The 56584-nt window shown below is 74.3% G+C and carries 53 protein-coding genes and 1 pseudogene (1 of these 54 cut by a window edge); 22 read left to right on the forward strand and 32 right to left on the reverse strand.

Features of this window, described 5'->3' with window-relative positions:
* Positions 1–63 precede the first annotated feature (63 nt).
* The gene (locus tag WA762_RS04315) at positions 64–279 is read right to left on the reverse strand and encodes an excalibur calcium-binding domain-containing protein (RefSeq protein ID WP_335933035.1); all 216 of its coding nucleotides are present in this window, start codon (positions 277–279) and stop codon (positions 64–66) included.
* On the opposite strand from WA762_RS04315, the gene WA762_RS04320 reads away from it, so the two are divergent.
* Both WA762_RS04320 and WA762_RS04325 read left to right on the forward strand, forming a co-directional pair.
* The gene (locus WA762_RS04320) at positions 269–595 is read left to right on the forward strand and encodes a hypothetical protein (protein ID WP_335933036.1); all 327 of its coding nucleotides are present in this window, start codon (positions 269–271) and stop codon (positions 593–595) included. The genes WA762_RS04315 and WA762_RS04320 overlap by 11 nt on opposite strands.
* A gap of 402 nt (positions 596–997) precedes the next feature.
* Positions 998–2035: an NUDIX domain-containing protein gene (locus tag WA762_RS04325; RefSeq protein WP_335933037.1), complete on the forward strand. Its 1038-nt coding sequence runs from the start codon at positions 998–1000 to the stop codon at positions 2033–2035.
* A gap of 107 nt (positions 2036–2142) precedes the next feature.
* Here the strand turns inward: WA762_RS04325 and WA762_RS04330 are convergent, their stop codons facing one another.
* Positions 2143–3507: a dipeptidase gene (locus tag WA762_RS04330; RefSeq protein WP_335933038.1), complete on the reverse strand. Its 1365-nt coding sequence runs from the start codon at positions 3505–3507 to the stop codon at positions 2143–2145.
* Between the two features lie 182 nt (positions 3508–3689).
* Here WA762_RS04330 and WA762_RS04335 point away from each other — a divergent pair, with 182 nt between their 5' ends.
* A complete protein-coding gene (locus tag WA762_RS04335) occupies positions 3690–4904 on the forward strand; it encodes a geranylgeranyl reductase family protein (RefSeq protein WP_335933039.1) in 1215 nt (404 codons plus the stop codon).
* Positions 4905–5073: 169 nt separating this feature from the next.
* Here WA762_RS04335 and WA762_RS04340 read toward each other — a convergent pair whose 3' ends face one another.
* On the reverse strand, positions 5074–5481 hold the full coding sequence (locus WA762_RS04340; protein ID WP_335933305.1) for a nitroreductase family deazaflavin-dependent oxidoreductase: 408 nt from the start codon (positions 5479–5481) through the stop codon (positions 5074–5076).
* A gap of 174 nt (positions 5482–5655) precedes the next feature.
* Here WA762_RS04340 and WA762_RS04345 point away from each other — a divergent pair, with 174 nt between their 5' ends.
* The gene (locus WA762_RS04345; protein WP_335933041.1) at positions 5656–6384 is read left to right on the forward strand and encodes a TetR/AcrR family transcriptional regulator; all 729 of its coding nucleotides are present in this window, start codon (positions 5656–5658) and stop codon (positions 6382–6384) included.
* 396 nt (positions 6385–6780) lie between these two features.
* Here the strand turns inward: WA762_RS04345 and WA762_RS04350 are convergent, their stop codons facing one another.
* Positions 6781–7311 carry a hypothetical protein gene (locus WA762_RS04350; protein ID WP_335933307.1) on the reverse strand — a complete coding sequence of 177 codons (531 nt, stop codon included), beginning with the start codon at positions 7309–7311 and terminating at the stop codon, positions 6781–6783.
* Between the two features lie 192 nt (positions 7312–7503).
* Between WA762_RS04350 and WA762_RS04355 the strand changes: the two genes are divergently transcribed.
* Positions 7504–8718, forward strand: coding sequence for an ROK family protein (locus WA762_RS04355; RefSeq protein ID WP_335933043.1), 1215 nt, complete (start codon positions 7504–7506; stop codon positions 8716–8718).
* Positions 8719–8781: 63 nt separating this feature from the next.
* Here the strand turns inward: WA762_RS04355 and WA762_RS04360 are convergent, their stop codons facing one another.
* The 4 genes from WA762_RS04360 to WA762_RS04375 all read right to left on the reverse strand — a co-directional run bounded on the left by WA762_RS04360 (position 8782) and on the right by WA762_RS04375 (position 11497).
* Positions 8782–9693, reverse strand: coding sequence for a phosphotriesterase family protein (locus WA762_RS04360; RefSeq protein WP_335933044.1), 912 nt, complete (start codon positions 9691–9693; stop codon positions 8782–8784).
* On the reverse strand, positions 9687–10283 hold the full coding sequence (locus WA762_RS04365; RefSeq protein ID WP_335933045.1) for a TetR/AcrR family transcriptional regulator: 597 nt from the start codon (positions 10281–10283) through the stop codon (positions 9687–9689). The genes WA762_RS04360 and WA762_RS04365 overlap by 7 nt, the downstream gene beginning before the upstream one ends.
* 155 nt (positions 10284–10438) lie before the next feature.
* Positions 10439–10960 carry an ATP-binding protein gene (locus WA762_RS04370; protein ID WP_335933047.1) on the reverse strand — a complete coding sequence of 174 codons (522 nt, stop codon included), beginning with the start codon at positions 10958–10960 and terminating at the stop codon, positions 10439–10441.
* 219 nt (positions 10961–11179) lie between these two features.
* Positions 11180–11497, reverse strand: a complete 318-nt coding sequence (locus WA762_RS04375) for a hypothetical protein (protein WP_335933048.1) — start codon at positions 11495–11497, stop codon at positions 11180–11182.
* Between the two features lie 206 nt (positions 11498–11703).
* On the opposite strand from WA762_RS04375, the gene cds1 reads away from it, so the two are divergent.
* Positions 11704–12837 carry an L-cysteine desulfhydrase Cds1 gene (cds1, locus tag WA762_RS04380; RefSeq protein ID WP_335933049.1) on the forward strand — a complete coding sequence of 378 codons (1134 nt, stop codon included), beginning with the start codon at positions 11704–11706 and terminating at the stop codon, positions 12835–12837.
* 34 nt (positions 12838–12871) lie between these two features.
* Here cds1 and WA762_RS04385 read toward each other — a convergent pair whose 3' ends face one another.
* The 4 genes from WA762_RS04385 to WA762_RS04400 all read right to left on the reverse strand — a co-directional run bounded on the left by WA762_RS04385 (position 12872) and on the right by WA762_RS04400 (position 16568).
* Positions 12872–13351: an SRPBCC family protein gene (locus WA762_RS04385; protein WP_335933051.1), complete on the reverse strand. Its 480-nt coding sequence runs from the start codon at positions 13349–13351 to the stop codon at positions 12872–12874.
* Positions 13352–13455: 104 nt separating this feature from the next.
* Entirely contained in the window at positions 13456–14970 is a 1515-nt protein-coding gene (locus WA762_RS04390; protein ID WP_335933052.1) for an SDR family oxidoreductase, read from the reverse strand.
* 130 nt (positions 14971–15100) lie between these two features.
* Positions 15101–15538, reverse strand: a complete 438-nt coding sequence (locus tag WA762_RS04395) for an SRPBCC family protein (RefSeq protein WP_335933054.1) — start codon at positions 15536–15538, stop codon at positions 15101–15103.
* Between the two features lie 193 nt (positions 15539–15731).
* Positions 15732–16568, reverse strand: a complete 837-nt coding sequence (locus WA762_RS04400; protein ID WP_335933055.1) for a DeoR/GlpR family DNA-binding transcription regulator — start codon at positions 16566–16568, stop codon at positions 15732–15734.
* A gap of 191 nt (positions 16569–16759) precedes the next feature.
* Between WA762_RS04400 and WA762_RS04405 the strand changes: the two genes are divergently transcribed.
* Positions 16760–19150 (forward strand): hypothetical protein, encoded by a 2391-nt coding sequence (locus WA762_RS04405; RefSeq protein ID WP_443080509.1) that lies wholly within the window; start codon positions 16760–16762, stop codon positions 19148–19150.
* Here the strand turns inward: WA762_RS04405 and WA762_RS04410 are convergent.
* The 3 genes from WA762_RS04410 to WA762_RS04420 all read right to left on the reverse strand — a co-directional run bounded on the left by WA762_RS04410 (position 19120) and on the right by WA762_RS04420 (position 23058).
* Positions 19120–21549, reverse strand: coding sequence for a right-handed parallel beta-helix repeat-containing protein (locus WA762_RS04410; protein ID WP_335933056.1), 2430 nt, complete (start codon positions 21547–21549; stop codon positions 19120–19122). The two genes, WA762_RS04405 and WA762_RS04410, sit on opposite strands and share 31 nt — an antisense overlap.
* A 152-nt stretch (positions 21550–21701) precedes the next feature.
* Positions 21702–22310: an Rv1733c family protein gene (locus tag WA762_RS04415; protein ID WP_335933057.1), complete on the reverse strand. Its 609-nt coding sequence runs from the start codon at positions 22308–22310 to the stop codon at positions 21702–21704.
* Between the two features lie 265 nt (positions 22311–22575).
* Positions 22576–23058 carry a DUF6643 family protein gene (locus WA762_RS04420; RefSeq protein WP_335933058.1) on the reverse strand — a complete coding sequence of 161 codons (483 nt, stop codon included), beginning with the start codon at positions 23056–23058 and terminating at the stop codon, positions 22576–22578.
* 263 nt (positions 23059–23321) lie between these two features.
* Between WA762_RS04420 and WA762_RS04425 the strand changes: the two genes are divergently transcribed.
* A complete protein-coding gene (locus tag WA762_RS04425) occupies positions 23322–24659 on the forward strand; it encodes a TerD family protein (RefSeq protein WP_335933059.1) in 1338 nt (445 codons plus the stop codon).
* A gap of 72 nt (positions 24660–24731) precedes the next feature.
* Here WA762_RS04425 and WA762_RS04430 read toward each other — a convergent pair whose 3' ends face one another.
* Positions 24732–25904 carry a glycosyltransferase gene (locus WA762_RS04430; RefSeq protein ID WP_335933060.1) on the reverse strand — a complete coding sequence of 391 codons (1173 nt, stop codon included), beginning with the start codon at positions 25902–25904 and terminating at the stop codon, positions 24732–24734.
* A gap of 58 nt (positions 25905–25962) precedes the next feature.
* Between WA762_RS04430 and WA762_RS04435 the strand changes: the two genes are divergently transcribed.
* The 6 genes from WA762_RS04435 to WA762_RS04460 all read left to right on the forward strand — a co-directional run bounded on the left by WA762_RS04435 (position 25963) and on the right by WA762_RS04460 (position 32596).
* On the forward strand, positions 25963–26748 hold the full coding sequence (locus tag WA762_RS04435; protein WP_335933061.1) for a glutamate racemase: 786 nt from the start codon (positions 25963–25965) through the stop codon (positions 26746–26748).
* Between the two features lie 60 nt (positions 26749–26808).
* Positions 26809–27372: a hypothetical protein gene (locus tag WA762_RS04440; RefSeq protein ID WP_335933062.1), complete on the forward strand. Its 564-nt coding sequence runs from the start codon at positions 26809–26811 to the stop codon at positions 27370–27372.
* 164 nt (positions 27373–27536) lie between these two features.
* A complete protein-coding gene (lnt, locus tag WA762_RS04445; RefSeq protein ID WP_335933063.1) occupies positions 27537–29144 on the forward strand; it encodes an apolipoprotein N-acyltransferase in 1608 nt (535 codons plus the stop codon).
* Between the two features lie 96 nt (positions 29145–29240).
* The gene (locus WA762_RS04450) at positions 29241–29720 is read left to right on the forward strand and encodes an NUDIX hydrolase (protein WP_335933065.1); all 480 of its coding nucleotides are present in this window, start codon (positions 29241–29243) and stop codon (positions 29718–29720) included.
* 111 nt (positions 29721–29831) lie between these two features.
* On the forward strand, positions 29832–31316 hold the full coding sequence (locus WA762_RS04455) for a ricin-type beta-trefoil lectin domain protein (protein ID WP_335933068.1): 1485 nt from the start codon (positions 29832–29834) through the stop codon (positions 31314–31316).
* Between the two features lie 260 nt (positions 31317–31576).
* A complete protein-coding gene (locus WA762_RS04460; protein WP_335933070.1) occupies positions 31577–32596 on the forward strand; it encodes a carbon-nitrogen hydrolase family protein in 1020 nt (339 codons plus the stop codon).
* 31 nt (positions 32597–32627) lie between these two features.
* Here the strand turns inward: WA762_RS04460 and WA762_RS04465 are convergent, their stop codons facing one another.
* From WA762_RS04465 to WA762_RS04495, 7 genes are all read right to left on the reverse strand, one after another.
* Entirely contained in the window at positions 32628–33392 is a 765-nt protein-coding gene (locus tag WA762_RS04465; RefSeq protein ID WP_335933071.1) for an ABC transporter ATP-binding protein, read from the reverse strand.
* Positions 33389–34189 carry an ABC transporter ATP-binding protein gene (locus WA762_RS04470; protein ID WP_335933073.1) on the reverse strand — a complete coding sequence of 267 codons (801 nt, stop codon included), beginning with the start codon at positions 34187–34189 and terminating at the stop codon, positions 33389–33391. The genes WA762_RS04465 and WA762_RS04470 overlap by 4 nt, the downstream gene beginning before the upstream one ends.
* Positions 34186–35100 carry an ABC transporter permease gene (locus WA762_RS04475; RefSeq protein WP_335933075.1) on the reverse strand — a complete coding sequence of 305 codons (915 nt, stop codon included), beginning with the start codon at positions 35098–35100 and terminating at the stop codon, positions 34186–34188. The genes WA762_RS04470 and WA762_RS04475 overlap by 4 nt, the downstream gene beginning before the upstream one ends.
* A complete protein-coding gene (locus WA762_RS04480) occupies positions 35097–36062 on the reverse strand; it encodes an ABC transporter permease (protein ID WP_335933076.1) in 966 nt (321 codons plus the stop codon). Before WA762_RS04480 ends, WA762_RS04475 begins: the two co-directional genes overlap by 4 nt.
* On the reverse strand, positions 36062–37570 hold the full coding sequence (locus tag WA762_RS04485) for an ABC transporter substrate-binding protein (protein WP_335933077.1): 1509 nt from the start codon (positions 37568–37570) through the stop codon (positions 36062–36064). The genes WA762_RS04480 and WA762_RS04485 overlap by 1 nt, the downstream gene beginning before the upstream one ends.
* A gap of 57 nt (positions 37571–37627) precedes the next feature.
* On the reverse strand, positions 37628–38368 hold the full coding sequence (locus tag WA762_RS04490; RefSeq protein WP_335933079.1) for a DUF1684 domain-containing protein: 741 nt from the start codon (positions 38366–38368) through the stop codon (positions 37628–37630).
* A 463-nt stretch (positions 38369–38831) separates the two neighbouring features.
* The gene (locus WA762_RS04495) at positions 38832–39530 is read right to left on the reverse strand and encodes an HAD family hydrolase (protein WP_335933081.1); all 699 of its coding nucleotides are present in this window, start codon (positions 39528–39530) and stop codon (positions 38832–38834) included.
* A 574-nt stretch (positions 39531–40104) separates the two neighbouring features.
* Here WA762_RS04495 and WA762_RS04500 point away from each other — a divergent pair.
* Positions 40105–40779 carry a ScbR family autoregulator-binding transcription factor gene (locus WA762_RS04500; protein ID WP_335933083.1) on the forward strand — a complete coding sequence of 225 codons (675 nt, stop codon included), beginning with the start codon at positions 40105–40107 and terminating at the stop codon, positions 40777–40779.
* A gap of 264 nt (positions 40780–41043) precedes the next feature.
* Here WA762_RS04500 and WA762_RS04505 read toward each other — a convergent pair whose 3' ends face one another.
* The 4 genes from WA762_RS04505 to WA762_RS04520 all read right to left on the reverse strand — a co-directional run bounded on the left by WA762_RS04505 (position 41044) and on the right by WA762_RS04520 (position 43396).
* A complete protein-coding gene (locus WA762_RS04505) occupies positions 41044–41550 on the reverse strand; it encodes a nucleoside deaminase (RefSeq protein ID WP_335933085.1) in 507 nt (168 codons plus the stop codon).
* 51 nt (positions 41551–41601) lie between these two features.
* Positions 41602–42102, reverse strand: a complete 501-nt coding sequence (locus tag WA762_RS04510) for a nucleoside deaminase (RefSeq protein ID WP_335933086.1) — start codon at positions 42100–42102, stop codon at positions 41602–41604.
* 154 nt (positions 42103–42256) lie between these two features.
* Positions 42257–42727: a cyanase gene (gene cynS, locus WA762_RS04515; RefSeq protein WP_335933087.1), complete on the reverse strand. Its 471-nt coding sequence runs from the start codon at positions 42725–42727 to the stop codon at positions 42257–42259.
* Positions 42728–42805: 78 nt separating this feature from the next.
* A complete protein-coding gene (locus WA762_RS04520) occupies positions 42806–43396 on the reverse strand; it encodes a carbonic anhydrase (protein ID WP_335933088.1) in 591 nt (196 codons plus the stop codon).
* 203 nt (positions 43397–43599) lie between these two features.
* On the opposite strand from WA762_RS04520, the gene cynR reads away from it, so the two are divergent.
* A complete protein-coding gene (gene cynR, locus WA762_RS04525) occupies positions 43600–44532 on the forward strand; it encodes a transcriptional regulator CynR (RefSeq protein ID WP_335933090.1) in 933 nt (310 codons plus the stop codon).
* A gap of 15 nt (positions 44533–44547) precedes the next feature.
* Entirely contained in the window at positions 44548–45192 is a 645-nt protein-coding gene (locus tag WA762_RS04530) for a GntR family transcriptional regulator (protein WP_335933092.1), read from the forward strand.
* Between the two features lie 9 nt (positions 45193–45201).
* Here WA762_RS04530 and WA762_RS04535 read toward each other — a convergent pair.
* Positions 45202–46835: pseudogene (locus tag WA762_RS04535) on the reverse strand (SpoIIE family protein phosphatase).
* Between the two features lie 488 nt (positions 46836–47323).
* On the opposite strand from WA762_RS04535, the gene WA762_RS04540 reads away from it, so the two are divergent.
* Complete coding sequence (locus tag WA762_RS04540; RefSeq protein ID WP_335933094.1) at positions 47324–47842, forward strand: transglycosylase SLT domain-containing protein; 519 nt, start codon at positions 47324–47326, stop codon at positions 47840–47842.
* Between the two features lie 180 nt (positions 47843–48022).
* On the opposite strand, the gene WA762_RS04545 is transcribed toward WA762_RS04540, so the two are convergent.
* Both WA762_RS04545 and WA762_RS04550 read right to left on the reverse strand, forming a co-directional pair.
* Complete coding sequence (locus WA762_RS04545; RefSeq protein WP_335933096.1) at positions 48023–48523, reverse strand: hypothetical protein; 501 nt, start codon at positions 48521–48523, stop codon at positions 48023–48025.
* 53 nt (positions 48524–48576) lie between these two features.
* Positions 48577–48732 (reverse strand): hypothetical protein, encoded by a 156-nt coding sequence (locus tag WA762_RS04550; RefSeq protein WP_335933098.1) that lies wholly within the window; start codon positions 48730–48732, stop codon positions 48577–48579.
* Between the two features lie 220 nt (positions 48733–48952).
* On the opposite strand from WA762_RS04550, the gene WA762_RS04555 reads away from it, so the two are divergent.
* The 4 genes from WA762_RS04555 (at position 48953) to WA762_RS04570 (ending at position 54168) form a co-directional block, all read left to right on the forward strand.
* Entirely contained in the window at positions 48953–50170 is a 1218-nt protein-coding gene (locus WA762_RS04555; RefSeq protein ID WP_335933099.1) for a PP2C family protein-serine/threonine phosphatase, read from the forward strand.
* A gap of 95 nt (positions 50171–50265) precedes the next feature.
* Positions 50266–51756 (forward strand): glutamate synthase subunit beta, encoded by a 1491-nt coding sequence (locus WA762_RS04560; protein ID WP_335933100.1) that lies wholly within the window; start codon positions 50266–50268, stop codon positions 51754–51756.
* A gap of 160 nt (positions 51757–51916) precedes the next feature.
* Positions 51917–53251 carry a diaminopimelate decarboxylase gene (lysA, locus tag WA762_RS04565; RefSeq protein WP_335933101.1) on the forward strand — a complete coding sequence of 445 codons (1335 nt, stop codon included), beginning with the start codon at positions 51917–51919 and terminating at the stop codon, positions 53249–53251.
* Positions 53245–54168 carry a LysR family transcriptional regulator gene (locus WA762_RS04570; protein WP_335933102.1) on the forward strand — a complete coding sequence of 308 codons (924 nt, stop codon included), beginning with the start codon at positions 53245–53247 and terminating at the stop codon, positions 54166–54168. The genes lysA and WA762_RS04570 overlap by 7 nt, the downstream gene beginning before the upstream one ends.
* Before the next feature lie 85 nt (positions 54169–54253).
* On the opposite strand, the gene WA762_RS04575 is transcribed toward WA762_RS04570, so the two are convergent.
* Positions 54254–55096, reverse strand: a complete 843-nt coding sequence (locus WA762_RS04575; RefSeq protein WP_335933103.1) for a serine hydrolase — start codon at positions 55094–55096, stop codon at positions 54254–54256.
* Positions 55093–56584: the 3' portion of an N-acyl-D-amino-acid deacylase family protein gene (locus tag WA762_RS04580; RefSeq protein ID WP_335933104.1), read on the reverse strand. Its footprint extends 125 nt past the window's final position; the window shows 1492 of its 1617 coding nt (coding positions 126–1617); its start codon lies beyond the right edge, outside the window; its stop codon occupies positions 55093–55095. Before WA762_RS04580 ends, WA762_RS04575 begins: the two co-directional genes overlap by 4 nt.

Consider the following 56584-nt stretch of genomic DNA (forward strand, 5'->3'; position numbering starts at 1 on the left):
CCCCGCGGGGCCCGGGGGCGGGCCCCGGGCGCGGGCGGGGACGTCCACCGGCGGCCGACGCCGCTACTCGCAGCCGACGCCGTCGCCGTCCCGGTCGAGGTGGCGGCCGTAGCCGGGGTCCCCGGCGCGCACGGGCGCGGCGCCGGCCGCGCGGGCGGCGGCGCAGTTGGCGTAGTACACCGAGCCGCCCCCGCCACCGCCCCCGCCCGAGCCGGATCCCGAACCCGAGCCGGACCGATCGGACGCGCCCCCGTCCCCGGTCCGGGGCGTGACGGTCACCTCGACGGTCCTGGTCACCGTGACCGTCGGCGCCGGCTCCGGCGTCGGCGCCGACGGGGTCGCGGTCACCGTGGCCGTGGCGGTGACGGTCGCCGACGGCGCGGCGTGCGAGGCGGACGCGGGGGACGGCTTCTCCGCCCGGGCGGGCCCCGTCGTCCCGCCGATCCCCACGCCGGTGAGGAACAGCACGGCGGCGGACGGCAGCAGGACCCGCTTCCGCGTCCACTTCGGACGGGCGGCGGGGACAGCGGCGGGCCCGGACCGGAAGCCGCCGGACGGCGAGGGCGGCTGCCCCCAGGGCGGCTGGTGGTTCTGAGACATCTGTCCCCCCAGGTGTGGTTCGTGGAGACATGAACGTATCGGCGCGGGAACGTGCGCAGGAGCCACACCTTCCCTTGGTGATGGATTTGTGACAATGAAGTGAATGAAATGCGCCGTACGCTCGGCGGGCGATGGAAGCCGGGGTCCGGCGCCGACCCCCCGAGCCCGGCGGGGAAGCGGCTCCCGGTGGCCGGTTTCCCTGCTCCGGAGGTGTTTTGACATACCGTCACGCAAGAGCGGCCCGACCGGCCGCGACGGTACGCGGACCGGCCCGCGCACCGGGAGCCGGTCCGGCGCGCATCCGGCGGTTCCTTTCGGGTAACAGCATCGCCACAGCCGGGTTTTCGCGGCAGGGTGTTGCGGGCAAGCCACAGGGGGCTACGGAGGAGGGGGAACCGTGATCGTCTGGATCAACGGTGCGTTCGGTGCGGGGAAGACGAGCGCCGCGCGCGAGCTGGTCGAGCTGATTCCGAACAGCACCTTCTACGATCCCGAGCTGATCGGCGCGGGGCTGCGGTACCTGCTGCCCCAGAAGAAGCTCGACGAGGTCACGGACTTCCAGGACCTGCCGATCTGGCGGCGGTTGGTGGTGGACACCGCCGCGGCCCTGCTGGCCGAGGTGTCCGGCGTGCTGGTGGTGCCGATGACGCTGCTGCGGCAGGAGTACCGCGACGAGATCTTCGGCGGACTCGCCTCCCGGCGCATTCCGGTGCGCCATGTGCTGCTCGCACCCGAGGAAACGATCCTGCGCGAACGCATCTCCGGCCGGGCGGAGGTCCCCGACGACCCCGAACACAGCGAGCGGATCCGCCAATGGGCCTACGAGCACATCGGCCCCTACCGGGCGGCGCTCGACTGGCTCACCCAGGACGCCCACACCATCGACACCAGTGCGCTCACCCCCTACGAGACGGCCGAGCGGATAGCCGAGGCGGTGCGCACCGGAGCGGCCACCGCCTGCGAGATCGTGCAGACGCCCGCCCCGACCGCCGAGACCGTCGCCGCCGGCGTGCTGCTCTTCGACGAGCACGACCGGGTGCTGCTCGTCGACCCGACGTACAAGCCGGGCTGGGAGTTCCCCGGCGGGGTGGTCGAGGCCGGCGAGGCCCCGGCCCGGGCCGGGATCCGCGAGGTGGCCGAGGAGATAGGGATCCGCCTCGACCGGGTGCCCAGGCTCCTGGTGGTCGACTGGGAGGCGCCCGAACCGCCCGGCTACGGGGGGCTCAGGATGCTCTTCGACGGCGGACTGCTGCCCGGCGCGGAGGCGCGACGGCTGTCGCTGCCGGACGCGGAGCTGCGCGGCTGGCGGTTCGTCACCGAGGAGGAGGCCGCCACCATGCTGCCGCCGAACCGGTACGCGAGACTGCGGTGGGCGCTGCGCGCCCGCGAGCGGTCCACCGTGTTCAACCTGGAGGCCGGGGTCCCGGTCGGCTGAGGCGCGCACGGCGCGGCCCCGAGGGAGCGGCCCCGCGGCACGCGGCCGCGGGAAAGCGGCCCCGGGGCCCGAAAGCCGGCGGGGCCGCAGCCTCCCCTGATGTGGGGTCAGTTCTGCTTGGACTCCGCGTAGTTGCGCAGGAACAGGGCCTCGGTCAGCGACAGGCGCTCCAGCTCCTCGGGCGACACGCTCTCGTTCACCGCGTGGATCTGCGCCTCCGGTTCGCTCAGCCCGATGAGCAGGATCTCGGCGTCCGGGTAGAGGGCGGCGAGGGTGTTGCAGAGCGGGATCGAGCCGCCCATCCCGGACGTCTGCATCGACTCGCCCGGGTACGCGGCCTCCATGGCCCGGGCCATCGACGTGTACGCGGGGCTGGAGGTGTCCGCCCGGAACGGCTGGCCCTGGCCGACCTGCTCCACCGACACCCTGGCTCCCCACGGAGTGTGCGCCTGGAGGTGCGCGGTCAGCAGCTCGGTCGCCTCGGCGGCGTCCTGCCCCGGCGGCACCCGCAGGCTGATCTGGGCGCGGGCGCTCGCCTGGAGCGAGGGGGTGGCGCCGACCACCGGCGGGCAGTCGATGCCGATGACGGTGACGGCGGGCCGGGCCCAGATCCGGTCGGCGACCGTGCCCGTGCCGATCAGCCCGACGCCGTCGAGGACCTTCGCGTCCTTGCGGAACTCTGCCTCCGGGTACTGGAGTCCGTCCCACTCCGTGTCCGCGGTGAGCCCGTCGACGGTGGTGCTGCCGTCCTCGGCGCGCAGCGACGCCAGCAGCTGGATCATCGCCGCCAGCGCGTCCGGGGCGGCGCCGCCGAACTGCCCGGAGTGCAGGTTCCCTTCGAGGGTGTCGAGGGTGACCCGCAGCATCGTCATGCCGCGCAGGGTGGCGGTGACCGTCGGCAGTCCGACGCGGAAGTTGCCGGTGTCGCCGATGACGATCGTGTCGGCGGCGAGCAGTCCGGGGTGCGCCTCGGCGTACCGTTCCAGGCCGCCGGTGCCCTGCTCCTCGGAGCCCTCCGCGATCACCTTGACCGAGACGGGCACGCCGCCGTGGGCCTTGAGGGCGCGCAGCGCGAGGAGGTGCATGACGAGGCCGCCCTTGCAGTCGGCCGCGCCGCGGCCGAACCAGCGGCCGTCCCGCTCGGTCAGCTCGAACGGCGGGGAGAGCCAGGCGGACTCGTCGAGCGGCGGCTGCACGTCGTAGTGCGCGTAGAGGAGTACGGTCGGGGCGCCGGCCGGCCCCGGCAGGAAGCCGTACACCGACTGCGTTCCGTCGGGGGTGTCGAGCAGGGCGACGTCCTGGAAGTCCTCGGCGCGCAGTGCGTCGGCGACCCAGTTCGCGGCGGCCTCGCACTCGCTCCTCGGGAACTGCGCGGGGTCCGCCACCGACTGGAAGGCCACCAGCTCGGTCAGCTCCGCCTTGGCACGGGGCATCAGCGAGGCGATGGTCTCGGCGATCGGACGGGCGGTCATGGGCACGCTCCTCGTGGGTGCGACGTTATGGGTACGAATCCGGGCGCACGCGCACCGGGGACGCGGTGTGCGCGCGGAGCGAACGCACGGTCGATCCTCCCACAGAGGGGGCCGGGACGGGCGAGCCGTAGGATGCCGTGAGCAGCATGGGCCATTGGTGGGATCGGGAGCAGAAGCACATCGTGAGCAGCGAGAACGCAGACGCCGGGCATGAGCGCGAAGAGTCGACCGTCTGGGACGTCGTCGTAGTCGGTGGTGGACCGGCCGGAGCTTCCGCGGCGTACGCGGCGGCGGTCGCGGGCCGACGGGTCCTGCTCCTGGAGAGGGCCGAACTGCCGCGCTACAAGACGTGCGGCGGCGGGATCATCGGATTCTCGCGGGACTCGCTGCCGCCCGGATTCGAACTGCCGCTGCGCGACCGGGTCCACGCGGTCACGTTCTCGCTCAACGGCAGGCTGGCGCGGACCCGCCGCTCCAAGCGGATGCTGTTCGGGCTCGTCAACCGCCCCGAGTTCGACTCCAGGCTGGTGGAGGAGGCGCAGAAGGCGGGCGCCGAACTCCGTACCGGTGTCGCCGTGACGCGGGTCGAGCAGCACGGCCCCGCGGTGCCGGACCGGCGCACCGTCGCCGTGGTGCTCTCCGGCGGTGAGACCGTCCTGGCCCGTGCGGTCGTGGGCGCCGACGGCAGCGCGGGACGCATAGGAGCCCATGTAGGGGTGAAGCTGGACCAGGTGGACCTCGGCCTGGAGGCGGAGATCCCGGTCCCGGAGACGGTCGCGGAGGACTGGGCGGGGCGGGTGCTCATCGACTGGGGCCCCCTGCCCGGGAGTTACGGCTGGGTGTTCCCCAAGGGCGACACCCTCACCGTCGGTGTGATCTCGGCGCGCGGAGACGGCGCGGGGACCAAGCGGTATCTGGAGGACTTCGTCGCCCGGCTCGGGCTCGCCGGCTTCGAGCCGAAGATCTCCTCCGGGCACCTGACGCGCTGTCGCAGCGACGACTCGCCGCTGTCGCGCGGCCGGGTGCTGGTGTGCGGCGACGCGGCGGGGCTGCTGGAGCCGTGGACCCGCGAGGGCATCTCCTTCGCGCTGCGCTCGGGGCGGCTCGCGGGCGAGTGGGCGGTGCGGATCGCGGAGTCGCACGACGCGGTGGACGCGCGGCGCCAGGCGCTCAACTACGCCTTCGCCATCAAGGCGGGACTGGGCGTCGAGATGGGCGTCGGCCGCCGCATGCTGAAGATGTTCGAGCGCCGACCGGGCCTGCTGCACGCGGTGCTGACGGGTTTCCGCCCGGCCTGGAACGCGTTCGCCGGGATCACCAGGGGAACGACCTCGCTGGCCGAGCTCGTCCGGACGCACCCGCTGGCGCAGCGCGCGCTGTCGATGATGGACCGATAGGCGACGGACCGGTAGGCCGGTCGGACGGGCCCGTCCCCCGCGTTCCACGCCCCGCGTTCCACGCCCCGGGGTCGCGTCCCGACCGCGGACGGGGGCGCCGCCCCGGCGTGCGGAGGCCGGGGGCGGATCCCGGTGCCCGGGACCGACGGGGAGCGGGGAGGCCGCACGGTCAGCTCTCGACGGTGATCCGGAAGACGGGGTGGTCGGGGCAGGCGGCCAGGAGTTCGGCGTCCGTGGACTTTGCCGTGACGCCCCGGAAGAACTGGTCGACCTGCCAGCCCCACCGCTGCAGATAGGCGCGGACGACCGCCGCCTTCTGCGCGTCGTCCGCGATCTCCACGGCGGAGAAGGCGCGGACCCTGCGGCCCACCCGCAGCTCGCCGCTGCCGGCGGCCCGCATGTTGCGCACCCACTGCGAGTGACCCCGCGCGGAGACCAGGTACTGCGCCCCCTCATAGGTGTGGGGGTTCACGGGGATGCGCTGCATCTGCCCGCTTTTGCGCCCCCGCACCGACAGCTCCGCGGAGCCGCCGAGGCTGATGCCGCGCCGGGCCAGCCAGCCGACGACGCCGTTCATCCGGTTGTTGAGACGGCTGCCCCGAAGGTAGTACGGCTGCGACACGGTGACTCCCCATTACCTTTGTGAGAGCGGTGCTCTCGCTTGAGATCAGTGTGCACGGATCGCTGCTCAGAAGCAAGAGCAGTGCTCTCAATGTTGGTCGGTGCTCTCCTTCCGTGGCAGACTGAGGCCATGAGCACTGTCCGAGGAGCCAGGGAACGGGCCCGCGTCGAGGTCACCGCCGCCATCAAGGAGGAGGCGAAGAGGCAACTCGCCGCCGAGGGCGCGGCCAAGCTCTCGCTGCGCGCCGTCGCCAGGAAGCTGGGCATGGCGTCCTCCGCGCTCTACCGCTACTTCCCGAGCCGCGACGATCTGCTCACGGCGCTGATCATCGACGCGTACGACGCCCTCGGGGAGTGCGCCGAGGCCGCCCACCGGGCCGCCCGTGCCGAAGCCGCCCCCCATCTCGCGCGCTGGACCGCCGTCGCCTGTGCCGTACGCGACTGGGCCCTGGCCCACCCGCACGAGTACGCGCTGATCTACGGCTCGCCCGTGCCCGGCTACACCGCGCCGCAGCTGACGATCGGTCCGGCGGCCCGCGTCGGCCTCGTCCTGATCTCCCTCGTCGGCGACGCCTGTCGCGAGGACGGCCTCGCCGTCCCGCCGCTCACCGACGAACTGCGTGCCGAGGCCGAGCGGCTCACCGCCCAGCTCGCCCCCGAGCTGCCGCCGGGCGCCGTCGCGCCGCTGATCGCCGCGTGGTCGCAGTTGTTCGGGCTGATCTCCTTCGAGGTCTTCGGCCAGTTCAACCGCGTGGTCGAGGCGAGGGACGACTTCTTCCGGGCGGCCGTCGCCGAACTGGCGCGCACGGTGGGCCTGCTCGGGCCGCGCGGCGACCGCCCGCCCTCGACCCGCCGTTGATCGCGGTTCCGGTACGAGCGGGGCGCGCCGACGCACCGGGTGGGCATCGCGAGCTGTTCCGGGCCCGGCGCGCCGCGCTCGCCCCCTTGTGCCGGGGCCGTGCGGCATGACGGCCCGCCCGTGCCGGCCGATCGGCCCGGCCCGTCGCCGGTCCGCGGACCGGCCGCCGCATCGCGGGCGAACGCACGGATCGGCACCCTCCGCGGGCGGCCGACGTGGGCGACCGCCTGTCGGTTGGGCTTGTTCGTGCCCGGCCCCGTGGGGGATCTTTGACCCCGGCCGCGACCGGACCGGTGACCGATCTCGGGAGCGTGGGAGGGCGTGGGGGCGTGGGGCGCGGCGAGTCGACGGGCGCAGGGCCTGCCGCCCCGACGGTCTCCGCGGCCCGGTACGCCGTCAGGACCAGGCGATCCCGGAGTTCTCGCGCCAGATCCGGGCCGGCTCCGGGTCCCCCGTCACGGCGAGCGCCGTGAACGGCAGCCGGTTCCACGGCGTCAGATGGAGCTGCTCCGCCGTCCCGCTCGACTCGCGGTCGGCATCCGGCACTTCGGACGAGGGCTCGGCGCGCGGGAGCTGCGGCGGCCCGGCCGACAGCCGTACCGTCCAGCGGGCGCCGGTGTCCGTCGCGCGCAGCCGTAGACGACGTGGCACCGCCGAGCGCACCTTGCTCCGCTCGGAGAAGCGGAAGCGGTCCAGCGGTTCGTCGACGCCGTCCGCCGCGCGGTCCGCCGCCGGCAGTTCTCCGCCGCGAGCCGATTCCGCGTCCACCCGGTGAATCGTGGTCACCACGCCGGTGTGCCGGAGCAGGCCACGCGCCTGCGGGCCCGGGCAGGTCGGCACCGCCGCCGTGGTTCCCGCCGCGCGGGCGGCGCTCGACAGCAGGAGCCCTTCGACGGCGAGGGCCTCGATGCGGCCGGTGGTCTCGATGGCTTCGATTCTGCCGGTGCCGGTGCCGGTGCCGGTGCCGACGGGAGCGTCAGCGGCCGTGGCGGGCCCGTGGTTCCACCGCGGTGGGGGGAGCCGGTGTGAAGGGGAGCGGGCCGGGCGCGGCCGCAGGGTATGCGCGGTGCCTCACCGGCGGCGTCGGCGGCACGCCCGGACCATGGGAGACTCGCCCCCATGAACGGCAAGGTGACCACACCCCGGACGAAGCTGGAGAGGGGCCGCGGTGCGCTCGGCCCCGCGCTGGAACTGGTCCACACCGGCCGCGCGCCCACCCGCGCCGTCCTCACCTCCGAACTCGGCGTCACCCGCGCGACGGCCGGCGCGGTCGCCTCGGAACTGGAGGCCCTCGGCCTGATCCAGGTCGACTCCCGGCCGGGATCCGCCGCCGGATCCCAGGGCCGCCCCTCGCACCGGCTGGCCATCCGGGAGTCCGGACCGGTCGCCGTCGCCGCACAGGTGCACGCCGACGGGTACCGGGCCGCGCTCGTCGGGCTCGGCGGGCGGATCGTCGCCACCGCCCCCGGATGCGTCACCGTCACGGCGGACCCGGCGCAGGTCATCGGCGAGGTGGTCGACGACTGCGCCCGCCTGCTGCGGGACAGCGGACGACGCTGCGTCGGAGCGGGGCTCGCCGTTCCGTCGGCCGTCGCCGAACCCGAGGGCACCGCCCTCAATCCGCTGCACATCGCCTGGCCCGCGGGTGCCCCGGTGCGCGAGATCTTCACCGCCCAGGTGCGGGCGGCGGGCATCTCGGGGCCCGTGTTCAGCGGGAACGACGTCAACCTCGCCGCGCTCGCCGAACACCGGCACGGGGCCGGACGCGGCGCCCGGCACCTGCTCTGCGTGGCCACCGGGCACCGCGGCGTGGGCGGCGCGCTCGTCCTCGACGGCCGTCTGCACACGGGGAGTTCGGGTCTCGCGCTGGAGGTCGGGCATGTCACGGTGAACCCCGCCGGCCGCCCGTGCCACTGCGGCGGCCGCGGCTGTCTGGACGTCGAGACCGATCCGCTGGCCTTTCTGCTCTCGGCCCGCCGCGAACCGGGCCCGGAGGAGTCACTCCTCAAGCAGGCCGGGGATCTGCTGCGCACGGAGTACGACGACCCGGCGGTGCGGGGGGCGGCAGAGGAGCTGATCGACCGGCTCGGTCTCGGGCTCGCCGGCCTCGTCAACATCCTCAACCCGGACCGCATCATCCTCGGCGGACTGCACCGCGCCCTGCTCGACGCCGACCCGGAACGGCTGCGCGCGGTGGTGGCCGACCGCAGCCTGTGGGGGCGCAGCGGCAGCGTCCCGATCCTGCCCTGCACCCTGGATTACAACAGCCTGGTGGGCGCGGCGGAACTCGCCTGGCAGCCCGTGCTCGACGACCCGCTGGCCGCGCTGGCCTGAGGCCGGTCGGCCGCCCGCCGTGCCCGGTCCCAGACCACGCCAGGCCCGGGACCACGCCCGGCCTCAGGCCGTCGACGGCCCGGCGGGCGCGTGCCAGGCGAGCGCCCGGGCCGGGTTGCCCACCAGGATCTCCTCCACCGTCTCGTCGCCCAGAGCCAGTTCCAGCCGGGGGCGCAGGCGGCGCAGCAGATACGGCATGCCCGGGGTCCCGGGCACCGTCGTGTCGCCGCCCAGGAGCAGCTGCCCGCCGAAACCGGCTTCGGCGAGCGCGGCCAGTTGCCCGGGCAGCCGCCAGTCCGTCGCATGATGGGCCCGTGACGGGCCGTCGAACGCCAGGAACGCTCCCGCCCGGGCCGCCTCGCGCTGCACCACCTCGTCCGGCGCCCGGCCCAGGTGACCGAGGATCACCTTGTGCGGGGCGACCCCCGCCTCCCCGCACAGCAGATCCAGCACGTCGAGTGCCGCCGTGCCCAGCTCCAGGTGCACGGCGATCGGCGCGCCCGTGCGATGCTGGGCCTCGGCCGCGGCCGTCATCGTGGACCGGGCGTGGGCGTCGAGGCCGTGGAACGCCCCGGCGACCTTGATCAGACCCGCGCGCACGCCCGTGCCGCCGATGCCCTCGGTCAGCTCCGCGACGAAGAGTTCCGCGAGGCGGCCGCGGAGCCGGCCGAGCGCCTCCCCGGAGTAGTGGGCCGCCTGATGCAGGCCGGTCGCCGCCACCACATGCGTGCCCGTCGAACGGGCCAGCGCCGCCAGATCCCCGGCCCGGCGGCCCATCCCGTACGGAGTCCACTGCACCACCGTCCGGCCGCCCAGCGCGCCGAAGGCGCGCAGCCGCTCCGCAGCCGGCCCGGCGTCGTCCAGTTCCCGCCCCGGAAGGAGCGGACTGCGCAGGAAGAGGTGGTCATGGGCGTCGCAGATCCCCAATTCCGCGGCCGGGACGTCTCCGAGCACCGTGCGCACGGCCGCTACCACTGCGGTCCCCTTCCGGACCGCTCCCGCTCCGGGTCGCGGGGCGCGAGCAGGGAGAGCAGCCCGCGGACGCCCGCGTCGAAGGCATCCGTCGAACCGGAGGCGCGGGCCAGCACATAGCCGCCCTGCACGGTCGCGACGACCGCCGCCGCCACGTCCTCGGGATCCAGGGCGGGCGCGAACTCGCCCCGGTCCACCCCCTCCCGGACGATCCCGGCGAGCCGGGCGCGCAGCCAGCCCAGCGTCTCGTCGACCGGCGCGCGCAACGCCTCACTGGCGACGACCTCTGGATCCATCGTCAGCCGGCCGACCGGGCAGCCGCGCAGCACGTCGCGCTCCCGCAGCAGGTATGCCGAGATCCGCTCGTAGGCCGTGCCCGGACCGTCCAGCAGGCTTCCGGCCGTCTCCCGCATCCGCTCCGCCGTGCGGCGGATCGCCGCCAGCGCCAGATCGGGCTTGCCCGCGAAGTGGTGGTACATGCTGCCCTGGCCCGCGCCCGCGCGCCGCTGGACGGCGCTCGGGCTGGTGCCCACGTAGCCGCGCTCCCACAGGAGTTCCCGCGTGGCCTCGATCAGCCGGTCCGAAGTGCTCATGCGGAGAATGTACATACTGGTAGGTACAGAATCCAGCGAGCTGTGTGCGACCTGCGTGGTGAGCCGTGTGCGCCGCGGCGGGGCGGGCCCCGCCCGTCGTCGCGGCGGCGCGCGGGACGCGGCACGCGGTCAAGTCGTACGCCGTGTCCGGGTCGCTACCCGATCAGCGCCGACCGCACGAAGGAGGGGCCCGGGCCCGCCGGGTACATGAGGGCGTCCGGCTCGAACGGCCCGTCCGTGGTCGCCCCGTACACCGGGCCGTGCGTGCGCACGGCGAACCGCGGGGGCGCCGGAAGCGTGAACCAGACGACCTTCCCGGCCCCGCCGCTGGGGCGGACGCCCCAGCTCTCGCTGACGGCGGCGATCAGCGCGAGTCCGCGCCCCGACGTGCTGGACGCGCCGGCCGCGCGCACCGTCGGCAGCCGGGGGTCGTGGTCGTGGACCGACACCATCAGCCGTTCGAGCAGCAGCTCGACCTCGACGGTGCACGACTTGTCCGGCTGGGCATGCCGGTGGACGTTGGTCAGGAGTTCGGTGACGCCCAGCGCCGCATGGTCGATCAAGGGATCGAGATGCCAGTAGCGGAGCTGCGCCGAAATGATTCTGCGGACCTGACCGATCCGCGACGGCAGGGCCTGGAGCTCCACCGTGCAGTGCCTGCTTGGCTCGCTGATCACGGCTGCGACTCCCCGAAATAGGTCCGGAAGAAGACGGAGGAACGGATGCAGCAGACGGCCGGCTGCTGATCCCTGACCGGCGGAGAAGACCGCAGTGTCACCGCCGGTGAACCATGAGTGACGTGTGACCAATGTCGCCCAGGGGACACGGGCCCGCAACTCGCGGAGTGCCGACGGCGCCGCTCGCCTCGGACCGGCCCGCCCTCGGACCGGCCCGCGTCAGATCATCCGGCCGCCCGCGCTGTGCAGCGTCTCCAGGAACCTGCGGGCCGGGCCCGAACGGTCCGGGCCGTGGTTGCGCTGTCCCATCGTCAGCCGGTAGCGCGTCCCGTTGAGCCGGGCCACGGCCGCGCCGGTCCCGGCGAACCACGGCCTGCCCGCGCTCACCGCTCCCACCGGGGCGCTGTCGATCTCCCGGCCGTAGCTGGTCAGCAGCGCCAGCCTGCCGTCCTTGACGACCACCTGCCCGGCCCTGGTGAGCGACCGGGCCCACCGCTCGATGCGCACCCCCGTCGCGCTGAACTCCGCCTCCTGCATGGCTGCTTCGCCCCCTTCGTGACATTCCTGAAGGGCAGTCTGCACAAGCCGGGAGCATCGCGCCAGGTCGCGTTCCGGCGCACGGGTGCGCCCCCGCCGCGCGTCCACGCCAAGCCAGGGCTATGGCTGATCAAAGGAAACGTTTATGCAGGTGGGGGGAATATCGTGGGCGGTGAGGCGTCCGGTGACACGAGAAGGAGCGCGCCATGGACACGGTTCAGCGAGGACACGACGGCCCGGCCGCGACGACCGCCGACATCGACCGTTCGGACCCCGGATACCGGGCCTGGCTCAAGGAGGCCGTGCGCAAGGTCCAGGCGGACGCCAACCGCTCCGCCGACACCCACCTGCTGCGCTTCCCGCTCCCGGAGAGCTGGGGCATCGACCTCTACCTCAAGGACGAGTCGACGCACCCCACCGGCAGCCTCAAGCACCGGCTGGCCCGCTCGCTCTTCCTCTACGGGCTCTGCAACGGCTGGATCCGGCCCGGCAAGCCCGTGATCGAGGCGTCCAGCGGTTCCACGGCCGTCTCGGAGGCGTACTTCGCCAAGCTGATCGGGGTGCCGTTCATCGCAGTGATGCCCCGCACCACCAGCCCGGAGAAGTGCCGGCTGATCGAATTCCACGGCGGCCGCTGCCACTTCGTGGACGACTCCCGCAAGATGTACGAGGAGTCCGCCACGCTCGCCGCCGAAACCGGCGGCCATTACATGGACCAGTTCACCTACGCCGAACGGGCCACCGACTGGCGCGGCAACAACAACATCGCCGAGTCGATCTACCAGCAGCTGAGGCTGGAACGCTATCCGGAGCCGACGTGGATCGTCGCCACCGCCGGCACGGGCGGCACCTCGGCGACCATCGCCCGCTACGTGCACTACATGCAGTACGACACCCGGATCTGCGTGCCCGACCCGGAGAACTCCTGTTTCTTCGACGGCTGGACCCGGCACGACCCCCAGGCCACCAGCGACTGCGGCTCCCGGATCGAGGGGATCGGCAGGCCCCGGATGGAGCCGAGCTTCGTGCCCGGGGCGATCGACCGGATGATGAAGGTGCCGGACGCGGCAAGCGTCGCCGCCGTGCGAGCCCTGGAGAAGGCCATCGGCCGCAAGGCGGGCGGCTCCACCGGCACCGGACTGTGGAGCGCGTTCAAGCTGGTCGCCGAGATGGTCGCGGAGGGCGCCACCGGCAGCGTCGTCACCCTGATCTGCGACCCCGGCGACCGCTATCTCGACAAGTACTACTCCGACGAATGGCTCGCCGGGCAGGGGCTGGACATCGCCCCGTACGCGGAGACCGTCGACTCCTTCCTGAGCGGCGGCGAATGGGCCGGGTAGCCCGTAAGGAGCGGGGCGCCGGGCCCGGCCGGTCTCAGGCCGCGGGCCCGGCCAGCCGCCCGTCGAGACCGCGCACCGCGTCCCGGAACGCCCGGCCCATCCCGGAGCGGCCCAGCCGCAGGGCGAACCGGAAGGGCCCGGAACCGTCCGCGGCGAACGTCCAGCGCACCCGCGTCCCGGTCCCGGCCGGAGTCAGCCGCCACTCCTCCACCAGGGACCGCACGCCCGGGGCGCCGGCCTCGTCGACCCGGTAGGCGTACCGCTCGCCGGGCTCCGCCGCGATGACCGTCTCGCGCAGGACCGCGCCGCCCCGGAGCCGGACCTCGCGCCCCGCGCCCCCCGCCGTCGGCCGGGCCGCCGTGACCGCGCGGAACCACTGCGGCCAGCCCGCCACGTCGTCGGCGAGAGCACGGTAGACGTCCCCGGGCGGCGCGGACATCTCGGCGGCGAACACCAGGCGCAGGGGAGCGGACTCGACGAAGTCGATTCCCACGGAACGGAGTCGGCGTGACACGGGCGCACCTCCGTGCGGTCGGCGGCGGACGGGAACGGCGCACACCATATCTGGCGCTCCGTCAGATGTCTTCGCCCGCAGCGGATTCAGGGACCGGAGTGGATTCAGGGTTTGGAGCGGCACGGGAGCGGGCGCGCGGCGGCGGTGGCGATGTTGCGGGCCATGCCGCCGAACACCACCGCGTGGAACGGCCACACGCTCCACCAGTAGAGGTGTCCGAGCAGCCCGCGCGGATGGAACAGCGCGCGCTGCCGGTAGACCGTCCGCCCCCGCCCGTCACGGGCCACCGACAGTTCGAGCCAGGCCGGACCGGGCAGCCGCATCTCCGCCCGCAGCCGCAGCAGCTCGCCCGGCACGATCTCCTCCACACGCCAGAAGTCCAGCGAGTCGCCCACCCGCAGCCGCTGCCGGTCCCGCCGTCCGCGCCGCAGCCCGACACCGCCGACGATCCGGTCGAGCCGGCCCCGGACGGCCCAGGCCAGCGGGAACGAGTACCAGCCGTTCTCGCCGCCGATGCCCTCGATCACCCGCCAGAGCGCGTCCGGCGCCACCGGCACCGTCATCTCCCGCTCGTCGCGGTAGAGCGTGCCGCCCGACCAGTCAGGGTCCGTGGGCAGCGGATCACTCGGCGCACCGGGCGACGACGCCGAGGACCAGCGGGTGTCGACCCGGGCCTCCTTGACCCGCTGGAGCGCCAGCCGCAGCGCCTGGTCGAAGCCGATGACGCCGCCGGGCGGGTCGGGCACGTAGCGGGCGATGTCGTGCTCGTGGCAGACCACCTCATGGCGCAGCGACTCCGCCAGCGGCCGGGCGATCGACGGAGGCACCGGGGTCACCAGCCCGATCCACAGGCCCGAGAGCCCCGGCGTGAGCACCGGGACGGGCAGCACCAGCCGGTGCGGGAGCCCGGCGACCTCGGCGTACCGCCGCATCATGTCCCGGTACGTCAGGACGTCCGGCCCCCCGATGTCGAACGTGCGGTTCACCTCGGGCGGCAGCCCGGCGCAGCCGACGAGGTACCGGATCACGTCCCGCACCGCGATCGGCTGGATCGAGGTGCGCACCCAGCTCGGGGTGACCATCACCGGCAGCCGCTCCGTGAGATGGCGCAGGATCTCGAACGAGGCCGAGCCCGACCCGATGACGACGGCGGCCCGCAGCACGGCCGTCGGCACGCCCGAACCGAGCAGCACACGCCCCACCTCGGCCCGCGACCGCAGATGCGGCGACAGCGCCCGCTCCGGCACCCCGGCCGGGGTGAGCCCGCCCAGATACACGATCCGGCCGACCCCCGCCGCCCGCGCCCGCTCCCCGAAGATCCGGGCCGCCTCGCGGTCCCGCTCCTCGAAGCCCGGCCCGGAGCCGAGCGCGTGCACCAGGTAGTAGGCCACGTCCACGTCCCGCATCGCGTCCCGCACCGAGGCGGCGTCGCGGACGTCGCCCGCCACCACCTCCACCCGGTCCGCCCACGGGTGGTCGCGCAGTTTGCGGGGCGTCCGCGCCAACGCCCGCACCCGGTGGCCGGCGTCGAGCAACGCGGGCACCAGCCGGCCGCCGATGTACCCGGAGGCACCGGTCACCAGACAGAGCGGCCGTACGCCGTCCGAGGAATCGCTCACCCGCCCGAGTCTTCCACCGGATCCGCGCCCACGGCCCGGCGGACGACTCCGAACGGCGGCACCGGCCCCCTCCGCACCACCCCCGCTCGGCTCGCGCACGCCGCCGGCGGCCGCGGCATCGGACCGGGCGTCACGGATCCTCCAGCAGGCCGTCCAGCACCCGGCCGAAGACCCGGCGGCCCACCGCGGCGATCAGCGGATCGGCCCGGCGCGGGGCCCCGCGCACGCGGAGCTCCTCCACCCACACCACCCGGGAACCCGCCTCCAGCGGAAACACCTCGATCGACGCCCGGCCCCGCACCGGCGAACCGCGCTTCTCCAGCAGGCACAGCCCCGCGCGCCCGGCGACCGGCGGCACCCACCGCACCACTTCCATCGGATCGTCGAACCCCAGCGGGCCCACCCCGGTGCGCGCCACGAACACCGTCCCCGCCCCGTCCGGCGACCGCGTCGGCACGGTGATCCCGGTCAGCGGGACCCGTGCGGCATGCCGCTCCCAGTCCGTCACCCGGCGCCAGGACTCGGCTGCCGGCAGAGGGGTGGAGCGCTCGATCCGGAAGACGGCCATCCACCGATCGTGCCCCATCCGCCGATCCCGCCCCGTCCGCCGCGCGCCGGACGGAAGCGACGCGCCGGGCCGGGAGGGACGCGCCGGACCGGATTGACGTGTCGGACCGGCACTGCGGGCCGGGCGGGAGCCGCGACCGGGGCGGAAGCCGCCGCCCTCGGGCCGGGGCCGGCCGGACGCCGTCCGGGGCCGGTCAGTCGTCGACCGCGCCCCGGCCCGCCACCAGCAGGCCCGGCAGATGCTCCTCGATCTCCTCGCGGGCGGCCGGCGACAGGCCCGCGTCCGTGACGAAGGTGTCCACCTGCTCCAGCCCGGCGAACGAACTCAGGCCCACCGTGCCCCACTTGGTGTGGTCCGCGACCACCACCACCCGCCGCGCGGAGCGCACCATACGGCGGTTGGTCTCGGCCTCGGCCAGATTCGGCGTCGAGAGACCGGCCTCCACCGAGATCCCGTGCACCCCGAGGAACAGCACGTCGAAGTGGAGCGAGGCGATCGCCCGGTCGGCGACCGGGCCGACCAGCGAGTCGGACGGCGTGCGCACCCCGCCGGTGAGCACCACCGTGGCCGCCCCGGAAGACGCCCCGCCCATCGGGTGCGCGCGCTGCGCGGCGGAGTGGAACACGTCCGCGACCCGCACCGAGTTGGTCACCACCGTCAGATCGGGAACGTCCACCAGACGCTGGGCCAGCGCGTACGTCGTGGTGCCGCCGGAGAGCGCGACGGCGCTGCCGGGCGCCACCAGCGACGCGGCCACCCGCGCGATGTCCTCCTTGGCCGTCGGCTCCAGCGCCGACTTGACCTCGAACCCCGGCTCGTGCGCACTCGCCTCCACCACCGGAACGGCGCCGCCGTGCACCTTCTCGATCACGCCCCGGCGGGCCAGGGCGTCCAGATCCCGGCGCACCGTCATGTCGGAGACGTTCAGCCTGCGGGTCAGCTCGTTCACCCGGACCCCGCCCCGCCGGCGCACCTCGTCGAGGATCAGGGCACGCCGCTGCTCCGCGAGCAGATTCTGATTCTCGCTCAACGCCGGTCCGGTCCTTCCCGCTGGCCGCCATTCCCCGTTCGCCCTGGAACGGGGATCATCCTGCCACGCGGTGTCGCCGCCCGCCCGGGTGGGGAGATTCCGTGAGAGTGGCGCCCGCGGAACCGCTCCGCCGCCATCCTGCTGACCACCCATCAGCACTCCCCCCACGAAGCAGAGAGCGAGTCACCCCAGTGCCACCTGCCATCCCGGCCCCCACATCACCGGGGCCCGCGCTGGAGCTGCTGGTCCACGGCGTGGGCGGCGCGACGCCCCAGGAGATGCTCGACGACCCGCGCGTCGTCCGGATCACCGGCGACACGACCGCGGCCGTCTACCGGCGCCCCGGGGACACCGACGCCGAACAGCACCCGGAACGGTACCGCGACCGGCCCATCGAAGAGGCCTATTGCTGGTCCAACCTCACCTCCGGCAACGGCTCCCGCGCCCTGTGGCTGCTGCTGCTCCCGTTCATGGTCGTCAACCTCGCCCACTGGATGCGCCCCACCGCCCGGGCCCGCACCCGGGCGGTGCGCCTGTACGGCGTCCTCGTCCGGCTCGTCGCGCTCAGCCTCACGGTCCTGCTGACCGCGGCGGCCTGCGAGGTCGCGCTCGACCTGACGGCCTGGCAGTGCGCGGGCGTGCCCGACTGCTCGGACGGGCACTCCTGGCTCGGCTTCCTGTCGACCGCGCAGGGCGGCTGGTGGTCCCAGCCGGGACGACGGCTGGCCGTCGCCTCGCTGGTGCCCACCGCCCTGGTCGCCCTGCTCTGGTTCCTGTCCAACCGCACCTGGAGCGCCTACGAGTCCCAGCGCCCGCTGACCGGCCCCGGAACGGACGACGCCGATCCGGAGACCGGGACCGGTCCGGGCGGTCCCGCCACCGCCGGAAGCCGCCCCGCCCTCGGCCGGCCCGGCTTCTGGTACGGCCGCCGGCTGGTCGCCCGGCTCCGCGCCGCCCACACGGCCGCCGGGTTCCTCACCGTCGCGGCGGCGGTCGCGGGCGCCGCGGCCCGCCACGACAACGCCGCCAACGGGGACGTGCCCGGCGTCTACGGCCGGCTGATCGAGGCGGCCCTGGCCGCGGGCGCGCTGGTGGTCCTCTGGGTCGTCTGCCGGCGCGGCCGCAGCGAACGGCGCCTCGACAACCGGCTCGACCGCGCCCTCGTCACGTATCTGCCGGGCGCCGCCCTGACCCTGCTCGTCCTCGCCGTCTGCTACGCCGCCTGGTCGCGCCCCGGCTGGGTGTCGGCCGGGGCCCTGCCCGGTCACCTGGCCTTCGGCCTCCTCACCCTCGCCCAGGTGCTGCTCGTCCTCCTCCTCGCCGCGGTCTCCCTCGGCCTCTACCGCCGGACGCCCGAACCCCGCACGGTCCTGTACGGGCTGGGCGGACCGGTGGTGGCCATGCTCGCGTGCGCCCTCGGCGGCGTCATGACCGGCGGGGTCGCCCAGCGCGTCGCGGACTGGCTCGACGGCCCCGGCACCCCGGGCACGGCCGGCGCCGACATTCCCGGGCCGCCCGTGCTGCTCAGCTGGCAGGCCGCGGTCATCCCGGTGCTGCTCGCGCTGCTGCTGCTCCCCGGCCTGCTGCTCCTCGTCCGCACCTGGCACACCGCCCGGGCCCTGGAACCCGAGATCGACCGGGAGTACCGCCAGGAGCGGCCCGACCCCGCCCGGACGCGGCAGATCGCCCGGATCCGGGCCGCGGCGGCCCTCACCGACTCCGCCCCCTGGATCGTCGGCCCGGTCGCCGGGGCCACGCTGCTGCTGGGCGCGGCCGCGGTCGGCGGAGCCTGGATCAGCGGCGAGGTGCCCGGCGTGGCGCTGAAGGGCAGCGGCCCGTTCGCCGAGGCCGTGGCCGAGGCGGCCCAGTCCACCGGCTCGTGGCTGATCGGGCTCGGCTTCGTGCTGTTCGTCACCTGGGGGCGGCGCGCCTACCGCGACCCCTCCGCCCGGCGCACGATCGGCATCCTCTGGGACGTCGGCACGTTCTGGCCCCGCGCCGCGCACCCCTTCGCGCCGCCCTGCTACGCCGAGCGCGCCGTCCCCGACCTGACGTCGCGCGTGTGCGGCTGGACCGCGCTCACCCGCGGCCGGCTCGTCATCTCCGGCCACTCCCAGGGCAGCGTCCTCGCCGCATCGGCGGTGTGGCAGCTGCCCGAGCGGACCCGGAGCAGGGTCGCCCTGCTCACCTACGGCTCACCGATCGAGCGCCTGTACGGGCGATGGTTCCCGGCCTACTTCGGCCCCAGCCCCCTGCACGACCTCCACCGTTCCGTGCACTGCTGGCGCAACCTCTGGCGGGCCACCGACCCGATCGGCGGACGGGTCCGGCTCGACGCGGGACCGGGGCCCGAGGTGGACCGGGGACCGCTGAAGGACCCCCTGGTCTACGGCCGGACCCCCGAACACCCGCTGCCCGAACCCGTTCTCGGGCACGGGGACTATCAGGCCGACCCGGTCTTCGCCGAGGAACGGACCGCGCTGCTGGACCGGCTCGCCCCGGTCGTGCCCCGCCAGACCGGGGCGGAGCGGACGCCGAAGTCCCCTCGGTCTCAGGGGAGTTCCGGCAGGTCCTCCGGGTAGAGCAGGCTGAGGTCGTCCGTGCTCGGCGCGGAGAGCTGGGCGACCCGGCCCGCGTGCCGCTCCACCATCGACTCGAACGTCTGGCGCGCGGTGCGGCCGTTGCCGAAGGCCGGGCCCTTGGGCAGCTCGGCGAAGTACTTCAGCAGCGCCTCATCGGTCCCGGGGGCCAGGCTGTACTCGTGCTCGTCGGCCTGCTGCCCGACGATCCGGAGCAGCTCGGCGGGCTCGTAGTCGCTGAAGGTGATGGTCCGTGAGAAACGGGATGCGACACCGGGGTTGATGGTCAGGAACCGCTCCATCTCGTGGGTGTACCCGGCGACGATCACGACCACCGCGTCCCGGTGATCCTCCATCAGCTTCACCAGTGTGTCGATCGCCTCCCGGCCGAAGTCGCGCCCGGAGTCCTCGGGGGACAGGGCGTACGCCTCGTCGACGAACAGCACCCCGCCGCGCGCCCGGTCGAACGCCTCCTGGGTGCGGATGGCGGTCGACCCGATGTGCTCGCCGACCAGGTCGACGCGGGACACCTCCACCAGATGCCCGCGCTCCAGCACCCCGAGCGAGGCGAGGATCTCGCCGTACAGCCGGGCCACGGTGGTCTTGCCGGTGCCGGGGGAGCCGGTGAAGACGAGGTGGCGCCGGACCGAGGCGGCCTTGAGACCCGCCTCCTGACGCCGACGGCCCACCTCGATCATGTCGGTGAGGGCGCGCACCTCCCGCTTGACGCTGTCCAGGCCCACCAGCGCGTCCAGCTCGCCGAGGACCTCGTCCGAACCCCGCGCCGGGCGGGCCGCGGGCGTCCCGGCCGGCGCCGGCTCCGTGGTCCTCGGCCCGGGAACCGCCCCGAGCAGCCCGGTGGACGAGGGCTGGACGGCGGTCAGCACTGCGGGCGCCGCGGAGACGGGGGAGCGCAGCGCGCTCTCGTCACTGGTGCAGTCCTCCACGACGGGCCCCGCCCCCTGGCCGTCGCCGCCCTCGGCGAACTCGTAGGCGCCGCGCGCGCACCGCTCGGCGCGGCACCGGGTCAGCGTCGTGCGGCACCCGTCCATCACATGGAAGCCGTAGCCCTCGCTGCCGGTGACCCGGCAGCCGTGGAAGGTGCCGCGCCCCTCGGCGGAGACGTAGAAACCGGCCTCGGTGGGCGAGGTGACCGTGCAGCGCTCGATCGTCGGGTCGGCGCCCTTGGTGACGATCACCCCGGTCTGCGCGGCGTCTATGGTGCAGTTGTTCAGCGTGCCGCCGCTGCCGTGGTCGCGGAACCAGGCGCCGGTGGACGTCTCGCGGATGCGGCAGTCGTCGAGCTGGGCGGTCGCCCCGTCGCTCACCGACACCGCGGTGTTGCGGATCTGGGAGAGATCGCTGTCGACCACGTCGGCGCGCGATCCCCGGTCGAGCACGAAGAGGGCGTCGGGCACGTCGTGCACCCGGCTGGAGTCCAGTATCACCGTCGCCCCGTCGCTCACCCAGACCGCGGGGTAGTCCCCCGTGCTGTCGTGGATCTCGCACTGGTTGGCGTCGACGCGGGTGCCCGGGTCCCAGACCGAGAGCCCGTTGCGGCCGAAGCGGCGCACCGTGGAACGGGTCAGCGTGAGGACCGAGCGCGACCGCAGGTCGACCGCGTTCTCCGGGACGTCGTGGATGTCGCAGTCGGCCAGGGTCAGCACGGCGTCGGTGTCGAGCGTGACCCCGTCCGCCGAAGTGCGGTGCACCGCGCAGTCGGTGAGATGGGCCGCCGCGCGCGCGGACACCTGGATCCCGCTGCCCTTGATCTCGTAGATCTCGCAGCCGACGGCCTCCAGGGCGCTGCCCTCGCCGGTGACGCTCAGCCCCGCGCCCGAGGCGTGGTGGATCCGGCAGCGCTCCAGCCGCGGATGCGCGCCGTCGCGCACCGAGACGCCGGACTGCCCGGCCGAGACGACCTCGCACTGCTCGAACACCCCGCCCGCGCCGTCGAGTACGGCGATGCCGGCCCCGGCCGGGTTGTCGACCGTGCAGCGGCGCACCGTCGGCCGGGCCGCGCCGCGCACCTCGATCCCGGCCGCCGAACGCGTCACGATCCGCAGATCCGCGAGCTCCGGGGTCCCGTCCTCGACGAGCAGCGCGGGGGCCGTCGAGTCCTGGCCCTCCACATGCACGTCGGTGACGACGGCGGAGGCGCGGACGGTCAGCGGGACGCCGTCCACCGGCGCGATCCGCACCGAGCCGACCGAGCCCTCGGGCCCGCGCAGCGTCACCGCGCGGTGCAGGACGAGATTCTCCCGGTAGGTGCCCGGCGCGACCGTGAGGACGTCGCCGTCCGCCGCGGCCTCCAGCGCCGCGGTGAGGGAGGCGTACTCGCCTGTGCGGCGCCGCCACCGCGACGTGCCGGTGTGCGTCACCTGGACCGTGCCCTGTGCCATGGCGCTGTTCTGTCCCCACCTCGTGCGTGTGTGATGCCCGTGCCACCGGCCCCCGGGCAGCGGCGGACCCCGGGTCCACGCGCCGGGAACGAGGGCGGGCCGGTCCACCGTAGCGCGCGCGGCGGGCGGGAGTTGACCCGATCGCCCGCCGGTCAGGCGCCGCTGCCGGTCCTGCCCCAGTCCGGACCGGCCGCGGCCCAGGCGCGGTCGATCCGGGCGTACCGTCCGCGCACCATGCGCCGCACGATCAGGCGGCGCCCGCACTCGGCCAGCCCGGCGGCCGACGCCGTCGCCCCCAGGCCGGCCAGCGCCGCGTGCGCGCGGGCCGTGGCCGTGTCCATCGGGCGCGGCACGGGGCGGCCCGCGCGGTCGGTCCAGATCCGCACCGCGGCGCCCGGGGCGGCGGAACGGGACGGCGCGGCCAGCACGCCCCGGCGCTCCGCGCCGTCCGGGGCCCTCCAGCGGGCCAGCACCGTCGTCCGCGCGGAGTGTTCCGAGGGTCCCTCGGCATCGGTGACGAACCCCGGCTCCGCCGGTGCGGCGCGCAGCACGACCGCCGTCGTGGGACGCCGTTGTGCGCGCTCGGCGCGCGCCGTCCCCTGCAGGGCGTCGTCCGCGAGCGTCCCGCACACCCAGCCCACGGCCGGCGCCGCCGCCACCATGAGGAGCAGCGTGGTCAGGGCCAGCCACGCCTCGCGCCGGTCGGTGGCACGGCGCAGCGGATTGCGCCGCCAGCGCCACACTCCCACGACCGCTCGCACGTCCCGCACCCCTTCCGCGTCCGCTCCGTACCCGCCCCGGCCCGGTACGGCACGCCCTGCCCGCCGGCCCGGTGGAAGAGGGCGGACGTCACCGCGGCGCGCCCCGGCGGCCTCTCCCGGGCCCGGATGACGGCCTGTCAGGATCGGGCGCGCGGGACGGGCGCGGTCCGCCCGGTGCGGGAACGGCGAGGCCGCCGACGAGTCCCCATGGCTCGACGACGGCCCCGGCGCGACCGTGCGCGACTCCCGCTCGGTGTTCCCGGCCTCAGTACCCCCGGCCCTGGTACGGGCGGTTGTACGGGTCCTCGTAGGGGGCGGGCGCCGGGGCGGGGCGCGGCGACGCCGGACGCATCGCCTCGTACCCGGTGGCGGGCGCGGGCCGCGGCTGCTGCTGTTGCGGCGGGTAGGGCGCCTGGTACCCGCCGCGGGGCGCGGCCGGCTGCTGCGGGATGTACGGCGCCGGGGCGTTCTGCAGCTGTGCGGGCTGCATCGGCGTGTACCCCTGCTGCTGGGGCGGCTGCGGGTAGCCGTACGCCGGGCCGGGCGGGGTGGGGGCCGCCGGGAGGGCGGGCAGCGCCGCCGGGAGGGCCGGCAGATGGGTGCTGCCCGTGTCATAGGCGGCCGGCACTCGGATCGGTGCGATCTGAGGGGTGCCCCGCTCCGCGACCAGGGAGTCGTAGATCGGAGTGTCGGGGAACGACGACGCAGCGTAGTAGCCGCTGCCGTAGGTGGAGCGGGGGGACGTCATGCCACCTAAGTTAAGCCCACGATGAGGTGGTTGGGGAGTCCGACAAGAGGGTTGTTTTGCGTGTTGTGGGGGAAGCGTGTTCCTCAATCCGAGCGAACTTGGCAAAAAGGGGCAGCCAAGCGTGTAGGGATCGTGTAAAAGGGGCGAGTTTCCGGGGGGTCGGCGAGATGATCGCCGGACCTCTCCCGGGGCTCCGCGGGAACCCTTGGCGGACGGGGCATTAGGTTTGACGGGGGATAAGGCCTTCGGGCACCGGACTCGCGATGGGGGCGAGCATGACCATGCTAAGAGGAGCCAATGTTCCGGTGGCGGCCCGGTCCGTGCGGGTCGAATTGGGCTGGCGCAGCTCTCCGGGCACACCGGACGTGGACGGATCGGCACTCCTGCTCGTATCGGGAAAGGTGCGCGACGACGCCGACTTCGTCTTTTACAACCAGCCCGCCCACGCCTCCGGCGCGGTGCGCCACGAGGGCAAGCGGGCCACCGGCGACCGGGTGACGGACGGTCTCGCCGTCGACCTGACGCGCGTGGAGCCGGCCATCGAGCGCGTGGTCCTGGCGGCGTCCGCGGACGGCGGCACCTTCGGGCAGGTCACGGGCCTGTACGTGCGGATCACGGACGCGGCGGACGGGGCGGAGATCGCCCGCTTCGACAGCACGGACGCCACCGTCGAGACCGCCTTCATCCTCGGCGAGCTCTATCGGCGCCAGGGCCTCTGGAAATTCCGCGCCGTCGGGCAGGGATACAACACCGGTCTCGAAGGGCTGGCGACGGACTTCGGAATTTCCGTCGACGAACCGCAGCACTCCCCGGCGTTTCCGCCGCACCAAACGCCTCAGCACCCCCCGGCGACAACGCCGGGCGGTCAACTGCCCCCGCCCGTTCCCCCGTTCCCGCCGGCAACGCCGCCCGTTTCTCCCGCCGCCCGGACCGCCCCCGCGCCGGCCGCTCCGAGCACACCCGTCCGTCTGTCGAAGGTGACGCTCACCAAGCAGGCTCCGACGGTCTCCCTGGCCAAACAAGGCGGTACTTCCGGAGTCCTCCGGGTGAATCTCAACTGGGAAGTACGCAAACAGTTCACGGGCTGGGGGCGCAAACTCGGCAGGGCCGTCGCCCAGCACGCGGATCTCGACCTCGACCTGTGCGCCCTCTATGAACTCACCGACGGCCGCAAGGGCGTCGTGCAGGCGCTCGGGAACGCGTTCGGCGCCCTGCGGCAGGCCCCGTACATCCACCTCGACGGCGACGACCGCACCGGCGCCGTCGACACCGGCGAGAACCTCACCGTCAACCTCGACCACAAGGACCGGTTCCGCCGCGTCCTGATCTTCGTCACCATCTACGAGGGCGCCCGCAGCTTCGCCGACCTCCACGCGACCGTCACCCTCCAGCCCCAGCACGGGGCCCCGATCGAGTTCTCGCTCGACGAGTGCACCGTCCCGTCCACCGTCTGCGCGCTCGCCCTCCTCACCAACGACGGGGGAGACCTCACCGTGCAGCGCGAGGCCCGCTACCTCGTGCCCCAGCGCGGAGTCAGCCCGCAGCGCACCGTCGACCGCGCCTACGGGTGGGGAATGAACTGGACCCCCGGCCGCAAATGATCCCGGCGACCGGCCGCACACGGCCCCGACGGGCCGCGTCGGGCGCCGGCGGCCGGTCCGCGGCCGCCGCGTTCACGGCTCCGGCGCGGCCTCGGGACGGGCGTAGGTGCGCCCCTTCCAGGCCGCGCCCCGGCCCCGGTGGTGCTGTACCGCCGAATCCACCGTCATCAGCAGGTACAGCAGGGCGGTGAACGGCAGCAGCGGCGCCGACCACGGGGACTGCCGGTAGTGGGCGAGCATCGGCAGGTACGTCCCGGACATCACCGCCCACGCCGCCCCGCCCGCCCACGCCGCCACCGGATCGCCGCCCAGCAGCCCGGCGACCAGCACGACCGGCGGCGCCAGGTACACCAGCGCGAGCCCGAGCACCGTCCCCAGGAGCAGCACCGGACTGTGCCGCAACTGGGTGTACGCGCTCCGCGAGACCATCCGCCACAGATCCCCCAGACGCGGATAAGGCCGCACGCTGTCCACCCGCTCCGCCAGCCCCAGCCAGATCCGCCCCCCGCCGCGCCGCACCGCCCGCGCCAGCGCCACGTCGTCGATCACCGCCTGCCGGATCGACTCCGGCACCCGGGCCCGGTCGGCGGCCCCGGTCCGCAGCAGCACGCACCCGCCGGCCGCCGCGGCCGTGCGCGCCCCCGCCCGGTTCACCCACCGGAACGGGTAGAGCTGCGCGAAGAAGTACACGAAGGCGGGCACGACCAGGCGCTCCCACGCGCTCGACACCCGCAGCCGGGCCATCTGCGACACCAGGTCGTAGCCACCGGACACCGCCGCCGAGACCAGCTCCCGCAGACTGTCCGGCTCGTGCGCGATGTCGGCGTCCGTCAGCAGCAGGTACTCCGGACCCCGGGCCCGGGCCAGCGCCATCCCGTGCCGCACCGCCCAGAGCTTGCCGGTCCAGCCCGGCTCCGGCTCGCCCGGCGACGTCACCGTCACCGGCAGACCGCCGTACCGCACGGACAGCGCGCGGGCCACGTCCCCGGTCCCGTCCTCGCTGGAGTCGTCGACGAGGAAGACCTCCGCGACCCCCGGATAGTCCTGCGCCAGCAGCGACGGCAGACTGACCGGCAGCATGTCTGCTTCGTCACGTGCCGGCACGACGACCGCGACCGACGGCCAGCGCTCCGGCGCCTCGCGGCACGGCAGCCTCTGGTCCGTCCGCCAGAAAAACCCTTGTCCGAGCAGTAACCACACCCACGCGGCCAGCGAACCCGCGGCGATCCAGGCAACGGCACTCATTCGCCGCAGTCTGCCCCACTGCGGAGGAATCGCAAGAGCGGTCGACTATGGTGACCGGGTGAAGATCGCGCTCATGGACTCCGGAATCGGCCTGCTCGCGGCCGCGGCCGCGGTGCGCCGGCTGAGGCCCGACGCCGATCTGGTGCTCTCCTCCGACCCCGGCAGCATGCCCTGGGGGCCGCGCACGTCCGAGGACGTCACCGCCCGCGCGCTGGACGTGGCCCGCGCCGCCGTCGCGCAGCGGCCGGACGCACTGATCGTCGCCTGCAACACGGCCTCCGTGCACGCCCTGCCCGCCCTCCGGGCCGAACTGGAACCCGCGGTGCCGGTCATCGGCACCGTCCCCGCCGTCAAGCCCTCCGCCGCCGGCGGCGGCCCGGTGGCGATCTGGGCCACCCCCGCCACCACCGGCAGCCCGTACCAGCGCGGACTGATCCGGGAGTTCGCGGGCTCCGTCCACGTCACCGAGATCCCGTGCCCGGGACTCGCCGACGCCGTGGAGCACGCGGACGAAGCGGCCATCGACCGCGCCGTCGCCGCCGCCGCCGGACGCACCCCGCTCGACGCCCGGGCCGTGGTCCTCGGCTGCACCCACTACGAACTGGTCGCCGACCGCATCCGCGCCGCCCTGCGCGAACGCGGCCTGCCCCCCGTCGCGCTGCACGGCTCCGCCGTCGCCGTCGCCGCCCAGGCACTGCGCCGGATCGGGGCGGACCCCGCTCCGTCGGCCCAATCGGCCGGAAGTCTCACGGTGCTCCTCGGCGGACAGGCCGCCGACCTGCCGCAGGCCGCCCTGGCCTACGCCGAGGGGCGACTGCTGGGGGTCGCCGCCCCCGCCCGCTGACCCCGGGCACGGCCCCTCGAACGCGCCCCCGGCGTGCGGTCCCTGAGTACGCTGCTTGACATGAGGGACCACCCCCGAGAACCGCGACCCGCAGCGGCCGGCCCCCGCGCCGACGTCTGGGTCGGCCGGGCCACCAACCGGGCCCAGTGGGTGCTGGCCGTCGCCGGCGCCGCCTGTCTCGCGCTCGGCGTCCAGCTGGCCGTCACCTCCGACTGGGCCTCCGGGACCGCCCCGCTGCTGATGTCCGTGATCGGCTGCGTGGCCGCCGGACTGCTCATGCTCTTCGGCACCCTCGCCTTCGTGAACGTGGCCGTCCGGGTCGACGGCGACGCCCTGGAGGTGCGCTGCGGGCACATCGGCCTGCCACGCCGCCGGATCCTGCTGACCCATGTGGTGGGCGCGGAGTTCGCACCCCGGGTCACCCCGCGCCAGTGGGGCGGCTGGGGCTACCGCTGGCGCCCCGAACAGGGCACCGCCGTGGTGGTCCGCAGGGGCGAGGGCCTGGTGCTCCGGCTCGGCGACGGCCGGACGTTCACCGTCACCGTCGACGACGCGGAGGCGGGGGCGCGGTTCATCCGCGAACGCCTGCGCCTGCCGAGGACCGGCGCGGCGGCCGGGACCTGAGCCACCGGGTCACCCGCCCCGGCCCGCTTCCGGCACGCGCACCGTGCCGCCTCCCCGCCCTCCCCGCACCGGTCACCGGCGGACGCGGCCCGCCCACCGGGCCGGCGGCCACGGGCGGCGGCCGGGGATGTCGGCGCACAGCCGAGGACCGTAGACTCCGCCGGGTGAGCGCCACCACCACGCCGGTCGACGACCCGCACAAGTCCGCATCCCCGCCCGCGGCCGCCCCCGCGCGCGGCCGGCTGATCACGGCCCTGGCGCGGCCCGCGGCCGCCGTCGTCTCCGGAGCGCTGCTCTACCTGAGCTTCCCGCCCCGGCCCCTGTGGTGGCTGGTCCTGCCCGGGTTCGCCCTGCTCGGCTGGGTGCTGCGCGGACGCCGCCCGCGCGCCGGGTTCGGGCTGGGGCTCCTCGCCGGGCTGGGGTTCCTGCTGCCGCTGCTGCACTGGACGGGCGAGGAGGTCGGCCCGGTGCCGTGGCTGGCGCTCGCCGCGGCCGAGGCGCTGTTCATCGCCGTCGGCTGCGCGGGGATCGCCGCCGTATCGCGCCTCGCCTGCTGGCCGGTGTGGGCGGCCGCGGTCTGGGCCCTGGACGAGGGGGTCCGGGCCCGGGCGCCGTTCGGGGGCTTCCCCTGGGGAAAGATCGCCTTCGGGCAGGCGGACGGCGTGTTCCTGCCGCTGGCGGCCGTGGGCGGCACCCCGCTGCTCTCCTTCGCCGTGGTGCTCTGCGGGTTCGGCCTCTGCGAGGCGGCGATCCGGTTCCGTGCGTACCGCGCCACGCGCGAGGTGCCCCGGGGCGCCGTGGCCGCCGCGGCCGCCTGCGTCCTCGCCCCCGTCGCCGCCGCGTTCGCCGCGCTGCCGCTGGTGGACGACTCGGCCGAGGACGGCACCGCGACCGTCGCCGCCGTCCAGGGCAACGTGCCGAGGCTGGGACTCGACTTCAACTCCCAGCGCCGGGCCGTCCTCGACAACCACGCGCGCCGCACCGAACAGCTCGCCCGGGAGGTGAAGGAGGGCAAGGTCCCCCGGCCCGACTTCGTGCTCTGGCCGGAGAACTCCTCCGACCTCGACCCCTACCGCAACATCGACGCGCGGATCGTCATCGACGACGCGGTGAAGGCGATCGGCGTGCCCACCGTGATCGGGGCGGTGGTCGAGCCCGACACGGGCAGGCTGCGCAACACCCTCATCCAGTGGGACCCGGAGAAGGGGCCCGTCGCCACCTACGACAAGCGCCGCATCCAGCCCTTCGGCGAGTACATCCCGATGCGTTCCTTCGCCCGGCTCTTCAGCTCCGACGTGGACCGGGTGCGCCGGGACTTCGGCCCCGGGAAGAAGGTCGGCGTCTTCGACCTCGCGGGCACCCGCACGGGTCTCGTGACCTGCTACGAGGCCGCGTTCGACGGCGCCGTGCGGGACACCGTCGAGCACGGCGCCCGGCTCATCGCGGTGCCCAGCAACAACGCCACCTTCGGGCGCAGCGAGATGACCTACCAGCAGCTCGCCATGTCCAGGGTCCGGGCGGTCGAGCACAGCAGGTCCGTCGTGGTCCCGGTCACCAGCGGGGTCAGCGCGATCATCCGCCCCGACGGCACGGTCGTCCGGAAGACGAAGCTGTTCACCCCGGACGTGCTCGTCGACCGGGTGCCGCTGCGCTCCTCCCTGACGCCGGCGACCCGTCTGGGCGCGCTGCCCGAGGGGGCGCTCGCGCTGATCGCCGCGGCGGGACTCGGCCTGGTCGCCGTCCGCTCGGCGCGGCTCCGGCGCGCCCGGTGAACCACCGGGCGCGTCCGCGTCCGCGCCCCCGGCGCACCACGGCCGCCCCCGGGCGCCGGCTCCGGGGGGCGGCCGTGAACCCTTAGGGTCGGTCGTATGGGTACTCCTGAATTCATCCGCCGGATCCGAGCCACCGCCGGCACCCAGCTGCTCCTGCTGCCGGGGGTGACCGCCGTCGTCTTCGACGACGAGGGCAGAGTGCTGCTCGGGCGGCGTTCCGACAACGGCAAGTGGGCGCTGATCGGCGGCATCTGCGAGCCGGGAGAGGAGCCGGCGGCGACGGCGGAGCGCGAGGTGCACGAGGAGACCGCCGTGCGCTGCGTGGCGGAACGGGTGGTCCTCACCCAGGCCCTGGCGCCCGTCGAGTACGCCAACGGGGACCGCTGCCAGTATCTCGACGTCACCTTCCGCTGCCGGGCGACGGGCGGCGAGGCCCGGGTGAACGACGAGGAGTCGCTGGAGGTGGGCTGGTATCCGGTGGACGCCCTGCCGCCGCTGGACGAGTTCTCGCTGTTCAGGATCAAGCAGGCGCTGACCGACGGACCCACCTGGTTCGAACCCACGCCCCGGCCCTGACCCGGGCCCCGGCCGCGCCCCGGGTCCCCGCCGGGCGGGTCCGGCCGCCGACCGGGTGTGCCGTCCGGCGGGTCGGTTGGTTCCGGCCGCCCATGCGGTGATCATCCGCAGGTGGACCACAACGCGCGCGACGAGGCCCGGACGGACGGGCGGACACCGGGGAGCGGCGGGCGGAGCCGCAGACGCGTCCGCCGCCGCGTGCTGGCGGCGGCCGCAGCCCTCTGCGCCCTGCTGGGCCCCGGCTGCACCCCGGAGCCGGCCACGTCCCCCGGCCCCGGCGCGGCGGCCACCGCACAGGCGGAGCCGTCGCGTTGCCGCCGTACCGTCGTCGGCGTGGCGCACCCCGACGACGACCTGTTCTTCCTGAACCCGGAGATCGACCGGACGATCCGGGCCGGATGCCCGGTCCACACCGTCTATCTGACGGCGGGGGACGGCGACATCCAGGACCGCCTGAAGGCGCTGGAGCACGTGGACGGCCGGGAGTACGGGGTGCGCGCGGCGTACGCGTTCATGGCGGGCGCCGACGACGACTGGAAGCAGTCCGACGTACGGGCCGGCGACGTCCGCGTCCGGTCGTTCGTGCTGGCCGGCCGGTCACCGGACTCCGAGGTCCGGCTCAGCTTCCTCGGACTGCACGACGGGCTCCCGCACGGTCAGGAGGCCGACAGCGTGCTCAGGCTCTTCGACGGGAGCAGGCACAGCGTCCGCGGGTTCCTGGGCGGCGAGGGCTACACCGAGCGGAGACTGCTCGACACCGTCTCCGCCCTGGTCCGACACGGCCGCGCGGAACGCGTCCTGACCATGGATCACGACAACGCGTCGTTCGCGTTCGGTCTCGGCGGCGGCGTCGACCACAGCGACCACGGCATCACCGCCCGGTACTTCCGAAGGGTGGGCTACGCGCTGGGGGTGCCCGTGACCTCGTACCTCGGCTACCGGATGTCGGCGCTGGACGCGAACCTCGCGCCCGCGCGGGCGGCCGCGAAGGAGCGGGTGGCGCGCTGGTACGTCGCCAGGCGCCGGTGCCGGGTCACCGGCGGGTGCGCGGAGGCGCCGCCCTACCGTGGTCCGCTCCAGGAGGACTGGAAGCTGTGGGTCCACCGGCAGTACGAACGGGTCCACCGTTCCCCCGGGCCGGGCGAGATCCTCGGCGACATCGGCCGGACCACGTACGCCGCCGGCCCGGACCCCGCCCAGTGCCTCGACGCGGCGGGCGGCTCCTCGGGGACCCGCGAGGTCCGCCTCCACGCCTGCGACGGATCCCCGGCCCAGCGCTGGCGGACGCGGGCCGACGGCACGATCGGCCTGCGGCAGGATCCGGACTCCTGCCTCACCGCAGCCGGCGAGGGCGCCGTGCTCGAACCCTGCCGCGCCGGCCGCGCCGACCAGCGGTGGACCCGGGTGCCGTGGTGGAACCCGACGTGGAAACGCACGGCATGGCGCATCGAGGGCGCCGACCACCGCTGCCTGTACCAGGACGACCGCGAGCTGCCCGCCCGCTGGAACGACCGGGACCGCCCGAGCCCCCGGCTGATCCGCGCCGACTGCGTCCCACCGGCCCGCCCCGAGCAGTACTGGCGGTTCGGCGAGTGAGCCGGGCGACCGGACCCGTCCGACGCCGACGGGCCGGGCCCGAGCCGGACGGGGACCGCGGCGAAGTCCCGTACGGGCGGCGGCGAACCGTGGCACACTGCGCGTGACCGGCCCCTCGTCCCGCCGCGTCCGCGCGTCCGGCGCGCCTCCGAACAGAGCGGGGGGCGGTGAGTCCGGGCGGCGGGCCCGGGCCCGCCGTTCATCCGCCGTCCGCCGACGAGCCCGCGCCGCCGGGCCCCGCCGCCTTTGAGGAGGACCCCATGCCCTCTCCCGCCGCCGGGAGACGAAAGGTCGCGGCGGTCCACGCCGCGCCGGTGTTCATGGACACCGAGGCGACCGTCGACAAGGCCGTCGCCCTCATCGAACAGGCCGGGCGGGAGGACGTCGACCTGCTGGTGTTCCCGGAGACCTTCGTGCCCGGCTACCCGTACTGGATCGAGGCGTACGCCCCGCTGGACCAGCAGGCCGCCAACGCGGCCTACGCCGGGGCGTCCGTCGAGGTGCCGGGACCGCAGATCGCCCGGATCCAGTCGGCCTGCCGCCGGGCCGGCGCCGGGGCGGTCCTCGGCGTCAGCGAACGCCTCGGGGGCACCCGCACGTGCTTCAACAGTCAGGTCTTCATCGACCCCGACGGCGCCCTGCTCGGAGTGCACCGCAAGCTCCAGCCCACCTACGCGGAACGGATCGTGTGGGCCCAGGGCGGCGGCGCCACGCTCCGGGTGTTCGACAGCGCGCTCGGCCGGATCGGCGGACTGGCCTGCTGGGAGCACACCATGAACCTGGCCCGGCAGGCCCTGATCGCCCAGGGCCAGGAGATCCACGCGGCGGCCTGGCCGGGGCTGTCCACCATGGCCGGCTTCGAGACCGTCGCCGACGTCCAGATCGACGCCATGATGAAGACCCACGCCCTCACCGCCCAGGCGTTCGTGGTCTCCGCGGGCAATCCGGTCGACGAGACGTGCCTGCGGTGGATGGCGTCCGCACTCGGCCCGCAGAAGCACATCACCGCGGGCGGCGGCTGGTCGGCGGTGATCCATCCCTTCGCCCGGTACCTCGCGGGCCCGCACACCGGCCCCGAGGAGCGGCTCGTCACCGCCGCGATCGACCTCGCCGACATCGACGCCGTCAAGGTCTGGGTCGACTCGCGCGGCCACTACGCGCGGCCGGAGATCCTCGGCCTGCGCGTCGACCGGCGGCCGCTCTGGCACGACGAGGGCGACCGCCACCGGCCCGCCGCCCCGGGCGACGACGGGCCCGAGCCCGCGGACGGGACGGACTGAACCCCGGGCGCGGGTACGGACCCGGCCCCGGTCAGACGGGCAGGCGCGGCACGCTCTCGACGAGCCGACGCGTGTACGGGTGCGCCGGGGCGCCCAGCACCTGCGCCGTCTCGCCCTGCTCGACCAGGCGGCCGCGCTCCAGGACCGCGGTCCGTTCGCAGAGGGAGGCGACCACCGACAGGTCGTGGGAGACCATGACCAGGGTCAGGCCCCGTTCCTCCTTCAACTCCCTGAGCAGATCGACGACCTTGACCCGGGTGGTGACGTCGAGCGCGCTGACCGGTTCGTCGGCGAGCAGCACCCGCGGCCCGCACACCGTCGCCCGGGCGATCGCGATGCGCTGGCGCTGGCCGCCGGAGAACTCGTGCGGATAGCGCTCCGCCGCGTCGGCCGGCAGACCGACCCGCTCCAGCGCCTCGGCCACCTTCGGCGCGGCGGCGGCCCGACCGTCGATCCCCAGGGAACGCAGGGGCTCGGCCACGATCGCGCCGACGCGCCGGCGCGGGTTCAGCGAGGAGTACGGGTCCTGGAAGACGCACTGCACCCCGCGCCGGAACCGCCGCATCTGCTCGCGGTCGCGCGGCCTCAGTTCCTCGCCGTCGAACCGGACGGCGCCGGAGACCGGCCGGGTCAGGCCGAGCAGCAGCCGCAGCAGCGTCGTCTTGCCCGCCCCCGATTCCCCGACGAGGGCGAGCGACTGCCCGGAGCCGACGGCGAGCGAGATGTCCTCGACCACGGGCGCGGCGCCTCCCCGGTAGCCGAAGGAGACCTCGTCCAGCTCCAGTACGGGCGTCATCGCGTGCTCCTCAGGTCCAGCGCCGATTCCAGTCGGCGGGCGCTCGCCACCAGCGCCCTGGTGTACTCCTCGCGCGGGGAGCGCACGATCTGGTGGACGTCGCCCTCCTCCACGGCCCGGCCGTCCTTCAGCACCAGCACCCGGTCGGTCACCTTCGAGACGACCGCCAGGTCGTGGCTGACGAAGAGGACCGCCATGCCCCGTTCCCGTACCAGGGAGTCGATCAGATCGAGCATGCCGGACTGCACGGTGACGTCGAGCGCGGTGGTCGGCTCGTCCGCGATGAGCAGCTGCGGGTCGCAGGCCAGGGCCATGGCGAGCGCGACGCGCTGGCGCTGGCCGCCGGAGATCTCGTGCGGGAAGGCGCGGGCGACCCGGTCGGGCTCGGGCAGCCGCACCTGCTCCAGGGCCTCCACGACGGCCCGCTTCAGCGCGGCGCCCTTCAGCCCTCGCCGCCTGGCCAGCGGTTCGGCGATCTGCCGGCCGACGCGCATCAGCGGATCGAGCGCGGTGAGCGGTTCCTGGAAGACCACGGAGGCGTCGCGGCCGCGCACCGCCGTGAGCCGCCGCTCGCCCGCGCCCACGATCTGCGTGCCGGCGAGCTCGACGCTGCCGGTGGCCGTCATCCCGTGGGGCAGCAGGCCGAGCACGGCGAGGGTGGTCAGCGACTTCCCGGAGCCCGACTCACCGATGAGGCCGAGACGATCGCCGGGGGCCATGGTCAGCGAGAGCCCCTCGACGAGGGCCCGGCCCTCCGCCGTGCGGATCGTGAGGCCGCGTACGTCGAGGACGTTCACGCGCGCCTCCGCCGGGTCGTGGGGTCGAGGGTCTCGCGCAGCCCGTCGGCGACGAGGTTCACGCCGATGACGAGCAGGACGAGCAGGATGCCGGGGGCCAGCGCGCCCGCCGGGGCCGTGGTGAAGGTGGCCTGCGCCTCCTGGAGCATGCGGCCCCACGAGGCGTTGGGCGGCGGGGCGCCCAGGCCCAGGTAGGACAGCCCCGCCTCGGCCAGCACCGCGAGCCCGAACTGCAGGGCCAGGTTGACCACCAGCGTCGGCCAGATGTTGGGCAGCACGTGCCCGGCCACGATCCGCGGCCAGGAGGTGCCCGAGGTGCGGGCCGCCGTGATGTAGTCCTGCGCCAGGACCCGTTTGACCAGGATCCTCACCAGCCGGGCCACCACCGCGCTCTGCGCCAGGCCGATCGCCAGCACGGCGGAGCCCAGGGTGGCCGAGCGGGCGGCGACGATCAGCATCGCCAGCAGCAGGGTCGGGAACGCGATCAGGATGTCGAGGAACGCGGAGACCGTGTCGTCGAGCCAGCCCTGCGCGAACGCGGCCAGCACGCCCAGCGCGCCGCCGAGCACGGCGGCGATGAGCACCGAGCCCAGGCCGGCCTCGAAGGCGATCCGGGAGCCGGTCATCAGCTGGGTGAGCAGGTCGCGGCCCAGTTTGTCGGTGCCCAGCGGGTGCTCCGCGCCCGGAGCGGTGAGCCGTCCGCCGGAGGTGTCGTCGGCGGCGAACGGCAGCCAGAACAGCGAGACGAGCGCGAGCAGGGCGATCAGCCCGGCCAGGACGCAGCCGACGACCAGCGCGTAGGAACGCCTCGTCCGCCGCGTGGCGCGCCCGCCGTCCGCCGGTGCGCCGCTGTCCGCGGGGTCGGTGGGCCGCGGTGCGCCGGTGCGCTTCGCGGGAGCCGAGGATGTCACCGGGCACCTCCGGAGAGCCTGCCGCGCAGCCGCGGGTCGACGATGCGCTGGACGAAGTCGGCCACGAATCCGATGACCAGCACCGCGAGGGTGGAGACGAACAGCACGCCCTGGATCACCGGGTAGTCGTGCTGTGCGATGCCGGTCGCGAGCAGGGAGCCGAGGCCGGGGAGCGCGTACACGGACTCCACGACCACCGCGCCCAGCAGGGTGGACGCCAGCTCGATGCCGAGGATCGAGATCACCGGCACCGAGGCGTTGCGCAGCCCGTGCCGCCACATCGCCTGTCCGAACGACGCGCCCATGGCCCGCGCGGTCCGCAGGTAGTCGCTGCCCAGCACGTCGAGCACGGCCGAGCGGACGTAGCGGATCAGCGAGGCGCTCATCACCAGCGCGATGGTGAGGACGGGCAGGGTGAGCGAGCGGATCGCCTCGGCCGGCTGCGACCAGCCGTCCTGCGGGAATCCGCCCGCGGGCAGCCAGCCGGCGTTCAGCGCGAAGACGGCGATGAGGATCATGCCGAGCCAGAACACCGGCACGGCGATGCCCAGTTGCGACACCCCGTTGAGCAGGGCGCCGTACCAGGTGCGTCGCCGGTGCGCGGCCACGAAGCCGATCGGCACGGCGATGAGCACCGCCAGGACGAACGACGCCAGCGTCAGCGGGACCGTGACGTTCAGCCGGGAGCCGATCTCGGGGGCGACGGGCAGCGAGCTGACGAACGACGCGCCGAGATCGCCGCTCGCCAGCTGCCCGATCCAGTGCGTGAACTGCTCGGGCAGCGGCCGGTCGGAGCCGATGGCGTGCCGGGCGGCGGCGATCTGCTCCGCGTCGGCGCCCACGGCGGTCAGCGCGTTGGCGGGATCGCCCGGCAGCATCCGCAGCAGCACGAACAGGACCACGCTGGCCAGTCCCAGCGACACCAGCAGGAAGGCGAGGCGGCGCAGCAGATACCGGCCCATCAGCCCTTCTTGATGTCGTAGGCGAAGAACTGGGAGTTCAGGCCGTTGACCGGGTACCCGGACAGCTTGCTGCTCGCCACGACGATCTGCGGGTAGAGGTACAGCCAGTCGCTGGCCGCGTCCTCGGCGGTCTTGCGGTTGACCTTCTTCAGCAGCTCGGTCTGCTCGGCGGTGCTGGACGCCTGCTCGGCCTCCTCGACCCAGCGGGTGACCTGCTTGTCGTCGTAGCCCCAGTAGAAGTCGGGGTTGCCGTACCAGACCAGGTCGCGGTCGTTGACGTGCTCCTGGAGCGTGGCCGTGAAGTCGTGGTTCTTGTAGACCTTCGTGTACCACTCGTCCGGCGTGATCGTGTTGATCTTGACGGTGATGCCGACCTTGGCGAGCTCGGACTTGATGAAGGTCGCGGCGGTCGGGTGCGGGTCGTAGTTCGGGGTGTCGAGCGTGAAGGAGAAGCCCTTGGCGTATCCCGCCTCGGCGAGCAGCTTCTTGGCGCGCGCCGTGTCGTACGCGTTGACGCCGGTGAGGTCCTCGTACCAGGGGTCCGTGGGCGGCACCATGGAGCCGATGGGCTTGCCGTAGCCGCCCCAGACGGACTTCAGCAGCTTCTCGTCGTCGATGGCGGCGGAGACGGCCCGGCGCACCTTGACGTCGGTGAACGGCTTGGCCTTGTCGTTGAAGGCGAGCAGCAGCTTGGTGGTCGAATTCCCGTCGTTCACCTTGTAGTTCGGGTTGTTCTTGAACTGGTCGAGGGCGTCGGGCGACTGCTCGCTCGTGACGATGTCCACGGCGTTGGTCAGCAGCGCGTTGTTCAGCGCGGTGGCGTCCTTGTAGTAGTGGAAGACGACCCGCTTGTTGGCCGCCGCGTCGCCCCAGTAGCCGGCGAACCGGTTCAGGGCGAGGGCGGAGCCGCGGGTCCACTTGTCCAGCGCGTACGGGCCGGTGCCGTCCTCGGTCGTCTTCAGGTTCTTCGCCTGGGAGTTGATGATCCAGACGTAGGAGAGGTTGTAGACGAAGGAGATCGACTTCTTCGACAGCCTGACCTCGACCGTCCGCGCGTCGGGCGTCCCGACGGACTCGATGACCGAGAGGTTGCTCTTGCGCGCGGACTGCGAGTCCTTCGCGATCACCTTCTCCAGGCTGTACTTGACGTCCTGGCTGGTGAGCTTCTTGCCGCTGTGGAACTTCACGCCGTCGTGGAGGGTGAAGGTGTACGTGAGGCCGTCGGGGGAGACCTTGTAGTCCTGGGCGAGGAGCTTGTCGACCTTGCCGTCGTCGGTGAGCTTGAACAGCCCTTCGTAGACGTTGCCGTTGAGCGCCTCGGTCACGCCCTGGCCGCCGCCCCCGGTGTTGTCGAGGTTCTGCGGCTCGTAGAGCGAACCGATGTCGATGACGGCGTCCTTGCCGCTCCCGCCCCCGGACGCGCCGGCGCCGCCGCCGCAGGCCGTGAGGGTCAGGGCGAGGGCGGCGGCGGTCGCTCCGCCGTACAGGGAGGTCTTCTTGATGTTCATGAGGAGTACGCGCTTTCGTGCTGCGGGTTCGTGCCGGGAGGCGGAGACGCCGGTCGATCAGTGCTGTGCGGGGAAGCCGTCGCGGAAGACGGGACGCTTCTCACCGGCCGTCACGGGCAGGTGGAAACGGTTCTGCCGCGGCGGCATCGGACAGTTGTACTGATCGGAGAAGCCGCAGGGGGGCACGAAGGCGCGGTTGAAGTCGAGCAGGACCCGGCCCTCGCCGGTGCGCGTGACGAACAGGAACCGTCCGGCGCCGTAGGTGGTGTCGCCGTTGGTCGGGTCGCCGAAGACGAGCAGCAGGGTGCCGTCGTCGTCGAAGGCGCTCAGGGTGTAGTCCCGTCCGTCCAGGGTGAGTTCGATGTCGCCCGGCACGACGAGGTCACGGGTGCCGCCGTTGTCCCGGATGTGCTCGAACGCCACCCGCCTGGCGCCCGGCATCGGGGTGTAGGAGGCCTCCAGCACCCAGGCCGGGTCGTACGGGAAGACGTCGGTGCGGTCGAAGTGCCGGATCGCGGGGGAGTCCGCGTCCCAGAAGCGCAGCCCGTACTCGGGCGCGCCGGTGACGGCGTCGGTGCGCTCGATCGTGGTGACGGTCACGGTCTCCGGCTGTCCCGCGCGGGCCGCCTCGGGGTCGGGGCGCTCACCGGACGGCGACCAGCGGGTCTCGACGAGGGCGAGGTTCCCCGTGGCCGAGGTGACGGCGTGACGCCGCTCGGTGCGCCATGCCTCCCAGTCCCCGGCGGGATCGACGGACGGCTCGCGGGACGGGGCGGCGTGCGACACGGCGTTACTCACTCACCTAGACGTTCAGTGCGGTCACGCCACGAATGTCACGGTGCGTGAACTTCAACCCAAAGGGCCTTCTTTATCGTCCATAAGCAGCGCTAATGTCAAATGTGACTGCATGCTGAGACTCGCGAACGGGCGCGCGGCGGGGCCGGGGTGGACCGGCGGGGCCGGTGGCCCGGGACCGGGGCCCCGGGGAGGGGTGGGGCCCCGGTCCGGGCCGTGCGCCCGGCACACGACGGTCGGGACGTGCTCGTGTGCCGGGCGCGGTTCGGCGGCGGCGGCGGACCTGCCCGTCGGTGCGGCCCCGGGGGGCGTGGCGTGTCTCACGTCCGGCGCCGCCCGCTGTCCGGTTCCGTTCGTGTCCGGTGTCGCGGGCCATGCGGCCCGGTGTCCGGCGCCGCTCGGCGGCCGGCGTCGCGGGGCCCGCCCGGGCCGGCCTCCGGGAGAGCGGTCGGGCGGGCCGGGCGGCTCACGCGGTGGGCGGCCCCGCCTCCGTGATCCAGGTCTGGGCCCAGGTCACCAGGGCCGGGTCGTTGAGGCCGTCGACCCAGAGGTCGGCCCGCTCCACCCCGCGCCCGGGGGGCCGGGGTCCGACGCCCATGACGCGCAGTCCCGCGCCGCGCGCGGACTCGATGCCGGTCAGGGAGTCCTCGACCGCCAGCGCGTCCTGCGGCCGGACGCCGCAGCGTTTCGCCGCCTCGGCGTAGACGTCCGGGCGGGGCTTGGGGCGCAACGAGCCGCCCGCCACGACGACATGGTCGAAGTGGCCGAGCAGCCCGGCGCGCCGAAGGCAGGACTCCACCATCTCCAGTGGGCAGTTGCTGGCGACCGCGAGCGGCAGATGGTGGGCCGTGAGGCCGACCAGGGCGGCCGCGCCCGGCATGGTGACCGGGTCCTCGTCGACCAGCGCCATGAAGTGCTGGAGGAGCGAATGGGTCATGTCATAGGTGAGTTCGGGCTTCCCGGTCTCCCGGGCCATGAGGCTTCCGCACTCGGTGTAGTGGACGCCCTGGGCGCGCTCGGCGAAGCCGGCCGGGGGTTTGAGGCCGAACTCCGCGAACACTCTGTTGCGGGCGTCCTGCCAGTGACGTTCGGTGTCCATCAGAGTGCCGTCGCAGTCGAAGACGATGGCGGCGGGGGACCAGTGGGGAATGGGATGAGCTGCCATTTCTGTGCCGTTCTCGGAAAGTGCGCCGACCGCGGCCCGATTCCGACGCGCGGTCACCCGGACCGCGGGAAGGCGCGTTGGACTGATGGGAAGGGAATTCGGGACGATCTTCGGTGATCGCGTGCGGAGGCGACAGATTTGCCTCCGTGGGGCTCGCCACCGCCGGATTTCATCCGTCTGTTCGGGGCGATCCCGGAAACATCGTGCCCACTACGTTAATTTCGTGGCCGAGCGGGGGGCAATCACTACTTCGAGTGTTTCGAGGCGGCGTGCTCGCGCTCCGGGCGTGAACGAAGTACTGGCCCGAGGGTGACTGTACGGAGTGGATTTCTCGTCCGGGCGGGCCGAACGGCCGGTGATATGGGGAAACCCGGTCATTTTCGGGGCGGCCGGGGCGGACCGGCGTGCGAGGGCTCCCCGGAAGCGCATGGGAAATTCCCCGTCGTCATCCGCCGTGCACGGTCGAAGAATAATAAAATCTCCGCACGATACGGCTCGGCGGCGCCGTCGACGCGCGGGCGCACTACTTCTTCGCGCCGCATGTATCGCATGAAATACCGAAGGTGGAACACACGTGCAGGACAGGGCGCGAACGACCCGGAGATCTCTGCTGGAAGCCGCGGCGCAGCTCTTCGTCGAACGGGGATATGCGGGAACGAGTGTCAATGACATAAGCGCCCGTTCGGGGAAGACCAGCGGGGCCGTCTATTTCCATTACTCCAGCAAGGAGAAACTCGCCCTCGCCGTGGTGCGGGAGCGGTTCGCCGCGTGGCCGCAGCTGGCGGTGCACTACACGGCCCCGGACGTGCCGCCGCTGGAAAGGCTCGTCGCCCTGAGCTTCGAGGTGGCCCGGGTGCTGTGCCGGGACGTGATCGCCCGCGCGGGCGCCCGTCTCTGGGCCGAGCGGCGCAGCATCGACGCGGTCGTGCCCACGCCGTTCGCGGTCTGGACCGCGGCCACCACCCGGCTGCTCGCCGACGCCCGGTCGAGGGGAGAGCTCGCCGAGGGGATCGAGCCGGCGCGGGTCGCCCCGGCGCTGGTGGGCGCCTTCTTCGGGCTGTACAGCCTGAGCGACGAGGCGTCGGGGGAGCAGGAGTTCGCGGCCCGGCTCGACCAGTGGTGGCGGCTCGTCCTGAACACGCTGCAGGCGTGCCCGGGGCCGGATGCCCTGATCGCTCGGGCGCGGGCCCGGCTGCCCGTCGGCGGTCCGCTCGCCCGCGGCGGCCGGCGGCCGGTCACCGGGGGATGACGGCCCGGGCGGACGCCGGGCGGCACTCGGCTCGACCGGAGACGCCCCGGCCGCCTCTCCCCGGGTGCCGGGATGCCGGGAGGGCGGCGGCCGGGGCGGAACGGCTCCATCCGGATGACATGGTGCGGCGGCCGGGGGAGGGCCCGCGTCAGGGCCGTGCGCGGCGCCGCCCGTGCGGCCGCGCGTGCCGCCGTTCGCGCCGACGTCCGTGCTGCCGTTCGTTCTGCCGTTTGTGCTGAGCGGGCCCGGGGGCGGCGCCCGTGATCACGGCCTCGGGCGTGCCGACGTGTGGAAGGCGTGGTGCATCTCCCGCAGCCGGTCGGCCTGCGCCGGCACGGGTCCCTGGACCACGATGCCCGGCACCACCTCCTGGACCGGCAGCGCGCGCACGGGGGACGACGGCACGCCCCACTCGTCCAGCCATCGCGTCAACTGGGCCGAGGAATGGGCGTAGACGATGCGGCCGAGGCCGGCCCAGCCGTGGGCGGCCGCGCACATGGGGCAGTGCTCGCCGGAGGTGAAGACCGTCGCCCCGGCCCGCTGCTCGGCCGTGAGATGCGCGGCGGCCCAGCGGGCCAGCTCGAACTCCGGGTGACGGGTGCGGTCGCCGAGGCTGTTCACACGGTTGCGGTCCTCGGCGAGGACCCGGCCGTCGCCGCCCACCAGGACCGAGCCGAAGGGCTCGTCCCCGGCGTTCAGCGCCTCGGCGGCCAGCCGCACGGCCCGCTCCAGATGACGGTGTTCCGCGCCGGTCGGTTCGACGGATGACAAGGGTCTCTCCTCGGGTACGGGGGGTGGGACGGGGTAGAGCGGCGGGGCGGCCTATGCCGCGGTCGGCGCGCCGGCGACCCGGCGGTTCCCGCCGTTGCGGTCCTGCCAGAGCCGGTACACGTCGACGGCCTCCTCGCGCGGATCATGCCGCATCGGCAGCCGGCGTTCCCGGTAGTCCTTCGCGAACTCGCCGTAGAAGGTGTCGAGCTCGAAGTACTTGCGGTCGTCCACGTAGTGCGGCTCGTACGCCTCCCGGGTGGTGAGGAAGACGACCTCGTCGGGCGAGCAGTAGTACAGCGCCCCCAGGCACATGGGGCATGGGTGGGCGAGCACATAAATGGTGGCGTCGGTCAGATGCTCGGTGCCGAGCTTCCGGCACGCCTCGCGAATGGCGAGGATCTCGGCGTGGGCGGTGGGGTCGTCGGTCTGGGCGACCCTGTTCGGGCTCTCGGCGAGGATCTCGCCGTCCTTGACGATGACGGTGGCGAAGGGGCGTCCGCCCTCTTCGACGTTCCGGCGGGCGATCTCGATGGTGTGTCGGGCGAAGTCCATGGGGCCTCCGATGAAAGGTGTGCGCCCGGCGGGGGCGGGCGGATCCGGTGATGGGGGGGGCGGGCCGGGGCGACCGCGGGCGGTGTGTCCCGGCCCGTCGGCCGGTGCCGCGCCTGCCGTGCCGTGCGTGCGTGGCCTTCGGCCTGATGGGCGGTCAGAAGGGCTTGGACGGCAGGTACTTGCCGTCCAGGGTGATCACGGCGCGCTCCCCGCCCTCGGGGTCGGCGACCTTCTTCACGTCCAGCCGGAAGTTGATCGCGCTGATGATGCCGTCGCCGAACTGCTCGTGGACGAGGGCCTTCAGGGTGGTGCCGTAGACCTGGAGCATCTCGTAGAAGCGGTAGATCGTCGGGTCGGTGGGAATTCCGCCGGGGATCGATCCCCGGGTCGGGATGGTCCGCAGCAGCATGGCCGCGTCGGCGTCCAGGTCCAGCAGCCGCGCCACGGCGTCGGCGGACTTCTCCGGGAGCGCCTGCTGGCCGAGGACCGCGGCCGTGACGAAGGCGACCGACAGCTCGGCGGCGTCGGCGATCTGCTGCCAGGTCAGGTCCTTGCGGGTCTTGGCCTCGACGGCGGCCGCGGCGAGGGCCGCGCGGGCGGTGGGGTCGAACTGGGCGTGGGGCATGGGGATTCCTTTCGGTGGCGCCGGCGCCGAGGCGGCCGGCGAGTTCTTCGGGGCGGCGAGGCCCGTCGCCCGGGCGGGTCAGGCCGCCGGGACGGCGGGGCCGACGGTCTCGACGGATCCGGTCGCGATGTCGAACACCCAGCCGTGCAGGGTGAGCGTCCGGGCGGCCAACGCGCGGGCCACCGAGGGATGGGTGACCAGGTTCCGCAGCTGCGCGGCGACATTGGCGCGGACCAGGGCCGCGGGTCCGGACGCGCCGTGCGCGTCGGGGACGACGGCGCGGGCGGCGTCCGCGTGCCGCAGCCAGCCGGCGACCGCCGGGGCTCCGCTCAGGTCGTGCTCCTCGGTCAGGGCGGTCATGGCGCCGCAGGCCGAGTGCCCGCAGACGACGGCGTCGGTGACGCCCAGCACGGAGACCGCGTACTCGATGCTCGCTGCGACACCGTCGGCGGCCGAGGTGTGGGCCGGAACCAGATTGCCCGCGGTGCGGACGACGAACAGCTCGCCGGGCTCGCTCTGGGTGATCAGCTCGGGCACCACGCGGGCGTCGGAGCAGCCGATGAACAGCGTCCTCGGCCGGTGCGTCGTGGCCAGCCGGGCGAACAGCCCCGCCTTCGCGGGGAAGACGTCGCGGCGGAAACGCTCGGAGCCGTCGGTGATGTCGTGCACGGTCACTCCCTTCGGTGGTCGCCGGCCTGGTGGGGCTGACGTGTTCCACCATGCATGACCTGCTGTTATAGAGTCCAAGTCATGTCGTCCATAGGTCGCATTGGTCTCATCTATGGCCTGGAGTCGGTCGGGGCGCGACCAGCGGGCATAGGCCGCGGTCGGGGTCCGCCGGGCGTTCGATCGTTCCGTTCTATACTCCGGGCATGGGTCCGGAACTGCGCCACCTCCGCTACCTGATCGCCGTGGTCGAGCACGGCAGCTTCACGCGCGCCGCCGATGACCTGCACATCTCCCAGCCCACGCTGTCGCAGCAGATCAGGCAACTGGAGCGGGCGGTCGGCGCCCAGCTGCTCGACCGCGGCGCGCGGGGCGTCCGCGCCACCGACGCGGGCGAGGTCTACGTGCGTCACGCGCGGCGCGCGCTCGGCGAGCTGGCGGCGGCCGACCGGGCCGTCCTCGACGTGGCCGACCTCTCCCGCGGGCATCTGCGCCTGGCGACGACGCCGACCTTCACCGCCTATCTCGTCGGGCCGCTCGCCCGGGAACTCCACACCCGCCACCCCGGCGTCACCCTGGACGTGCGGGAGATGACGCAGGACCGCATCGAGGCGAGTCTCCTGGCCGACGAGCTCGACCTCGGCATCGCGTTCGAGGGCGACCAGCTGCCCGGCATCGCGGCGACCCCGCTCTTCACCGAGACCCTCGGGCTGGTGGTCACCGCCCACCGCCCGGACGACCGGGCCGGACGGCCCGTGCCGGTCCAGGACCTCGCCGGACAGCGACTCGCGCTTCTCAGCAGCGACTTCGCCACGCGCACCCATATCGACGGCTACTTCGCCCGGCACCGGGTCAGCCCGCCGATCGCCGTGGAGGCCAACAGCATCCAGGCGCTGACGGAGATCGTGCAGCGCGTCGACCGGCTGGCCACCGTGCTGCCCGACGCGATCACCGACGACCACCCCCACCTCGCCCCCGTGCCGCTCGACCCCCCGCTGCCGACCCGGGTCGCCGCCCTGCTGCGCAGGGAGAGCGGGTACGAGAGCGCCGCCGCGCGCGCCTTCGCCCGGCTGGCGCGGGCCGTGGTCCGGGAACGCGGCTACGCACCGGCCCGGCCGGGCCCCGACGCCACCGACTGATGGGAGACCGACGACATGACAGCGCCTGGCGACTTCGAGCCCGAGTCGGAGAGGGTCACCCGGCAGTTGCGTGACGAGATCATCGACGGCGCCCGCCCGCCCGGCAGCAGACTCGTCGAGCGCGACCTGGCCGCGGAGCTCGGCGTGAGCAGGCTGCCCGTCCGGGAGGCTCTGAGGACCCTGGTGACCGAGGGACTCGTCACCCCGAGGCCGCGGACCTGGGCGGTGGTGCGGGAGTTCACCCCGACGGACGTCGCGGACCTCGACGAGGTCCGCGCGGCCCTGGAGACGATGACGTTCCGGCTCGCCGCCCAGCGGCGCACCCGCGCCGGACTGGCGGAGCTCCGCGCGGATCTCGACGCCGAGCTGGCGGCGGCGCGCGCGGGCGACGCCGTACGGGCGCGCCGGGCGGCAGCCGACTTCCACGAGACGGTGACGGCACTGGCCGGGAACGAGCTGCTGAACGAGCTCCAGGGCACCCTGCGCAGCAGGATGCGCTGGCTCCTGGCGCAGCACGACGACCTGGTGGCCGTCGCCGAGGAACACCAGGAACTGTACGAGGCGATCGCGGACCGGGACGTGCCCAGGGCCGAGGAGCTCGTCATGAAGCACCTGGCGACCGGGCGCGCCGCCGCGCGCCGCAAGCACGCGCGGGACTGAGCGCGGCGGTCACCGGGCCGGCTCGTCCGCGCGGACGCGGGAGGCCAGCACCGCGATGTCGTCCTCCGCGTCCGCGCCGTAGCGGCCGAGCACCTCGTCGAGCAGGTCCTCCAGCCGCCCGCCCGGCGGCATGCGCAGCTTTGCCAGCCGCCCGACGGACACGTCGATCGCCTCGTCCCGGCGCTCCACCAGCCCGTCGGTGTACATGAACAGCACGGTCCCGGGGCCGCACGGCAGCAGCAGGCTGTCGTACCTCCCGTACCCGGTGCCCAGCGGCGGTCCGACGGGCAGCTCCGGGACGCGGGCCGGCCCGTCCCCGGGAGCGAGGAGGACCGGCGGCAGATGCCCGGCGCTGGCCACCTCGCACACCCCCCGAGACCCGGTCGACCACCACGATCAGGCAGGTCGCCGCGCGGTCCAGGCCCGACCGCTCCACCATGGCGTCCAGCCGCTCCAGGATGCGGTGCGGCGGCAGGTCGTCCGCGGCCAGCAGCCGCAGCAGCGAGCGGTAGTGGCTCATGGCGACGGCTGCCTCCACCCCGTGCCCCATCACATCGCCCATCGCCTTGAGATGGCGTCCGTTCTGCAGCGGGATGACGTCGAACCAGTCCCCGCCGACCAGCACCCCGCGCTCGGCCGGCAGATAGCGGGTCGCGATCTCGATGCTCGGGTGCCGGCCGCGCGGTTCGGAGAGCAGCGAGCGCTGGAGTTCCAGCGCGATCGCGTGCTCGTGGGCGTATCTGCGGGCGTGGTCGAGGTCGATCGCCACCCGGCCGGCGAGTTCGCGGGCGACGGCCACGTCCTCCTCCTTGGTGAAGGAGGGGGAGTCGCCGATGCGGCCGAGCCCGAGCACGCCCTGCGAGCTCCCCCGGGCGGTGAGCGGGACGACGCACATCGAGTGCAGGCCCATGGCCCGGTAGACGGCCGCCCGTTCCGGGACCGGGCCGGACCGGTGGAGCTGATCGGCCGGGGGATTCTCCAGCACCGGCCGGTCGTCCGCCAGGGAACGCTGGACGACGGAGTCCCTCTGGTAGTCGATGTACTCGCCCGGCTCCTGGAACTTCCCGGCGACGAGGTCGCGGACCCGCGGCGACACGGCCAGGGCGGCGCACGGAGTGGCCGATCTCCGGCGGGAAGACCTCGACGGAAGCGACGTCGGCCAGCGCGGGCACCATGAACTCCGCCAGCTCCCGGCAGGTGGTGTCCATGTCCAGCGTGGTCCCGATGCCGGTGGACGCGACGTCGAGCATCGTCAGATAGCGGCGGGCGCGCTCCAGTTCCTCCCGCTGGTGGTGGGCCGAGCTGACCTCCAGCACGATGCCGATCAGGCCGATGTGGACGCCGTCGGCCTCGACCCGGTAGTAGCTGCCGCGCCAGTACCGCCTGTCCCTCCCCGGCAGGTCGCGGGTCAGGCCGCAGAACGTCGCGTCGCGGGGCAGTCCGTCCCGGAGCACCGCTCGCAGCACATGCTGGCGCTGGTCGAACTCCGGCAGCACGGACGCGATGCTCCGGCCGCGGTGCTCGGCCGCCGGCAGGCCGTTGATCAGGGCCTGCGCCGGGTTCACGTACAGGTAGCGCAGATCCGTGTCGTAGAGGGCGATCCCGGCCGGCGCCCCGTCGAAGAGGACCGGGAGGACGGACATGTCGAACGGCGGCGTCCCGGCGTGCGCTTCGGCCTGCACCTCAACCTCCTGGGCCGGGGCGGACCACCCGCCGCCCGGTTCTCCATCGTCGGCCGGACCGCACCGGCTCGCATCCGCACCGGCCGTTCCCCCGGCATGGCCGACGCGCCCCCGCACCGCCCGGAACCGGCCGCCGGATGTGATGCCACCCATAGGAGCCATGTCACATACGAAGGAGCTTCGCAGGACGCGCGGGCCGTCAAAGGAGAAGTAATGGCGCGAAATACGCAATAACGGACATCACGCCGAATCCGGTTAGTACGTCACATCCTTGCGCTCGTCCCGGTCGGCTGCCAACCATGGTCGGCATCGCGGGAAGCCGCGACCGGCCCGGGCGGATCCGCCCCGGGCGGCCCGTGCCACGGCACGGGAATCCGGCCCCGCGGGCCGCCGGGACCGAGACCGGCAGGCCGCACACGACCTTCCCCCACCTGGAGAGTTCCTTCCGCATGACGACGCACACGCAGATCCGCTCCAGCCGCATCGCCCGTCTTCGCACCCTGTCCGTCGCCGGTGTCGCCACCCTCGGCGCCGCGGCCGCGGCCCTCACGCTGACGTCGACGTCCGCGCAGGCCGCCGAGCCGGCCGCGGTGAGCGCCGCCGCGGCCAAGGCCCCGACGGACGCCCGCCAGGCCGCCCCGGGCCACGCGGACAACCTCGACGGCTGGATCAAGGAGTCGCTGGCGATCATGAAGGCCAAGGGCATCCCCGGCAGCTACGAGGGGCTGCACCGCAACATCATGCGGGAGTCGAGCGGCAACCCGAACGCCCAGAACGGCTGGGACGTCAACGCGAAGAACGGCACCCCGTCCAAGGGGCTGCTCCAGGTCATCCAGCCGACCTTCGACGCCTACCACGTCGACGGCACCGCGCACGACCTCACCAACCCGGTCGCCAACATCACCGCGGCCGCCAACTACGCCGCCCACCGCTACGGCTCGATCGACAACGTCGACTCGGCGTACTGAGCCGCCGGCCCCGGCCTCCCCGGCCCGGTGTCCGCTCCCCGACGCCCATGACGCCGGGCCCACGGCCGGCACGGACCGCGCGACGCCGCGGACCGTGCCGGTCGTCGGGTTCCGCGGCCTTCACGGACCCGTGCGGGACCGGCGCCGACGGTGTCCGACGTCCCCCGGCCCGCTTCGGCCCTACCCGGGCCGCTCCCCGCCGCCTCGTCGCCCGCCGCCCCACCGGATCCAGTGCGCCCGGCGCTGATAGCGGGCGACCGGCGGCGCGACCGGGGCGCGGTCCCCGGCCGGCGGCGAGCCGCCGGGCGAGGGCGGAACGGGGGGAGGGGACGGGGGCGCGGAACGGGGAGACCCGGGGACGCCGGGCGCGGCCGGGGCGGTGGCGTCGTCCGGCGGACGGAGTCCTTCCGCCCGGTACCGGGTCGTCGCGATGCTCTCGACGAGCTGCTCCTCGGTGAAGCTCTCCGATCCGGGCACATGGGGCACGAAGCCGATGAGCACCCCGTCGGAGACGATCTCCGCGTCGAGCCCCGACGCCCCGTCGACGTCCCACAGCGCCTCGATCCCCTCGTCGAGGACCACGCGGATGCCGAACTCGTAGACGCCCGCCTCCACGAGGTGCGCCATCACCTCCCGCGCCCGGAGCGCCGCGACCATCCGTTCGGCCCGCTCCTCGTCCACGGCACACCTCCCTCCGGCCCCCGGCGGCGGCCGCCACGGGCCGCGGCGCCGGTTCAGCCTTCGGCGTCCCCCTCCAGGCGCTCGCCCTCCGCCTGGGACGGCTGGGTGCGTGTCGTGGCGGGGTGCCGCGGTTCGGCCGGGTTCAGATCCTCGTCCAGGCGCTCGCCCTCGGCCTGCGACGGAGTCGGGTACTCCTCGTTCACCTTCATGACCGCCTCCACGGTCGGAACGCGCGGGTACATGACACTGCCCGCATTCCGAGCCTAACGCGCGGACCGGCAGGCGGCCCGGCCGCGAGGCCCCGCCGGGAGCGCGCCCCCCGGCGGGGCGCGGACGCCCGCGCGGGCCGCCGCCCCGCCCCGCCCCGGCCGGGCGCGGCACACGGCCGCCGAGTCGTGAGGCGCACGGTCACGGTGCACTGTGGAAGACGTGAGGATCGGCGAACGCTTCACGTCTCTGCGGGAATCATGGCGGCCGGGCCATGGGCTGCTGGTGCTGCCCCTCGCCCTGATCGCCCTGATCACCGTCCTGGACATCCTCTCGGGGAAGGACGTCCAGCTCGGACCGCTGCTGGTGATCGCGCCCGCGCTCAGCGCGTCCTTCGCGGGCCCGACGCTGACCGCGGTGATCGGGGCGCTGGCCGTGGCGGCCGAGACGTTCATAGTCCAGCACCTCGGCGTGCTGGAGACCCGGAACTCGGCGGTGCAGATCAGCGCCATCGCCGTGCTCAGCACGCTGACCGTGTTCTTCTGCCTGGCGCGGGAACGGCGCGGCAGACAGCTCGCCCAGGTGCGGACGGTGGCGGAGGCCGCACAGCAGGTGCTGCTGTGGCCGCTGCCCGAGCGCATCGGCCCCCTGCGGGTCGCCTCCCTGTACCTCCCCGCCGAGGACGAGGCCCTGATCGGCGGGGACCTCTACGCGATCACCCGGGTCGAGGGCGGGACCCGGGTGCTGATCGGTGACGTGAGGGGCAAGGGCCTGGCCGCGATCGGGGAGGCCGCCGTCCTGCTCGGCGCGTTCCGGGAGGCCGCCCACCAGCAGACCGCCCTGCCCGCGCTCGCCTCGGCCCTCGAACGGAGCGTCTCCCGCTACCAGGCCGACTTCGAACCGGAGGGCGAGGCCGGCGAGCCCTTCGTCACCGCGCTGCTGCTGGAGATCCCCGACGAGGGCACCATCGGCCGGATGACCAGCTGCGGTCACCCCCCGCCCCTGCTGCTGGGCGCGGGACGCTCCGTCACCGTGCCGCGGCTGCGCCCCGCGCCGCCGCTGGGGGTCGGCGCCCTCGGGCCGGCCCAGTACCCCGTCGACCCGTTCGACTTCGGGGACGGCGACACCCTGCTCCTCTACACCGACGGAGTCATCGAGGCCCGGGACCGGGGCGGGGCGTTCTACCCCTTCGCGGAACGGGCCGCCCGGTGGACCGATTCCTCCCCGGAGGTCCTCGTCCACCACCTGCGGCGCGATCTCCTCGCCCATGTCGGCGGCAGGCTGGGCGACGACGCGGCCGTCATCGCCATCCGCCGTCAGCCCGTCGTCGCCGAGCCGCACCCCTTCGTGAAGGCCGTCCATCTCGACGGGGTCCGCGGCGGCGCCGGCGACCCGGTCGCGAGGGCCGACGGGGACGGGCCGGGCGCGTCGGCCGCGTGACCCGGGACCGGCCGTCCGCGCGGATGGCCGCGGGCGTCCCCGGGCGTACGCTGGCCGTAACGCCTGTGCACCGCGAGGGCGACGGAGGCGGAGGCATGACCGACCCCCACGGCTTTCTCAGGACCGATCGCCGGCCCGTTCCGGGCCGCCCCGTGCGGGAACGGCTGGGCGACTGGAGCGAGGTCCACGCGGGGCAGGCCCGGCTGCCCCTCGTGTCCGAACAGGCGGGACGCTGCATGGACTGCGGCATCCCCTTCTGCCACAGCGGCTGCCCCCTGGCCAACCTCATCCCCGAGTGGAACGCCTACGCGCGCAAGGGCGACTGGCGCGCCGCGGCCGAGCGGCTGCACGCGACGAACAACTTCCCCGAGTTCACCGGCCGGCTCTGCCCGGCGCCGTGCGAGGACGCCTGCGTCCTGTCCATCAACGCCGACCCCGTGACGATCAAGGACGTGGAGCACGCCATCGCCGACGAGATCTGGGCGCGCGGATACGCGGAGCCGCGACCGCCCGGACGGCTCACCGGCCGGTCCGTGGCGGTCGTGGGCTCCGGACCGGCCGGACTCGCGGCGGCCCAGCAGCTCACCCGCGCCGGCCACGCCGTCACCGTCTACGAACGCGCCGACCGCGTCGGCGGACTGCTGCGCTACGGCATCCCCGCGTTCAAGCTGGAGAAGCACCACGTGGACCGCCGCGTCGAGCAGATGCGGGCGGAGGGCACCGAGTTCCGCACCGACGCGGACGTGGGCGACGGCGTCGACGCCCGCGCGCTCGTGGAGCGGCACGACGCGGTCGTCGTCGCCGTCGGGGCCGCGGAGCGCAAGGAACTGCCCGTCCCGGGCCGGGAGCTGCACGGCATCCACCAGGCCATGGACTACCTGACCGCGGCTAACCGGGTCGCGGAGGGCGACCGGGACGTCCCCGGCATCACCGCCGAGGGCCGGCACGTCGTGATCATCGGCGGCGGCGACACCGCCTCGGACTGCCTGGGCACCGTCCTGCGCCAGGGCGCCGCCTCCGTCGCGCAGCTCGACATCAATCCCGAGCCCGGCCCCGTCCGCCCGGACACCGAGCCCTGGCCGGTGCGCCCCAAGGTCTACCGCGTGTCCCACGCCCACGAGGAGGCCCGGGACCGGGACGGCGCGGACCCCAGGCGCTTCTGCGCCGCCACCCTGGGCTTCGACGACGACGGCCGGGGCCGCGTGCGCGCGCTGCGCCTGGTGGAGGTGACGCCCGGGGACCGGGCGCCGCGGCCGGGCACGGAGCATGTGATCCCCGCCGACCTGGTCCTGCTGGCCCTCGGCTTCCACGGTCCGCGACGCGACGGGGGACTGGTGCGGCAGCTCGGCCTCGTCCTCGACGACCGGGGGAACTACGCCCGCGACGCCGCCTTCGGCGCGGTGACGACCGACGCGGCCCGCCCGGCCGGGGTGTTCGTCGCGGGCGACGCGGGACGCGGCCAGTCCCTCATCGTCTGGGCCATCGCGGAGGGACGCTCCGCCGCCGCGGCGACGGACCGCTACCTCAGCGGCTCCACGACGCTCCCCGCCCCCGTGGCGCCGCACGACCGGCCCCTGGCCGCCTGAGCCCCGGCCGCCCCCCAGCCCCTGCCCGGTACGCGCCCCGCCCGGCCGCCCCGCCCCCGCGGCGTCGAAGAACATGAGGCTCAGCCACGGAAGAATGCGCTTTTGTGTCCCCTCCCGCAGGCCGGAGGATGGCCGGGAACCGGCCCACAGGGGAGGAACCATGACGTCAGCCATCGAAACGGGGCTGCTGCCCCTCACGGCCGAGGCCCGCCCCGGCGGACTCGCCGTCGGGGGCGTCCCGCTCGTCGACCTCGCGGAGCGCTTCGGCACCCCGCTGTTCGTCTACGACGAGGAACACCTGCGCCGCCGCTGCCGGGAGGCGGTCGCCGCCTTCGGCCAGGACAACGTCGCCTACGCCTCCAAGGCGTTCCTGTGCACGGCGATGGCCCGTCTCGCCCACGAGGAGGGGATGCTGCTCGACGTCGCCTCCGGCGGCGAACTGCGGGTGGCCCTGCACGCGGGCGTGCCGGCCGACCGGATCGTGCTGCACGGCAACAACAAGAGCGAGACGGAACTGCGCACGGCGATGACGGCCGGGCTGCGCCACATCGTGGTCGACAGCCTCGACGAGATGGACCGCATCGAGCGGCTGCACGCAGAGGAACGGCTGCCGCCCGCGCACGTACAGCTGAGGGTCGCCCCGGGCGTCGCCGCGGGCGCGCACGAGGCGATCAGGACCGGCGGCCACGACTCCAAGTTCGGCTTCGGCCTGGCGGACGGGGCCGCCGCACACGCCGTGCGGCGGGCCGGCGGGTCCCCGGCGATGATCCTGGACGGCATCCACGCGCACGTGGGCTCCCAGGTCCTGGACACCGCCGAGCTCGCGGCGGGCGCCGCGGCCGTGGCGCGGTTCGCGGTCGAGACGGGCGCCCCCCGGCTGACCGTCGGCGGCGGCCTCGGCGTCGCCTACGAGGCCGGGCAGACCGTGCCCTCGTTCGCCGACTGGGCCACCGCGGTGCGGAGCGCCGTCCGGGAGGCGGGCTGGCACGGCGAGGTCACGGTGGAGCCCGGAAGGTCCATAGCCGCCCGCGCCGGACTGACCCTGTACCGGGTCGGGACGATCAAGCGGATCGAGGGCGTGCGGACCTACGTCGGGGTCGACGGCGGGATGAGCGACAACCTGCGCCCCGCCCTGTACGGCAGCCGCTACGAGGTCTTCCTGCCGCGCAGTCCGCACGCGCCGCGGCCCTGGCGGGCGCGCCTGGTCGGCAAGCACTGCGAGAGCGGCGACGTGATCGTCGACGACGCCGCCCTGCCCGCCGGGACCGCCGTCGGGGACGTCCTGGCCACCCCGGTCACCGGCGCCTACGGATACGCCATGGCGTCCAACTACAACAAGCTGCCGCGCCCGGCGGTCGTCTTCGTCCGCGACGGCGCGGTCCGCACCGTGGTGCGCCGCGAGACCGAGGAGGACCTGCTGCGTCTGGACGTCGACGAACCCGCGGGCCCCCTGGGGCGTTCCGCGCCGATACCGCCTAGTCTGACCCGATGCTGAACAGTGCCCGACTGCTCGTCCTGCTGGAGATAGCCCGCACGGGCACCATCGTGGCCGCGGGCCGGGCGCTGCACCTGAGCCCGTCCGCGGTCTCGCACCAGCTCGCCCGGCTGGAACAGGAGGTCGGGGCCGCGCTGGTGGAACGTCAGCCGCAGAGCCTGCGGCTGACTGCGGCCGGGGCACGGCTGGCCGAGCACGCGCAGGCCGTCGCCGATCTGATGGCCGTCGCGCAGGACGACCTGCGCGCGCACTCCGCCGGCGAGGCGGGCGTGCTCCGGGTGGGGTTCTTCGCCTCGTCGGGCCTGGAACTGCTGCCGCGGGCCCTGTCCGCCTTCGCGGCCGAGCGGCCGAACGTCGAACTGGAGCTGATCCTGGGGCAGCCGCACGAGACGGTGCCCGATCTGGAGGCCGGCCGGCTCGACGCGGCGGTCGTCTTCGAACACCCGCTGGACCCCTGGTGCCGGCACGCGGGCGTCGACGTCGAGATGTTCTTCGACGAACCCCAGCTGGTGGTCCTCCCGTTGGGCCACCGCTTCGGCCGGCGCACCGCCGTCCGGCTCGCCGCCCTGGAGGGGGAGACCTGGATCGGGACGCACGGCGGCCGCACCGGCGAACCGGTGCTGGAACGCGCCTGCGCGACCGAGGGGTTCCGCCCCCGGATCCGCTGCCGCACCGACCACTACCAGGTCACGGTCAACCTGGCCCGGGCCGGCATGGGCATCGCGCTCGTCCCGGCCCTCGGGCTCGGGGACAGCACGGGGGTCCACGTCTGCCGGCTGGACCATCCCCGGCTGCACCGCCGGATCGGCGTCGCGACCCGGCCCACCAACCGCAACCCGCTGCTGCGGATCTTCCTCGCGGAACTGCGGTCGGCGGCCGAGGAGATCAGCTCCCTGCTGGAGATGCAGTGGTCCTGACGGGACCGGGCCGTCCCCTCCCCTCGCGGGGCGGGGACGGCCCGGTCCCGCGAGAGGAGAGGCGGCCCGGCCTCCCGTCGCTCCGTCAGGGTGCGGAGCGGCCGGCGCAGGCCGCCAGAGTGCGGCCGACGTCCCGCACGGCGTGCACCGCGGCCCGCTCCGCGCCCGGCCCCAGCCCCGTGTCCCAGTGCGCCACCACCCCGTACGCGAGCCGGCGGGCCCCGACGATGACTCCGGCGTCCGCGCGGACCCCGGTGTCGGTGCCGGTCTTGTTGGCCACCAGCAGCCCGCCGGGCAGCGGATCGGGGAAACCGGGCGCGTAGGGGTCGTGGTCCACCAGGGCCGGGACCAGCCCGTGGTCGGTGTTGGCCCGCATCCACCCCAGCAGCCGCGCCGAGGCCGAGGGGGAGACCATCGTGCCGCGCGCCGCGTGCGTCACCAGCCGCGCCAGATCCCGCGCGGTGCCGGTGGCGAACACCGGCGGCACGTCCGGGCCGCGCACGTCGCGGACCCGGTCGTGGAGCGTGAGGCGGTCCAGCCCCAGCCGCTGCGCCAGCCGGGCCGTGGACTCCCGGCCCACCAGCCGCAGCAGCGCGTTGGTGGCGGTGTTGTCGCTGACCGAGGCGGTCAGCCAGGCCAGGTCCTCGACGCTCCAGCCGCCCCGGCTCATCCGGCGCAGCAGCCCGGTGCCGTCCGCGCGGTCCTCGTCGAGCACCTCGACGAGCCGCCCGGCCGGCAGCTCACCGCTGTCCAGCCGGCGGGACACCTCGGCGAGCAGCAGCAGCTTCGAGGTGGACGCGACCGGCAGCACCACGTCGTCGTCGACCCCCACCGCGCCGCCCCCGTCCACGTCGACGGCGGCGACGGCCAGGGTGAGCGGCAGCGCCGCCGACCGCCGTGCCGCCGCGGCCACCTGGGACAGACTCATCGGACCCTCACCACTTCCCCCGCCCGCTCCGCGGTCGGGCGGCCGTCCCGGACCGCGACCCGCCCCGCGACCACCACGGTACCGACGCCCTCGGGCGTCAGCAGCGGGCGGTCGAACGTGGCGCGGTCGCACACCGTCTCCGGATCGAACACCACCAGGTCCGCGACCGCGCCGTCGCGGACCTCCCCGCGACCCGTGAGACCGAACCGCCGGGCCGGCAGCCCCGACATCTTGTGCACCGCCCGCTCCAGCGACAGCAGCCGCTCGTCGCGCGCGTAATGACCGAGCACCCGGGCGAAGCTCCCCGCCCAACGGGGGTGCGGGCGGCCGGGCTTGGGGACCCCGTCCGAGCCGATCATCGACAGCGGACCGGCCAGCACCCGCCGGACGTCGTCCTCGCGCATGGAGTGGCTGATGATGGTCACCTCGCCCCGCTCGGCCAGCAGCAGGTCGCACACGTAGTCCACCGGGTCGACGCCCTGCTCGGCGGCGAGATCGGCGACCCGGCGGCCCTCGGCGTCCGGGCGGGACCGCGCGGCGGCCACCGCGATGAGGTCCCAGCCGCCGTTGCCCACGGTGTTCTCCCACCCCGCGACGCCCGCGGCGATGTCCGCCCGGATCCGGTCGCGGACGTCGCCGCGGCGCAGCCGCTCCAGCAGCGCGCCGACGCCGCCCTCGCTCGCCCACGGCGGCAGCATCGCGTGCAGCACGGTGCTGCCCGCGGTGTACGGGTACACGTCGCACAGCACGTCCACGCCCTCGGCGCGGGCCCGCTCCAGCCGGGGCAGGGTGCGCAGCGTGGCGCCCCAGGCGTGCCGGCCCGCCGTCTTGTGGTGGGAGACCTGGAGCGCGGCGCCGGAACGCCTCGCGATCTCCAGCGCCTCCTCCAGGGCCGGTTCCACCTGCGCCATCTCGTCGCGCAGATGGGTGACGTAGGGCTTGCCGCGGCGGGCGGCGACGGCGGCCAGCGCGACGATCTCCTCGGTGTCGGCATAGGTGCCGGGCGGATAGATCAGCCCGGTGGACAGGCCCGCCGCGCCCTGCGCCAGCGCCCGGTCGAGCAGGGCGCACATGGCGTCCAGCTCGTCGGGCCGGGGCGGGCGGGCCTCGAAGCCCATCACCCCGGCGCGCAGCGTGCCGTGGCCGACGAGCGAGGCGATGTGGTTGTGCCGCAGCGCCGGATCCTGACCGGCGGCGAACGCGTCGAAGTCCACCGCGGGCCGGACCGGACCGATTCCGAACGTCACCCGGAGGTGTTCGGCCAGTTCGGGCAGCCGCTCCGGCAGCGACGGGAACAGGCTGGTCCCGCAGTTGCCGCAGATCTCCGTGGTGACGCCCTGGAGCAGCGGCGCGAGACGCAGCTCGTCGGCCGGCGCCGGGGCGCCGTCGCCGAGGGGCGCGGCCAGGGCGTCGGAATGGGTGTGCACATCGATGAACCCGGGGGCGACGACCCGGCCGGACACGTCCAGGACCTCGGCCGCGGCCGCC

Source organism: Streptomyces tyrfis (genome assembly GCF_037034285.1).
Lineage (GTDB): Bacteria > Actinomycetota > Actinomycetes > Streptomycetales > Streptomycetaceae > Streptomyces.

Bases quoted from the DNA above. Each gene is read 5' to 3' on its own strand.
- WA762_RS04530 (WP_335933092.1), top strand. From the start codon at position 44,548: ATGACAGCGCCTGGCGACTTCGAGCCCGAGTCGGAGAGGGTCACCCGG.
- WA762_RS04375 (WP_335933048.1), bottom strand. From the start codon at position 11,497: ATGCAGGAGGCGGAGTTCAGCGCGACGGGGGTGCGCATCGAGCGGTGG.
- WA762_RS04560 (WP_335933100.1), top strand. From the start codon at position 50,266: ATGACCGACCCCCACGGCTTTCTCAGGACCGATCGCCGGCCCGTTCCG.
- WA762_RS04425 (WP_335933059.1), top strand. From the start codon at position 23,322: ATGGGGGCGAGCATGACCATGCTAAGAGGAGCCAATGTTCCGGTGGCG.
- WA762_RS04440 (WP_335933062.1), top strand. From the start codon at position 26,809: ATGAGGGACCACCCCCGAGAACCGCGACCCGCAGCGGCCGGCCCCCGC.
- WA762_RS04485 (WP_335933077.1), bottom strand. From the start codon at position 37,570: ATGAACATCAAGAAGACCTCCCTGTACGGCGGAGCGACCGCCGCCGCC.
- WA762_RS04430 (WP_335933060.1), bottom strand. From the start codon at position 25,904: ATGAGTGCCGTTGCCTGGATCGCCGCGGGTTCGCTGGCCGCGTGGGTG.
- WA762_RS04365 (WP_335933045.1), bottom strand. From the start codon at position 10,283: ATGAGCACTTCGGACCGGCTGATCGAGGCCACGCGGGAACTCCTGTGG.
- WA762_RS04575 (WP_335933103.1), bottom strand. From the start codon at position 55,096: ATGAGTCTGTCCCAGGTGGCCGCGGCGGCACGGCGGTCGGCGGCGCTG.
- WA762_RS04460 (WP_335933070.1), top strand. From the start codon at position 31,577: ATGCCCTCTCCCGCCGCCGGGAGACGAAAGGTCGCGGCGGTCCACGCC.
- WA762_RS04410 (WP_335933056.1), bottom strand. From the start codon at position 21,549: ATGGCACAGGGCACGGTCCAGGTGACGCACACCGGCACGTCGCGGTGG.
- WA762_RS04550 (WP_335933098.1), bottom strand. From the start codon at position 48,732: ATGAAGGTGAACGAGGAGTACCCGACTCCGTCGCAGGCCGAGGGCGAG.
- WA762_RS04540 (WP_335933094.1), top strand. From the start codon at position 47,324: ATGACGACGCACACGCAGATCCGCTCCAGCCGCATCGCCCGTCTTCGC.
- WA762_RS04570 (WP_335933102.1), top strand. From the start codon at position 53,245: ATGCTGAACAGTGCCCGACTGCTCGTCCTGCTGGAGATAGCCCGCACG.
- WA762_RS04480 (WP_335933076.1), bottom strand. From the start codon at position 36,062: ATGGGCCGGTATCTGCTGCGCCGCCTCGCCTTCCTGCTGGTGTCGCTG.
- WA762_RS04495 (WP_335933081.1), bottom strand. From the start codon at position 39,530: ATGGCAGCTCATCCCATTCCCCACTGGTCCCCCGCCGCCATCGTCTTC.
- WA762_RS04420 (WP_335933058.1), bottom strand. From the start codon at position 23,058: ATGACGTCCCCCCGCTCCACCTACGGCAGCGGCTACTACGCTGCGTCG.
- WA762_RS04355 (WP_335933043.1), top strand. From the start codon at position 7,504: ATGAACGGCAAGGTGACCACACCCCGGACGAAGCTGGAGAGGGGCCGC.
- WA762_RS04510 (WP_335933086.1), bottom strand. From the start codon at position 42,102: ATGGACTTCGCCCGACACACCATCGAGATCGCCCGCCGGAACGTCGAA.
- WA762_RS04330 (WP_335933038.1), bottom strand. From the start codon at position 3,507: ATGACCGCCCGTCCGATCGCCGAGACCATCGCCTCGCTGATGCCCCGT.
- WA762_RS04465 (WP_335933071.1), bottom strand. From the start codon at position 33,392: ATGACGCCCGTACTGGAGCTGGACGAGGTCTCCTTCGGCTACCGGGGA.
- cynS (WP_335933087.1), bottom strand. From the start codon at position 42,727: ATGCCCCACGCCCAGTTCGACCCCACCGCCCGCGCGGCCCTCGCCGCG.
- WA762_RS04395 (WP_335933054.1), bottom strand. From the start codon at position 15,538: ATGGCCGTCTTCCGGATCGAGCGCTCCACCCCTCTGCCGGCAGCCGAG.
- WA762_RS04340 (WP_335933305.1), bottom strand. From the start codon at position 5,481: ATGAACGGCGTCGTCGGCTGGCTGGCCCGGCGCGGCATCAGCCTCGGC.
- cynR (WP_335933090.1), top strand. From the start codon at position 43,600: ATGGGTCCGGAACTGCGCCACCTCCGCTACCTGATCGCCGTGGTCGAG.
- cds1 (WP_335933049.1), top strand. From the start codon at position 11,704: ATGGACACGGTTCAGCGAGGACACGACGGCCCGGCCGCGACGACCGCC.
- lysA (WP_335933101.1), top strand. From the start codon at position 51,917: ATGACGTCAGCCATCGAAACGGGGCTGCTGCCCCTCACGGCCGAGGCC.
- WA762_RS04345 (WP_335933041.1), top strand. From the start codon at position 5,656: ATGAGCACTGTCCGAGGAGCCAGGGAACGGGCCCGCGTCGAGGTCACC.
- WA762_RS04450 (WP_335933065.1), top strand. From the start codon at position 29,241: ATGGGTACTCCTGAATTCATCCGCCGGATCCGAGCCACCGCCGGCACC.